General features: G+C 73.3%; 40 protein-coding genes and 3 riboswitches (1 of these 43 only partly in view). Of the genes, 14 read left to right on the top strand and 26 right to left on the bottom strand.

Translation table 11 applies throughout. From position 1 onward, the window contains the following. The 5 genes in view from AC07AL_RS08735 to AC07AL_RS08715 are tightly spaced (at most 10 nt apart) and all read right to left on the bottom strand, a layout consistent with a single transcriptional unit that may run on beyond the window. Window positions 1-841 carry the 5' portion of an ECF transporter S component gene (locus AC07AL_RS08735; protein WP_478317235.1) on the bottom strand. 65 nt of this gene lie to the left of the window's left edge, so 841 of the gene's 906 nt are visible here — the first part of the coding sequence; the start codon lies at window positions 839-841; the stop codon falls past the left edge of the window. Beyond that, window positions 838-2,511 (bottom strand): ABC transporter ATP-binding protein, encoded by a 1,674-nt coding sequence (locus AC07AL_RS08730; protein WP_478317234.1) that lies wholly within the window; start codon window positions 2,509-2,511, stop codon window positions 838-840. Before AC07AL_RS08730 ends, AC07AL_RS08735 begins: the two co-directional genes overlap by 4 nt. Then, window positions 2,508-3,743: a CbiQ family ECF transporter T component gene (locus AC07AL_RS08725; protein ID WP_478317233.1), complete on the bottom strand. Its 1,236-nt coding sequence runs from the start codon at window positions 3,741-3,743 to the stop codon at window positions 2,508-2,510. The genes AC07AL_RS08730 and AC07AL_RS08725 overlap by 4 nt, the downstream gene beginning before the upstream one ends. 10 nt (window positions 3,744-3,753) lie before the next feature. Further along, on the bottom strand, window positions 3,754-4,962 hold the full coding sequence (locus AC07AL_RS08720; RefSeq protein WP_478317232.1) for a hypothetical protein: 1,209 nt from the start codon (window positions 4,960-4,962) through the stop codon (window positions 3,754-3,756). Continuing rightward, on the bottom strand, window positions 4,959-7,940 hold the full coding sequence (locus AC07AL_RS08715; protein ID WP_478317231.1) for a prenyltransferase/squalene oxidase repeat-containing protein: 2,982 nt from the start codon (window positions 7,938-7,940) through the stop codon (window positions 4,959-4,961). The genes AC07AL_RS08720 and AC07AL_RS08715 overlap by 4 nt, the downstream gene beginning before the upstream one ends. Window positions 7,941-8,265: 325 nt before the next feature. After that, window positions 8,266-8,342, top strand: a riboswitch (cobalamin riboswitch). Between the two features lie 133 nt (window positions 8,343-8,475). Here AC07AL_RS08715 and AC07AL_RS08710 point away from each other — a divergent pair. Beyond that, entirely contained in the window at window positions 8,476-9,903 is a 1,428-nt protein-coding gene (locus AC07AL_RS08710) for a prenyltransferase/squalene oxidase repeat-containing protein (RefSeq protein ID WP_400808285.1), read from the top strand. A gap of 315 nt (window positions 9,904-10,218) precedes the next feature. Beyond that, window positions 10,219-10,614 carry a hypothetical protein gene (locus tag AC07AL_RS08705; RefSeq protein WP_400808288.1) on the top strand — a complete coding sequence of 132 codons (396 nt, stop codon included), beginning with the start codon at window positions 10,219-10,221 and terminating at the stop codon, window positions 10,612-10,614. A 179-nt stretch (window positions 10,615-10,793) separates the two neighbouring features. Here AC07AL_RS08705 and AC07AL_RS08700 read toward each other — a convergent pair whose 3' ends face one another. From AC07AL_RS08700 to AC07AL_RS08670, 7 genes are all read right to left on the bottom strand, one after another. After that, a complete protein-coding gene (locus AC07AL_RS08700; protein WP_400808291.1) occupies window positions 10,794-11,273 on the bottom strand; it encodes a flagellar hook-length control protein FliK in 480 nt (159 codons plus the stop codon). A gap of 19 nt (window positions 11,274-11,292) precedes the next feature. Continuing rightward, window positions 11,293-12,366 carry a peptidase gene (locus AC07AL_RS08695; protein ID WP_400808293.1) on the bottom strand — a complete coding sequence of 358 codons (1,074 nt, stop codon included), beginning with the start codon at window positions 12,364-12,366 and terminating at the stop codon, window positions 11,293-11,295. 100 nt (window positions 12,367-12,466) lie between these two features. Next, a riboswitch (cobalamin riboswitch) is annotated at window positions 12,467-12,587 on the bottom strand. 86 nt (window positions 12,588-12,673) lie between these two features. Continuing rightward, window positions 12,674-13,450: an enoyl-CoA hydratase gene (locus AC07AL_RS08690; RefSeq protein WP_400808296.1), complete on the bottom strand. Its 777-nt coding sequence runs from the start codon at window positions 13,448-13,450 to the stop codon at window positions 12,674-12,676. Further along, window positions 13,447-14,364: a 3-hydroxyisobutyrate dehydrogenase gene (mmsB, locus tag AC07AL_RS08685; protein ID WP_400808299.1), complete on the bottom strand. Its 918-nt coding sequence runs from the start codon at window positions 14,362-14,364 to the stop codon at window positions 13,447-13,449. The genes AC07AL_RS08690 and mmsB overlap by 4 nt, the downstream gene beginning before the upstream one ends. Next, on the bottom strand, window positions 14,361-15,434 hold the full coding sequence (locus AC07AL_RS08680; RefSeq protein WP_400808302.1) for an enoyl-CoA hydratase/isomerase family protein: 1,074 nt from the start codon (window positions 15,432-15,434) through the stop codon (window positions 14,361-14,363). Before AC07AL_RS08680 ends, mmsB begins: the two co-directional genes overlap by 4 nt. Beyond that, window positions 15,434-16,573 (bottom strand): acyl-CoA dehydrogenase family protein, encoded by a 1,140-nt coding sequence (locus AC07AL_RS08675; protein ID WP_363583478.1) that lies wholly within the window; start codon window positions 16,571-16,573, stop codon window positions 15,434-15,436. Before AC07AL_RS08675 ends, AC07AL_RS08680 begins: the two co-directional genes overlap by 1 nt. 7 nt (window positions 16,574-16,580) lie before the next feature. Beyond that, entirely contained in the window at window positions 16,581-18,080 is a 1,500-nt protein-coding gene (locus AC07AL_RS08670; protein WP_363583476.1) for a CoA-acylating methylmalonate-semialdehyde dehydrogenase, read from the bottom strand. Window positions 18,081-18,297: 217 nt separating this feature from the next. Then, a riboswitch (cobalamin riboswitch) is annotated at window positions 18,298-18,488 on the bottom strand. Between the two features lie 329 nt (window positions 18,489-18,817). On the opposite strand from AC07AL_RS08670, the gene AC07AL_RS08665 reads away from it, so the two are divergent. Then, window positions 18,818-19,762, top strand: a complete 945-nt coding sequence (locus tag AC07AL_RS08665) for a nitrilase-related carbon-nitrogen hydrolase (protein WP_363583474.1) — start codon at window positions 18,818-18,820, stop codon at window positions 19,760-19,762. Between the two features lie 114 nt (window positions 19,763-19,876). Here AC07AL_RS08665 and AC07AL_RS08660 read toward each other — a convergent pair whose 3' ends face one another. Further along, the gene (locus AC07AL_RS08660) at window positions 19,877-20,197 is read right to left on the bottom strand and encodes a hypothetical protein (RefSeq protein ID WP_363630054.1); all 321 of its coding nucleotides are present in this window, start codon (window positions 20,195-20,197) and stop codon (window positions 19,877-19,879) included. 701 nt (window positions 20,198-20,898) lie between these two features. Between AC07AL_RS08660 and AC07AL_RS08655 the strand changes: the two genes are divergently transcribed. Next, window positions 20,899-21,612: a TNT domain-containing protein gene (locus AC07AL_RS08655; RefSeq protein ID WP_363583470.1), complete on the top strand. Its 714-nt coding sequence runs from the start codon at window positions 20,899-20,901 to the stop codon at window positions 21,610-21,612. Window positions 21,613-22,046: 434 nt separating this feature from the next. Continuing rightward, on the top strand, window positions 22,047-23,243 hold the full coding sequence (locus AC07AL_RS08650; protein ID WP_363583468.1) for a S8 family peptidase: 1,197 nt from the start codon (window positions 22,047-22,049) through the stop codon (window positions 23,241-23,243). Between the two features lie 332 nt (window positions 23,244-23,575). Here AC07AL_RS08650 and AC07AL_RS08645 read toward each other — a convergent pair whose 3' ends face one another. After that, window positions 23,576-24,418, bottom strand: coding sequence for an LLM class F420-dependent oxidoreductase (locus AC07AL_RS08645; RefSeq protein ID WP_363583466.1), 843 nt, complete (start codon window positions 24,416-24,418; stop codon window positions 23,576-23,578). 400 nt (window positions 24,419-24,818) lie between these two features. Here AC07AL_RS08645 and AC07AL_RS08640 point away from each other — a divergent pair, with 400 nt between their 5' ends. After that, window positions 24,819-26,036: a serine hydrolase domain-containing protein gene (locus AC07AL_RS08640; protein ID WP_478317230.1), complete on the top strand. Its 1,218-nt coding sequence runs from the start codon at window positions 24,819-24,821 to the stop codon at window positions 26,034-26,036. Window positions 26,037-26,083: 47 nt separating this feature from the next. Then, the gene (locus AC07AL_RS08635; RefSeq protein ID WP_363583462.1) at window positions 26,084-26,866 is read left to right on the top strand and encodes a MerR family transcriptional regulator; all 783 of its coding nucleotides are present in this window, start codon (window positions 26,084-26,086) and stop codon (window positions 26,864-26,866) included. A 19-nt stretch (window positions 26,867-26,885) separates the two neighbouring features. On the opposite strand, the gene AC07AL_RS08630 is transcribed toward AC07AL_RS08635, so the two are convergent. Both AC07AL_RS08630 and AC07AL_RS08625 read right to left on the bottom strand, forming a co-directional pair. After that, window positions 26,886-28,367, bottom strand: coding sequence for a CoA transferase (locus AC07AL_RS08630; RefSeq protein ID WP_363583460.1), 1,482 nt, complete (start codon window positions 28,365-28,367; stop codon window positions 26,886-26,888). Then, window positions 28,354-30,159 carry an acyclic terpene utilization AtuA family protein gene (locus AC07AL_RS08625; protein ID WP_363583458.1) on the bottom strand — a complete coding sequence of 602 codons (1,806 nt, stop codon included), beginning with the start codon at window positions 30,157-30,159 and terminating at the stop codon, window positions 28,354-28,356. Before AC07AL_RS08625 ends, AC07AL_RS08630 begins: the two co-directional genes overlap by 14 nt. Window positions 30,160-30,301: 142 nt before the next feature. Between AC07AL_RS08625 and AC07AL_RS08620 the strand changes: the two genes are divergently transcribed. After that, window positions 30,302-31,219 carry a LysR family transcriptional regulator gene (locus tag AC07AL_RS08620; protein ID WP_400987412.1) on the top strand — a complete coding sequence of 306 codons (918 nt, stop codon included), beginning with the start codon at window positions 30,302-30,304 and terminating at the stop codon, window positions 31,217-31,219. 110 nt (window positions 31,220-31,329) lie between these two features. Here the strand turns inward: AC07AL_RS08620 and AC07AL_RS08615 are convergent, their stop codons facing one another. Continuing rightward, a complete protein-coding gene (locus AC07AL_RS08615) occupies window positions 31,330-32,952 on the bottom strand; it encodes an FAD-dependent monooxygenase (protein ID WP_478317229.1) in 1,623 nt (540 codons plus the stop codon). A 104-nt stretch (window positions 32,953-33,056) separates the two neighbouring features. Here AC07AL_RS08615 and AC07AL_RS08610 point away from each other — a divergent pair, with 104 nt between their 5' ends. Beyond that, on the top strand, window positions 33,057-33,779 hold the full coding sequence (locus AC07AL_RS08610; RefSeq protein ID WP_363583454.1) for a TetR/AcrR family transcriptional regulator: 723 nt from the start codon (window positions 33,057-33,059) through the stop codon (window positions 33,777-33,779). Window positions 33,780-33,919: 140 nt separating this feature from the next. Here AC07AL_RS08610 and AC07AL_RS08605 read toward each other — a convergent pair whose 3' ends face one another. Further along, window positions 33,920-34,981 (bottom strand): CU044_5270 family protein, encoded by a 1,062-nt coding sequence (locus AC07AL_RS08605; RefSeq protein WP_478317228.1) that lies wholly within the window; start codon window positions 34,979-34,981, stop codon window positions 33,920-33,922. Beyond that, on the bottom strand, window positions 34,978-35,619 hold the full coding sequence (locus AC07AL_RS08600; protein WP_363583450.1) for an RNA polymerase sigma factor: 642 nt from the start codon (window positions 35,617-35,619) through the stop codon (window positions 34,978-34,980). The genes AC07AL_RS08605 and AC07AL_RS08600 overlap by 4 nt, the downstream gene beginning before the upstream one ends. Window positions 35,620-35,952: 333 nt before the next feature. Between AC07AL_RS08600 and AC07AL_RS08595 the strand changes: the two genes are divergently transcribed. Beyond that, entirely contained in the window at window positions 35,953-39,783 is a 3,831-nt protein-coding gene (locus AC07AL_RS08595) for an nSTAND1 domain-containing NTPase (RefSeq protein WP_363630038.1), read from the top strand. A 182-nt stretch (window positions 39,784-39,965) separates the two neighbouring features. Here AC07AL_RS08595 and AC07AL_RS08590 read toward each other — a convergent pair whose 3' ends face one another. The 6 genes from AC07AL_RS08590 to AC07AL_RS08565 form a co-directional block, all read right to left on the bottom strand. Beyond that, window positions 39,966-41,285 (bottom strand): ferritin-like domain-containing protein, encoded by a 1,320-nt coding sequence (locus AC07AL_RS08590; RefSeq protein WP_478317227.1) that lies wholly within the window; start codon window positions 41,283-41,285, stop codon window positions 39,966-39,968. After that, on the bottom strand, window positions 41,282-42,052 hold the full coding sequence (locus AC07AL_RS08585) for an HvfC/BufC family peptide modification chaperone (protein ID WP_478317226.1): 771 nt from the start codon (window positions 42,050-42,052) through the stop codon (window positions 41,282-41,284). Before AC07AL_RS08585 ends, AC07AL_RS08590 begins: the two co-directional genes overlap by 4 nt. Window position 42,053: 1 nt before the next feature. Further along, window positions 42,054-42,950 carry an MNIO family bufferin maturase gene (bufB, locus tag AC07AL_RS08580; RefSeq protein ID WP_478317225.1) on the bottom strand — a complete coding sequence of 299 codons (897 nt, stop codon included), beginning with the start codon at window positions 42,948-42,950 and terminating at the stop codon, window positions 42,054-42,056. Beyond that, complete coding sequence (locus AC07AL_RS08575; protein WP_363583440.1) at window positions 42,947-43,594, bottom strand: hypothetical protein; 648 nt, start codon at window positions 43,592-43,594, stop codon at window positions 42,947-42,949. The genes bufB and AC07AL_RS08575 overlap by 4 nt, the downstream gene beginning before the upstream one ends. Window positions 43,595-43,819: 225 nt before the next feature. Beyond that, window positions 43,820-45,193, bottom strand: coding sequence for a HAMP domain-containing sensor histidine kinase (locus AC07AL_RS08570; RefSeq protein ID WP_478317224.1), 1,374 nt, complete (start codon window positions 45,191-45,193; stop codon window positions 43,820-43,822). Then, on the bottom strand, window positions 45,190-45,876 hold the full coding sequence (locus AC07AL_RS08565; protein ID WP_363583436.1) for a response regulator transcription factor: 687 nt from the start codon (window positions 45,874-45,876) through the stop codon (window positions 45,190-45,192). The genes AC07AL_RS08570 and AC07AL_RS08565 overlap by 4 nt, the downstream gene beginning before the upstream one ends. Window positions 45,877-46,307: 431 nt before the next feature. On the opposite strand from AC07AL_RS08565, the gene AC07AL_RS08560 reads away from it, so the two are divergent. The 3 genes from AC07AL_RS08560 to AC07AL_RS08550 all read left to right on the top strand — a co-directional run bounded on the left by AC07AL_RS08560 (window position 46,308) and on the right by AC07AL_RS08550 (window position 49,150). Then, on the top strand, window positions 46,308-47,060 hold the full coding sequence (locus AC07AL_RS08560) for an LmeA family phospholipid-binding protein (protein ID WP_478317223.1): 753 nt from the start codon (window positions 46,308-46,310) through the stop codon (window positions 47,058-47,060). Next, window positions 47,057-48,271 (top strand): alpha/beta hydrolase, encoded by a 1,215-nt coding sequence (locus AC07AL_RS08555; RefSeq protein WP_478317222.1) that lies wholly within the window; start codon window positions 47,057-47,059, stop codon window positions 48,269-48,271. The genes AC07AL_RS08560 and AC07AL_RS08555 overlap by 4 nt, the downstream gene beginning before the upstream one ends. A 75-nt stretch (window positions 48,272-48,346) precedes the next feature. Next, window positions 48,347-49,150, top strand: a complete 804-nt coding sequence (locus tag AC07AL_RS08550) for an SGNH/GDSL hydrolase family protein (protein WP_363630026.1) — start codon at window positions 48,347-48,349, stop codon at window positions 49,148-49,150. A gap of 72 nt (window positions 49,151-49,222) precedes the next feature. On the opposite strand, the gene AC07AL_RS08545 is transcribed toward AC07AL_RS08550, so the two are convergent. Continuing rightward, window positions 49,223-52,186: a glycoside hydrolase family 3 C-terminal domain-containing protein gene (locus AC07AL_RS08545; RefSeq protein WP_363630024.1), complete on the bottom strand. Its 2,964-nt coding sequence runs from the start codon at window positions 52,184-52,186 to the stop codon at window positions 49,223-49,225. A 488-nt stretch (window positions 52,187-52,674) separates the two neighbouring features. On the opposite strand from AC07AL_RS08545, the gene AC07AL_RS08540 reads away from it, so the two are divergent. Next, window positions 52,675-57,567, top strand: a complete 4,893-nt coding sequence (locus tag AC07AL_RS08540; protein WP_478317221.1) for a glycosyl hydrolase family 18 protein — start codon at window positions 52,675-52,677, stop codon at window positions 57,565-57,567. The last annotated feature ends 104 nt before the right edge of the window (window positions 57,568-57,671 follow it).

Below are 57,671 nucleotides of genomic sequence, written 5' to 3'. Positions count from 1 at the left end.
CGGTGTCGTTCGCGGTGTCGTTCGCGGTGTCGTTCGCGGTGACTCGTCGACCGTCCGGGGCCTCGAAGCGCACCATGGGCTCGAAGTTGGCGCGGCGGGCCGCGCGGCGGAAGACGGTGAGGACGGCCGGGCCGACGACGAGCACGGCGGTGAAGGTGGTGACGGCACGGCCGGTGTCCCAGCCGAGCGAGGTGGCGAGGTCGAAGAGCAGGTAGCGGTGCCACTGCTCGGTGAAGGGCAGCCCCGGCAGGTAGGCGATGGAACTGTTCGGGTCGGTGGAGAACGGCCAGAAGGAGAGGTTGAGGAGGAAGCCGAAGAGGTACCCGGAGAACGCCCCGTACGCGGCCAGCATCGCCACCTCCCAGCGCCGCCGCCGGGTTCTCGGCAGGAGCCCGGCGAGCATGCCGACGAACGCGCAGCCGAACATCTGGTACGGCATCCAGGGGCCGACGCCGCCGGTGAGCAGCGCGGAGGCGAACAGCGAGGTGCAGCCGAGGGTGAACCCGAAGCCCGGGCCGAAGACCCGGCCGGCCAGGACGAGGACGAAGAAGACCGTCTCCACTCCGGCGGTGCCGGCGCCGAGCGGGCGCAGCCCGGCGTTGACGGCGGACAGGACGCCGAGCATGGCGAGGGCCTTGGCGTCGATGCCGCCGGCCGCGATCTCCGCGATGACGACGGCGAGCACCAGGACCAGCAGGGCGCCGAAGATCAGCGGCGGGGCGTAGGAGGAGCCGAACTTTCCGGGGGCGACGACGAACGGCCAGGTGAAGGCGACCAGGCCGATGAAGGCGGCCAGGGCCGCGACGACGCGGGCCCGGCCGGGGATCCGGACGGCGCTCACCGGGCGGCCTGCGCGGGCGCGAGGGCGGCGGCGACCTGTCGGGTGGTCAGGTAGGGCAGCGGGGCGAGGATCTTGGCGGTCTGGGGGGCGAAGGTGGGCGAGGCGACGATGACCTCGGCGGTGGGGCCGTCGGCGACGATCTCGCCCTCGGCCATCACCACCACCCGGTCGGCGGCGGCGGCGACGAACTCGACGTCGTGGGTGGAGACGACGACCGTGCGGCCTTCGGCGGCGAGGGCGTCCACGATGCCGGTGAGCGCCTCCTTCGCGTGGTAGTCGAGCCCTCGGGTGGGTTCGTCCAGCAGCACCACCCGTGGCGCGGCGGCCAGTTGGATCGCCAGGACCAGGGCCAGCTTCTGGCCCTCGGAGAGGTCCCGGGGGTGGGTGCCGTCGGGGATCCCGGGGGCGAGCCGGTCGAGGATCTGCCTCGCGGTCGGGCCGGCTGTGGTCGGGCCGGCGACGGTCGAGCCGGCTGCGCGGCGGGCCTCCAGGTCGCTCTGGGCGAGTTCCTGGGCGACCGTCTCCAGGTACAGCAGGTCGGTCGGGGTCTGCGGGACGAGCCCGACGAGCTGCCGGGCCCTGGTCGCGGAGAGCCGCTTGGGGTCCGCGGCCGGCCCGCCGTCGGCTCCGAGGACCTGCACGCTGCCGCCCTGTCGCGGGCCCGAGCCCTGGAGGGCCCACAGGAGCGAGGACTTGCCCGAGCCGTTGCGCCCCATCAGCGCCGTGACCTCACCGGCCCGCAGGTCCAGCCCGACCTCCCGGACGGCGGCCACCGGCCCGTACCGGACGACCACCCCTCGGGCGTCCAGCACCCGTTCCCCCGCCACCGCTGCCCGGCGCGGCGGAGGAACGGGCACGTCGTTCAGCCGCTCCCGCAGCGGGGCGGCGGCGCGCCGGGCGTCCCGGACGGAGAGCGGCAGCGGCCGCCACCCGGCCAGCCGCCCGAGGTCGACGACCGGCGGCGCGATCGCGGTGCGCCGGAAGACCTCGGCGGGCGGCCCGTGCACGACCGTGCCGTCGCCGGGCAGGTAGGCGACGCGGTCGGCGTACTGGACGACCCGCTCCAGGCGGTGTTCGGCGAGCAGGACGGTGACGCCGAGGTCGTGGACCAGACGGGTGATGGCCGCGAGCACCTCCTCGGCGGCGGTCGGGTCGAGCGCCGAGGTCGGTTCGTCCAGGACCAGGACGCGCGGGTGCGCGGTGAGCACCGAGCCGATGGCGACGCGCTGTTGCTGGCCGCCGGAGAGATCGTGCAGGGCGCGGTGGCGCAGGTCGGCGAGGCCGAGCAGGTCGAGGGTCTCCTCGACACGCTTGCGCATCACCTCCGGCGGGACGGCCAACTGCTCCATGACGTAGGCCAGTTCCTCCTCCACCGTGTCGGTGGTGAAGCCGGCCAGCGGGTCCTGCCCCACCACGCCGACCACGTCGGCCAGTTCGCGAGGGGGGTGGTGCGCGGTGTCCCGGCCGTCCACGGTCACCCGGCCGCGCAGGGTGCCGCCGGTGAAGTGCGGCACGAGGCCGTTGACGGCGCCGAGCAGGGTCGACTTGCCGACGCCGGTGCGGCCGACCACCAGGCAGAGCTCGCCCTCCGGGATGTGCAGGTCGACGTCGCGCAGGACGGGGGCGGTCTCGCCGTCGTACACCACGCCGACCTGGTCGAATCGGATCACGTGCTCACCTCGGGGGTCGTGCGGTCGGCGCCGGTGCGGCGGGTCCCGGCGGCGGGCTCCGGGGTACGTCCGGGCTCCGGGGTACGTCCGGGCGGAGGCGCGATGACCCCGGCGGCGCCGGCCAGCAGCAGGGCGAGCACCGGGACGAGCGGCAGGCTCGGCCAACTGAGCGGGTAGAGCGAGGGGTTGAGATCGGTGGCGGCGTAGCCGACGGTGGCGAACAGCAGGACGGCGGCGGTCACCCCGCAGCCCGCGACGCCCCACTCGGCGGCCCGCCAGCGGTCCGGCCGGTAGGTGGTGCGCCGTACGCGCCGGCCGCCGAGGATCAGCCCCGCCACGCAGAGCAGGGCGCCCGCGAGGAAGGCGGGAAGTCCCAGGGCAGCGGGGGCGGTTCCGTCCAGGAGCCCGTACACCCCGGCGCACAGGCCGCACATGCCGAGCAGCATCAGGGCGCCGGTGATGCGGCGGGAGCGGCGGGTCGCGGTGCCGGAGCGGCCGTAGCCGCGCGAGTCCATCGCGGCGGCCAGGTGCAGCGAACGCTCCAGCGCGTCCTCCAGCACCGGGACGACGATGCCGCGCAGCGCGCGGATGCCCTTCCGCTGCCCGGCGCGCAACCGCCGTGCCCGGGCGACGCGTTGGACGCTCTGCACCAGCTGCGGGGCGACGCTGAGCGACACCGTCACGGCGACGCCCAGCTCGTATAGGGCGCCGGGCAGGACGCGCAGGGCGCGCTTGGGGTTGGCGAGGGTGTTGGCGGCGCCGATGCAGCAGATCAGGCAGGCCAGGCGCAGCCCGTCGAAGGCGGCGGAGAGGGTCGCCTCCAGGGAGACCGGCCCGCCGATCTGGATGCCCGCGTACCAGGCGGGGGTGGGCAGGTGCGGGAGCGAGAAGAGCAGGTGGTCGTGCGGGGTGATGCCGGTGGCGAAGACGCACCGGAACACCACCCGGATCGCCACCACGGTCAGAGCCAGCCACAGGTAGTAGGTGAACCCGCGCGCCCACGGGGCCTCGGTCCGGCGGGCGGTGACCACGTAGCCGAGCACGGCGAGGACGAGCAGGAGCAGCAGCGGGTTGGTGGTGCGGCTGGCCGCCGTCGCCAGGGCGAGCGCCCAGGTCCACCAGGCCAGCGGGTGCAGGTTCCGGGGGCTGCGCCGGCTCCCGGCGTCCCGTCCGGGGGTGGGCTTCGGCTTCGGGGTGGGCTTCGGGGGGCCGGCGTCGGGTTTGTCGGGCATGGTCACCGGATCACTCGGCCCGGCGGCGGCGCCGTCGCGCGACGACCACGGTGGCCGCGCCCAGCGCCCCCACGAGGGCGGTCGCGATGACGGCGGGGGCCATCGACCCGGAGTCGTGCGGGGCGTCGGCCACCGGATTGGCGTCCACCACGCCGCCGGGCACGGCGGAGGTCGACGTCGGCGCGGCCGCGGCCTCGACCGTCTGCGGGGTCGGCTGATCGCTCGGGGTGTCCGTCGGCGGCGCGGTGGACGGCTCGACCGGCACCGGTGTGGCGGGCACGGGCGTCGGCTCGGGCGCTCCGGGCGGAGTGATGCCGTCCTCGGGGGTGGCGGCGGCGCCGGGCCCCGGGGTAGTGGCGGGCGCGGGCGGACGGGCTCCGCCCGCCGGGGGCTTGGCGGGGGCCGGGGCCCGGCCCGATCCGGTGCCACCGGCGGTGCCGGTGCTGCCGGTGCTGCCGGTTCCGCTTGCGTTTCCGGTACCGCCGGTGCCGCCGGTTCCGCCGGTTCCGCCGGTTCCGCCGGTTCCGCCGCTCGAACCGGTGCCGCTGCTGCTGCCGCCGGTCGTACCCGTGGCACCCGTCGACCCGCCGCCGGAGACGCTGGAATCGCCGGAGCCGCCCGTGGTGCCCTGACCGGGGTCGGCGGGCTGCCCGCCGGGGCTGGAGTTGTGGGCGCGAACGCTGTCCGGCGAGAAGCCCGGCCGCCCCTCGGTGCCCTCGACGTTGGTGCCACCGAAGATCCAGAGGTCGACGCTGCCGGGCTTCGGCTGGTAGCTCATCGCGCCGAGCTGGCTGTAAGACCACTCGTTCTGGCCCGGATCGGCGTGCCAGTACGACCAGTAGGCCGTGGCCGGGGGCGTCAGGACGCACTTCTCCTGGTCCGGGGCCGGGAACTGCTTACCGCCCTGGAAGCCGCTGTAGCCGATCCGGCAGATGAACGCCGGACCGTCGTGGCCGGTCCCGGTGGTCTTCCAGCCGCCCTGGTTGAGCAGGGTGAAGCCGGTGGTCGGGGTGGTCCCGCAGGAACGCAGCAGCGGGCCGCCCCACTTGCTGAAGTCCACGGCGAGCACCACGCCGGAGGCGGTGGTGCACTGGTCGATCGGCAGCGGCGCCGCGGACGCCGGGGCGGTGCCCACGGCGACGCCACCGAACGCGAGGGCGAAGGTCAGGGCCGCCGCCCCGGACAGCCGGCCGAGCCGACCGCCGAGTCCCCGGCTCACCGGTGACGCCCCGGGGCGGCCGCGGTGCGGCGCCGGGCGACGAGGACGGCCGCCGCGCCGAGCGCGGTCAGCACGCCCGCACCCGCCGTCAGCGTCAGGGCCTGGGTTCCGGTCCCGGCCAGGCTGCCGGAGCCGGTCTGCGCCGCCACGCCACCGGCGGGGGCGACGGCGCCACCGCCATCGCCTCCGGCCGGAGCGTCGATGCCGCCGGTCGACCAGGTGGCCGAACCGTCGCCGGTCGAGGGAGCGGCGGTGTCCGAGGGCCCAGCCGTGCCGGGAGAGCCCGTCGGGCTCGGCGTACCTGTGGGCGTGTTCGTGGATGTGTTCGTGGGCGTGCCGGTCGGGGTGTTGGTCGGCGTGCCCGTCGGCGTACCCGTGGGCGTGCCCGTCGGCGTCGCCGTCCCGGTGGAAGTCGGCGTCGGCGTCGACGTTCCCCCGAGCTCCCGGAACAGCGTGCCGAACGAGATCCCGGTGGCACCGCCGAGCACCTGCGTGGACGCGCGGACGTCCGATCCCGGCTGCCCGGCGGAGGCCACGTTGAACCCGCCGTCGCCGTTCTGCTGGCCCGACAGGAAGTCGCGCGCCTTGGCGATCTGGGCGCCGTACGTGGACTGGCGCAGTGTCATGCCCTGGATGGCGAGCGCGGCCGAGTTGGTCGAGTCGCCGGCCGCTCCCGGGAAGCCGCCGTCGGGCAGCTGCCGCGCGGCGAGCCAGCCGAGGCCCTGGTCGACGGCCCGCGCGGCTTCGTCGCCCGGCACGAGGGCGAGGGCCATGACGGCCATCGCCGTGCTGTCCACGTCGGAGTCACCGGTGGCGGGGATCAGGCTCGGCCACGATCCGTCCTGGTGCTGGAGGCCCTTCAGGTAGGCGATCGCGGGAGCCGCGTTCGTCGAGTCCCCGGCCCGGAGCTGGGCCATGATGCCGAGCGCCTGGGAGAACACCGAGGTCGCGTAGGTGTAGTTGCCGGGCGCCGCGCAGCCGGTGCTCTGGTCGGCCTTGGTGCACACGAGGGCGGCCAGGGCGGCGATCAGGTCGTGGCCGCCGAAGGCGCGCGGGTTGCGGCCGACCGCCTCGGCGAGCAGCGCCTCCTTTCCGATCGAGCCGCCGCCTGCGTACTCGGTGCCGATGCCGGTCCAGTCGTTGACGGTGCGCTCGCTGGCGTCCTTGCCCGGCTGGTCCAGGAAGTCGACGATCCTGCGCAGCGCGGCGTCGTCGGTGCCGGTGGCCGCGAGGGCGTAGGCGCCGTCGATGGTGAGGCCGAAGTCGGCGAAGGCCGGGAAGCCCTCGTAGTAGCGGCCGTTGATCAGGCGGGACGGGTCGGTGAGGTAGGCGCTGCCCTTGGCGGCGTCGGGGGCTCTCCCGGCGGGCGGGGGCGTCGGGGTGGTGGCGGGCGTCGTCGGGGTGGTGCTGGCGTCCGGGTTGTGTCGGACGCTGGTGAGGTCGGTGCCGGTCAGGGCCAGGATCGCCTGCTCGGTGGCCGCCGGGTCCGGGTCGGTGGTCGACGCGTCGGGGCCGAAGCCGCCGTCCGTGCCCTGCCGGGCGGCGAGCCAGGCCGTGGCGGCGGCCCGGCGGGTGTCCTGTCCGGTGGCCTTGAACGCCTGGGCCGCGCTCGCGGTGCTGATGGTGTCGCCGGGGGCGCCGAGGTACGGGAGGAGGGATCCGTCGGCCTGCTGTCCGGCCGCGAGCTGGTCCGAAGCCTTCCTCGCGGCCGTCTCGTACCCGGGCGCCGTACGCAGGGCGAGGACCGCGAGGCCGGTGGTGAGCGGGTCGGACTCGCAGTGGTCGCCAGCGACGATCATCGATCCGGCCACCCCGCCGTCGGCGCACTGGAGCGCCGTGAAGCGGGCAAGCGCCGGGGCGGGTGGCGTGACGCCGGCGCGCTGGAGCGCGATGACGCCGAGGGACTGAACCCAGGGCGAGGCCGCGCCGAGGAAGTCCCCGGCGGCGGTGCACTTGCCGTTCTCCCCCGCCGCCGTGCAGACGTGGCCGGTGAGCGCGGCGATCAGGTCCCGGCCGCCGAAGGCCCGGGGATCGCCACCGGTGCTCTCGGCGACGAGGGCCAGCAGTGCGGCGGCCCTCGCATCGGGCCGGCCGGCCGGTTCGTCGGGGTGGAGGAAGGCGTCGGTGTGAGCGGAGAGGAAGGCGACCGTCCTGCGCAGCGCCGGGTCCTGCGTGCCGGCGGCGGCGAGGGCGATGGCGGTGAGGGCGGTCCGGGGGTAGTCCGGCCCCTCGACGGCCCAGTTCTCCATGTGGTCGCCGCCGACGAGTTGGCGGGCCAGCCAGGCCGCGGCGGCCGCCGGGTCACCGGCGGCGGACGGCCCGGTCGGGGTCGAGGTCGGAGTCGGGGTCGGAGTCGGGGTCGGGGTCGCCGAGGGCGACGGCGAGGCGGACGGCGAAGCCGGCGAACCACCGCTCTTCGCCCGGACAGAGTCCGGCGTGAAGCCCGGTGCCCCGCTGGTGCCGCCGATGTCGGTGCCGCCGTACACCCAGGCCTCGACCTCGCCGGGCTTGGGCTTCTGCGTCCCGGCGCCGAACCGGCTGTAGGACCAGGCCTGTTGGCCGGGTTCGGCGATCCAGTACGACCAGTACGCGGTGGCCTGCGGGGTGTTGACGCAGGGTTCCTCGGCCGGCGTCGGGTACTGGGTGCCGCTGTTGAAGGTCCCGGTTCCGAGTCGGCAGATGAAGGCGGGTCCGTCGTGCTCGGTTCCGGCGGTGGTGAAGCCGGCGGCGTGCAGCAGGTTCATCCCGGTCGTGGGGTGGGCGTCGCAGCCCCGGACGACACCGCCGCCCCAGTGCGTGAAGTCGACGGCGACGATCGCGCCCGTCGTCGCCGTGCACCGCTCGATCGGGTCGGCGGCCGCGGTGCCGGGGCGCCCGAACAGGACGCTTCCGCAGGCGGCGACCGCGACGGCACCGGCGACCACCAAGGAGGCGAGGTCCCGGTTCCTGTGACGTGTGCGACTGCTGCTGACCCTCACGACGACTCCCTGGTCGGTCGACGTGGGACGCAACGGCGCAGCCGACGGTCCCCTGGGCAGGGACCGTCCGGACCGCGTCGTAGTCCGCGACGACGCAAGTGCTCTGTGAACAGGGCCCCCGGTCCAGGCATTCCGGCTCACCCACCACAGGTGGGTCCACGGTTGCGGGTCAGCGCCGGAGTTGGACCGGCTTCCCCTGAATGCCGAGGGCAAAAAATCGGTTCATCAGACCACGACGGCCGAACGGGAGTCAACGGTCCGTCATGTCGATCACATCACCTCGTCGGCCGGTGCGCCGTGCGGTAGCGTCCGCGGTGGCCGAGCGGGGGAACCCGGTGCGAATCCGGGGCTGACGCGCAGCGGTGTGGGGTGGCGATCGTGCTGCCCCGAGCCCGGATGCCCGCCCGGCCACGCACCATGGCGAAAGCCGGCCCACGCGATCCGGGCGGCGACCGCTCCGGCCGTCGCGCGCCCTCGAACGGACGCCGGAACTCCGGGGCAGGGTCGGCGTCCGCCACCCCAAGGAGCCTGTCCCGTGTCCCTCCTCGCCCCCTCGCGGACCACCCCTGCCCGCGCCGCCTCCGCCGTCACCGTCGCCCTGACGGCCGGCTCGCTCCTGCTCTCCGCCGTCCCCGCCCACGCGACGGCCAGCCCGACCCAGATAGCCACCTCGAAGAGCACCGGCGTCACCTACCTGAAGTCGCTCCAGGCCGCCGACGGCAGCTACGCCACCGGCGGCGGGCTCTCCAACGAGTGGGCGTTCAGCGCACTCGCGGCCGCCGGCACGGCCGCCGCGGACGTCACCCCCGGCGGCGACCCCACCAAGAACGCCCGCCTGGTCTACCGCGGCCAGCTCGCCGCCCCCGGCTGGCCGAGCGCCTCGCCGGTCGTCACGGACTACGAGCGCGGCATCCTCAACGCCTACGCCGCCGGCATCGACCCCGCCCGGGTCGGCCCGGGCCGCAACCTCGTCGCCGACCTCGCCGCCTACTGGCAGACCGCCGAACCCGGCTACTACGGCCCGTCCGCCAACTTCAACGGCACCGTCTTCGGCCTCCTAGCCCTCGCGGGCGCCAAGACCCAGGCCGGCAGCCCTCGCGTCCCGCAGCCGCTGCTCGACACCTCCGTCACGGCGGTGCGCGCCAACCAGCACAACGACGGCGGCTGGAACTTCAGCAAGGCCGCGGGCGACCCGAACGCCCTCGCCCAGGGCAGCGACATCGACATGACCGGCGCCGCCATGGCCTCGCTCTGCGCCGGGGGCGTCCCCGCCACCGACCCGGCGATCGTCGCCGCCAAGAACTTCCTCAAAGGCAAGCTCACCGCCTCCGGCGCCTTCAACGCCGTGTTCGGCGTCAACACCGACTCCAACGGCTGGGCCGTCTCCGGCCTCAACGCCTGCGGCATCAACCCCCAGGGCACCGACTTCACCAGCGGCACCGGCAAGAGCCCCGTCGACTTCCTGATCGCCCAGCAGTTCAAGCCCGGCGGCGGCTTCAAGTACCTGCCCACCGACACCACCCCCTCCCCCTACGCCTCCGTCGACGGCCTGCGCGCCGTCGCCGGCGCCGGCTTCACCGCCACCCCGCCGACCCCGACCACCACCGGCGAGCCCGCCTGGGCCGCCGCCACCGCCTTCGTCCCCGGCACCGCCGCCAAGCTCGCGCTGGTCATCGACGACGGCACCGGCGCGCTCAAGGTCTGCGCCGCCACCCTCACCCCGACCGGCACCACCGCGACCCTCGGCGACGTCCTCGACGCGGCCGCCGGCGCCGCCCCGAGCGGCTGCGTCACCTCGGTCGCCCCGTCCACCGGCGGCGACACCGTCACCGCGATCAACGGCACGGCCAACAGCGGCTCCTCCACCTGGCAGGTCAGCCTGGACGGCACCACCGCCACCGGCGCCACCCGGGCCACCACCGTCCACCTCGGCGACACCGTCTCGCTCCGCTACGGCAACTGATCCGGAGACCCTGGCCGTCCTGGACGCCGGGTACGAGCCAAGCCACGAAAGCGACGAACTGACCTGCCGTCAGCTCTCCGGTGCACGGAGCGGCCTCCACCGGGCCCACCGGCGGGCCGAGCCCGCACCACCCGACGCCGGCGCCCCAGGCCACCCTCTTCGCGACCCGACGGTCCCCCAACTCGCGGTCCGCCTGGGGGACTTCTGGGGAACGGGACCTGGCCGGTTTGCAGCCTGGACTGCGCGGTCGAGGTGCGGTTTGCTCATCACCGACCAGCCCTACAGGAGGGCCGGGAGGAATCGGGGAATCACATCATGACCCGTTCGATCAAGGCGCTCGCCGCACTCGCTCTGGCCGGGGCATCCGTCGTCGGCGTGACGTCGCTGGCGTCCGCCGACCCGAACCCGTCCAACATCGGTTCCTCCCCGCAGTGGGTCCGGCTGAGCACCAGCCACTCCGCGGGCGTCTACACCGCCGCCGACGCGGGGTCCGGCAAGTACAACAACATCACCCTCGCGCCGGGCGACTCGGCCTGGGCGGACTGTTGGGTGGCCGGCGGGAACGTCGGCAATGACGGCGACGTCTGGTACCACACCACGTGGGTGTACCAGTACGGTGTGGTCACCCCCTCGGGGTCCTCCTGGACGTTCGCACCCTACGTGGACGGCGCGGCGATGTTCCACAACGTGCCCGGCCTGCCCCACTGCTGAACCACCCGATGACCCACAGCGGCCCCGCGCACCGACCCCGGCGCGCGGGGCCGCTCGCACAGCTGCTGACCGAACAGCTCGCCCGGCGGCGCCGAACGTCCCGCACCGTCTGAACTCTGAACCGCCGGTGCCCCGGCCCCCCTTCCGGAGGGGCCGGGGCACCGGGGTGTCTCCGGAGGTCAGGGCGCGGTGACGCCCGGCTGGGCGCCGGCGCCGAAGGACCAGCCCTCGACGTCGCCGGGCGCCGGGTTGTAGCTGCCCGCGCCGAGGTTGCTGTACGACCAGGGGCCGCCGTGCTGGGCGTGCCAGTACGACCAGTAGGCGCTGCCGGTGGGGTTGGCGCAGGTCGTCGGCAGGGCGTTGATGGTGCAGACGAAGCCCGGGTAGCGCGGGTGGAAGGTGTACGCGAACCCGGCGCCGGTCAGCGCGGCCAGGCCGCTGGCCGGGTCGCCGGGTGCGCAGCCGGTCTGGATGCCACCGCCGACGGCGGTGAAGTCGACCACGACGGTGACGCCGGTGGTGCCGTCGCAGGCGGCGGCCCGCGCCTGCGGGGCCTGGACGACGGAGGCGCCGAGCAGTCCGGCGGTGAGGGCAGCGGCGGCGGCGATCGACCCGAGGGTGCGGCGGGCCGGGCGCGCGGGCGCCATGGTGTCGGTCATCGGAGCTCTCCTCGCGGGGTCAGCGGGTGGTCGCCGGGCAGGCCGGCACGGGCGCGTCCGGGCGGGCACCGGCGGCGGAGAGGGTGGCCAGCGGGGTGCCCGCGAGGCCGAGGACGGCCTGCGCCGTGGCCCGGGCGCCGGTGGCCGGGTTGAAGCCGGTCGCGTCGTAGGCGACCGCCCCGCGCACGCCCGGGTCCGTGGCGCAGCCCTGCTGGAGCTTGACCAGGCTGCTCCAGCCCTTGAGGCCGGCCCCGAAGCGTCCGCCGGCCAGCAGCGCCTGCGTGGCGAGGCCGGTGGTGTTGGCGTTGGACGCGGCGGCCCCGGCGGCCGAGAAGCCGCCGTCGGCGTTCTGGTGGGCAGTCAGCCAGCCGAGTCCGGCGTCGGCCTTGGCGGTGCGGCCGGTCGCGGCGAGGGCCTGGGCGGCGAGCGCGGTGGCGTCCGGGTCGCTGGCGCAGGTGGCCTGGCCGAAGGCGACCGGGTACCCGCCGTCCGCGCACTGGCTGTTGGCGAGGAAGTCGACGGCCGTCGCCGGGGCCCCACCGGCCGTGCGGTGCAGGGCGATCACGGCCAGGGACTGGCCGAAGGCGTTGCTGTAGTCGCCCCACTGCGAGCGGTCGGAGAACCGGCCCTCGGCGGTCTGGAGCGAGCGCAGGCGGGCCGGCAGGTCGACGCCGCCGAAGGCCGTCGGGTTCCCGCCGCGCACCTCGACGGCGAGCAGCAGCTTGGCGGTCGCGCCCGCGTAGGCCTCGGTGGTGCCGTCGCCGAGGTAGCCGCTGATGACCTCGGGCTTGGCCAGCCAGGCGGTGGCCTTCGTGGCGGCCTGGTCGGAGCTGTGCGAGGCGGCGAAGGCCAGCACGGCGTCGATGGTCAGGCCCTGGTCGGGGTAGGCGGTCCCGTTGAAGACGGACTCGAAGTGGTCGCCGTCGACGAGTTGGCGGGCGAGCCAGCCGCCCGCGGCGGCGTCGGGGCGGACCGTCGGGGACGAAGTCGCGGCGGCAGGTGCCGCGTGGGCGGCAGCGGCCGCCGGGAGGACGGTGGCGAGGGCGAGCGCGGGTATCGCGAAGAGGCGCAGGGGGCGTCGGAACGAGGACACGGTGGGCCTTTCCGGGCCCGCACGCAGGGGCCCGGAGGACGGCGGCAACAAGCCGGGCAGCCCTCGGAGCTCCGGCCCGCAGACCACGACGGGAGGAGGGGACGACACACCTCCGCCGCCGGGTACTCGGGCTCGCCGCCGACATCGGATCGGCGGCCTACCGTTGCGGGTCAGCGCCGGATTCGAACCGGACTTCCCCCAGCGGCGGAGTCACAACATGACGGCCCATCATGGCGAGACGGAGAAGTCCCGGTCAAGGGATCGTCCGCCGCATCGCGCCACATCGCGCCGCGAACCGCTCGGACCGTCAGCGGTGAAGGAACTCCGGTGGGCGCTTCTCGGCGAAGGCCGCCATGCCCTCCTTCTGGTCCGCCGTGGCGAACGTGGCGTGGAACAGTCGCCGTTCGAAGCGGACGCCCTCGGCGAGCGTGGTCTCGTACGAGCGGTTGACGCTCTCCTTGAGCATGACGGCCGCCGGGGTGGACATCGCCGCGATCGTCTCGGCCACCGCCAGGGCCTCGGCCTGCAGTTGGCCCGCCGGGACGATGCGGGAGACCAGGCCGGCCCGCTCGGCCTCCTCGGCGCCCATCATCCGGCCGGTCAGACAGAGTTCCATCGCCTTCGCCTTGCCGACCGCCCGGGTCAGCCGCTGCGAGCCGCCGATGCCGGGGATCACGCCGAGCTTGATCTCCGGCTGCCCGAACTTCGCGGTGTCCGCCGCCAGGAGGACGTCGCACAGCATCGCCAGCTCGCAGCCGCCGCCCAGCGCGTAGCCCGCCACCGCCGCCACCACCGGCTTGCGCAGCGCGGCGAAGCGGTCCCAGGCGGCGAACCAGTCGCCGAGGTAGGCGTCGACGAAGTCGAGCGACTGCATCTCCTTGATGTCGGCGCCGGCCGCGAAGGCCTTCTCGGAGCCGGTGATCACCAGCGCGCCGATCTCCGGGTCACGGTCGAACTCCGTTGCCGCCTGCACGACTTCGTTCATCAGCAGGGTGTTGAGCGCGTTCAGCACCTTGGGCCGGTCGAGCGTGATCAGCCCCACCCGGCCCTTGCGCTCGACCAGGATCGTCTCGTAGCCGGTCACTTGCCGTCCTCCCGCAGGGTGGTGATGATCGCCGAGAAGTCCAGGCCGGCGCCCCCGTCGGCCTGAGCGAAGTCCGCGTACAGCTGTGCCGCCCTGCGTCCGAGGTCCGTGGGCAGGCCCGCGGCGTCGGCGGCCCCGGCGGCGAGTCCGAGGTCCTTGGCCATCAGGGCGGCGGCGAACCCGGCCGCGTAGTCGCGGTTGGCCGGGCTGGTCGGCACCGGCCCGGGGACGGGGCAGTTGGTGGTGAGCGCCCAGCACTGGCCGGAGGCGGTCGAGGCGACGTCGTAGAGGGCCTGGTGGCTGAGCCCGAGGCTCTCTCCGAGCACGAAGGCCTCGCTGACCGCGATCATCGAGATGCCCAGGATCATGTTGTTGCAGATCTTCGCGGCCTGCCCCGCTCCGGGGGATCCGCAGTGCACGACCTTGCGGCCCATCGCCTCCAGCACCGGTCGGGCCGCCTCGAAGTCCGGCTCGGCGGCTCCGACCATGAAGGTGAGGCTCGCGGCCGTGGCACCGACCACCCCGCCGGAGACCGGCGCGTCCACTGCCCGGTGCCCGGCGGTCACGGCCAGGTCGTGCGCCGCCCGGGCGTCCGCGACGTCGATCGTGGAGCAGTCGACGAAGAGCGTTCCCGGGCGGGCGGCGGGCAGCAGGTCCGCGTAGGCGGCCAGCACGTGCCGGCCGGCCGGCAGCATGCTGATGACGACGTCGGCCTCCCGCACCGCCTCGGTCGCGGACCGCGCCGGACGGACGCCGCCCTCCTCCGCCCGCCGCAGCGCCTCGGGTGCCAGGTCGTAGCCGGTCACGGTGTGCCCGGCCTCGGCGAGGTTGGCGGCCATCGGGCCGCCCATGTTGCCGAGGCCGATGAATCCGATGACTCCGTTGAATCCGTTGACTCCGTTGCGGCGGGTCACCAGCGCTCCAGGGGTGTGGTGGGGGCCAGGCCGAGTTCCCGGTCGCCGAGCGGGGCGAAGTAGCGGGCCACCGCGGCGGGCTCGACGGCGCTCAGCGTCGACGGGTTCCACCGCGGGGAACGGTCCTTGTCGATCACCTGGGCGCGGATCCCCTCGGCCAGGTCCGGTGTGGAGAGCGCCGCGCAGGAGGTCCGGTACTCCTGGTCGAGGACGGCCTCCAGCGGGCCGAGGGTACGGGCCCGGCGCAGCGCCGCCAGGGTGGCCTTCACGGCGGCGGGCGAGTTGGCGGCGATCCGGTCCGCGGCCTCCTTGGCCTCCGGTTCGCCGCTGTCCCGCAGGCGGTCGAGGATCTCCTCCACGGTGCCGGCCCCGTAGCAGCGGTCGATCCACGCCCGCCGGCCGTCCAGCACGCCGGCCGGTGCGGGCCCGACGTTCCGTTCGAGGGCGTCGTGCACGGGGAGTTCGGCCAGGTCGTCCAGCAGCGCGGGCAGCCGCTCGGCCGGGACGAAGTGGTCGGCGAGGCCGCAGAGCAGCGCGTCCGCGGCGCCGACGGAGCCCGCGGTCAAGGCGAGGTGGGTACCCGACTCGCCGGGCGCGAGGGCGAGCAGGTAGGTGCCGCCCACGTCCGGGACGAAGCCGATGCCGGCCTCGGGCATGGCGATGCGCGTGGTCTCGGTGACGATCCGGACGCTGCCGTGGGCGGAGACCCCGACCCCGCCGCCCATCACGATGCCGCTCATGAGCGCGACGTAGGGCTTGGGGTAGCGGGCGATGCGGGCGTTGAGGCGGTACTCGTCGCGCCAGAACTCCTCGACGGCGCCCGGGGCCGCGCCGGTGGCGGCGCGGTGGATGGCGACGATGTCGCCGCCGGCGCAGAAGGCCCGCTCACCGGCGCCGGTGATGACCACGGTTGCGACCCGCTCGTCCTCCTCCCACGCGTCCAGCGCTTCGGAGATCCTCCGCACCATGCCGTGGGTGAGGGCGTTCAGGGCTGCGGGGCGGTTGAGGACGATCAGGCCCGCCCGGCCCTCGCGGTGGACCAGGACCTCGTCGAGGTCGGTCCCGGCCATCACGCGGCCCCGATCAGGCCGCGGGCGACGATGACGCGCATGATCTCGTTGGTTCCTTCCAGGATCTGGTGCACCCGCAGGTCGCGGACGATCTTCTCGATGCCGTACTCGGCCAGGTAGCCGTAGCCGCCGTGCAGTTGGAGCGCCTGGTTGGCGACCTCGAAGCCGGTGTCGGTGGCGTGCCGCTTGGCCATCGCGCACAGCTCCGGCGCCCTGGGGTCCCCCCGGTCCAGGGCCGAGGCGGCCCGCCAGAGCAGCGACCTGGCCGCCTCCAGCTCCGTGGCCATGTCGGCGAGCCGGAACTGCAGCGCCTGGGCGTGCAGGAGCCGGGCGCCGAACGCCTCGCGGTCCGCCAGATAGCCGGTGGCCCGCTCCAGAGCGTCCTGCGCTCCGCCGAGGGAGCAGGCGGCGATGCCGAGCCGGCCTCCGTTCAGCCCGTTCATGGCGATCCGGAAGCCCTCGCCCTCGGCTCCGAGGAGGCGGTCGGCCGGGAGCCGGACGCCGTCCAGGAGCACCTGGCGGGTGGGCTGGGCGTTCCACCCCATCTTCTTCTCGTCGGGACCGAACGAGACGCCGGCGTCGTCGCGTTCGACGACGAACGCGGACACCCCGCCGGCCCCCGGTCCGCCGGTGCGGGCCATCACCAGGTAGACCCGGGAGACGCCGGCGCCCGAGATGAACTGCTTGACGCCGTCGAGGACCCAGTGGTCCCCGTCCCGGCGGGCCCGGGTGGTCAGTGCCGCCGCGTCCGAGCCCGCGCCGGGCTCGGTGAGGCAGTAGCTGGCGGGGGTCGCCATGGCGCTGAGGCCCGGCAGCCACCGGGCGCGCTGGGCGTCGTCGCCGTAACGGTCGATCATCCAGGCGACCATGTTGTGGATGGACAGGTAGGCGGCGATGGACGGGCAGCCGGTGGCCAGCGCCTCGAACACGAGCACGCCGTCGGCGCGGGTGAGTCCGGAGCCGCCGGACTCCTCGCGGACGTAGACACCGGCCAGGCCGACGTCCGCCGCCTTGCGCAGCACGTCCACCGGGAAGTGCTTGGCCTGGTCCCACGCGACCGCGTTCGGCGCCAGGTGTTCGCGGGCGAAGGCCCGGGTGGTCGCCGCGATGGCGAGCTGGTCCTCTGTGAGGTCGTGCACGGCGCCCTCAGCCCATCGTCGGGATGGTGAAGCTCGCGCCCTCCTTGACCCCGGAGGGCCAGCGCGAGGTGACGGTGCGGGTGCGGGTGTAGAAGCGGATCGAGTCCGGCCCGTGCTGGTTGAGGTCGCCGAACCCGGAGCGCTTCCAGCCGCCGAAGGTGTGGTACGCGACCGGCACGGGGATCGGCACGTTGACGCCGACCATGCCGGCGTTCACCCGGCGCGCGAAGTCCCGTGCCGTGTCGCCGTCCCGGGTGTAGATGGCCACGCCGTTGCCGAACTCGTGCTCGCTGGGCAGGCGCAGCGCCTCCTCGTAGTCGGCGGCGCGGAGCACGGTCAGGACGGGGCCGAAGATCTCCTCCCGGTAGATCCGCATGTCCGCCGTGACGCGGTCGAACAGCGAGGCGCCGAGGAAGTAGCCGCCCTCGTGCCCCTCCAGCCGGAAGTCCCGCCCGTCGACCACGAGTTCGGCGCCCTCCTCGACCCCGAGGTCCAGGTAGCCGCGGACCCGCTCCAGCGCGTCGGCGCCGACCAGCGGGCCGAAGTCCGCCGCCGGGTCGTCCGAGCGCCCGACCTTCAACGCGGCGATCCGCTCGACCAGTTTGGCCACCAGGGCGTCGGCGGTCTCCTCCCCCACCGGGACGGCCACCGAGATCGCCATGCAGCGCTCGCCGGCCGAGCCGTAGCCGGCGCCGATCAGCGCGTCCGCGGCCTGGTCGAGGTCGGCGTCCGGCATCACGACCAGGTGGTTCTTGGCACCGCCGAAGCACTGCGCCCGCTTCCCGTGCGCGGCGGCGGTGGCGTACACGTACCGGGCGATCGGCGTGGAGCCGACGAACCCGACCGCCTGCACCCGCGGGTCCTCCAGCAGGGTGTCCACGGCCTCCTTGCCGCCGTGGACCACGTTCAGCACGCCCGGCGGCAGCCCGGCCTCCAGGAACAGTTCGGCGAGGCGCAGCGGCACCGAGGGGTCGCGCTCCGAGGGCTTGAGGACGAAGGCGTTGCCGCAGGCGAGGGCGGGTGCGGCCTTCCAGAGCGGGATCATCGCCGGGAAGTTGAACGGCGTGATGCCCGCGACCACGCCGAGCGGCTGGCGCATCGAGTACACGTCGATGCCGGTGCCCGCGTTGTCGCTGAACTCGCCCTTCAGCAGGTGCGGGATGCCGGCGGCGAACTCCACGACCTCCAGGCCGCGCTGGATGTCCCCGTGGGCATCGGCCACGGTCTTGCCGTGCTCGGCGGACAGCAGCCGGGCCAGCTCGTCCTTCTCCTGCTCGACGAGTTGGAGGAAGCGCAGCAGGACGCGGGCCCGCCGCTGCGGGTTCCACGCGGCCCACCCGGGCTGGGCCTGCGCGGCGTCGGCGATCACCGCCTCGACCTCGGCCCGGCTGGCCAGCGGCACCCGGGCCTGCACCCGGCCGGTGTTGGGGTCGTACACGTCGCCGAAGCGACCGGAGGTGCCGGCGGTGGGCTTGCCGGCGACGAAGTGGGTCAGTTCTCGGACCATCGGGTTCCTTCTCTCGACAGGGGTGGGGAGAGGAGGAGGATCGGAGGCCGCCGCGGGTCGGCGGGCACACGGTGGTGCGCCCCGCGGCACGGGCGTGCGGCGGCGGAACGGAACGTCAGGGCGTGGACGCCCCGGCGGCCGTGGGCACGGGACGACCAGGAGCGGCAGTGGAGCGGGAGCAGCCCGGAGTCATGCGTGTCGTCTCCATCCTCGTGGAAAACACGGAACACCCGCGGCCGGTATCCTGACTCCCGGATCACCGCACGCCCCCAGGCCTTCCCGGCTGGCTGCCAGTGGCCTTCGTCTGCGAGGACGAACTCCCCGGTCACAGTGGCGGGACCGTGCCGGACTCACACCGGCTTCCCTGACACCGCGGACCTGTCGTCGACCATATAGTTGGACGTCCTAGTAAGTCCAGAGGCCCGCACGCGCGTTGCGCCATCGGGTTTCCGCCGCGCTGATCTCCTGCCCGACGCCGGTCACCGCGCAGCCGCGTAACCGCGTAACCGCCCACCATTCGCAGGCCACCCCCTTGCCGGAACGTTCCGGCATGGCTAGATTCTTCACCACGCCAGCAAAGCTGACTGAACTTTCAGTTATACCGCAGGGCCGCGTCGGCACCAGAGAACAGAAGGAACACCCATGACCACGTCCACCACCACCGGCCGCACGGCCGCCGGAGGCCCCGCCTCCCGCACCTGCCGGACGTCCCGCCGGCAGACGAGGACGGTCCGCCCGTGACCTCGTACGCCGTCCTCACCTCCTTCGGCTCCCCGCTCGGCTCCCCCGGCCGCACCAGGCCGGCCGAACGCGCGCCGCTGCGCGTCGGGCTCGTGCAGATGCGCTGGCACACCGACCCGGCCGAGCACGACGCCCGGCTGCGCGAGGGCGTGGCACTCGCCGCCGCGCAGGGCGCGACGATGGTGTGCCTGCCCGAGCTGACCCGCAGTCCCTACTTCTGCAACACCGACGACCCGATGGGGGAGGGCGCCGCCCGCCACCTGGAGGACGTCGAGACGGGGCCCACCACCCGCCTCGCCGCCGAACTCGCCGCCGAACTCGGCATCAGCGTCCACGCCTCCCTGTACGAGCGCGCCGAGGACGGCGGCCTCGGCTACAACACGGCCGTCTGCGTGGACCGCGACGGCACCCTCGTCGCCAGAACCCGGAAGAACCACATCCCGGCCTTCCCCGGCTACCGCGAGGACCTGTGCTTCCGCCCCGGCGACAGCGGGTTCCCCGTCCTGGCCCACCAGGGCGCCGCCTTCGGCTTCCCCACCTGCTGGGACGAGTGGTTCCCCGAACTCGCCCGGGCCTACGCGCTCGGCGGCGCCGAAGTCCTCGTCCACCCCACGGCCATCGGCTCCGAGGTGGACCTCCCGGACTTCGACACCCGGCCCATGTGGGAGCACGCCATCAGCGCCAACGGCCTCGCCAACGCGCTGTTCATGATCGTGCCCAACCGGATCGGGACGGAGGGCCGGTCCACCTTCTACGGCTCGTCGTTCATCTCCGACCCGTACGGCCGGATCCTGCTCCGCGCCCCGCGCGACCGGCCCGCCGTCCTCGTCGCCGACCTCGACCTCGACCAGTGCCGGGACTGGCGGGAGTTCGGCCTCCTGCGCACCCGCCGCCCCGAGCTGTACGCCCCGCTGACCGCGACGAGCCGCACCGACGCCTGACCGGACGCCCCGGCGCACCCACGCCGGGGCGTCCCGCCGCCACGAGTCAACGTGCCGGGACTGACGCCAACTACCTTTTCCAGTAGCGTAGTTGACGTGACCGACGCGCCGACCTCAGGTGGTGGCCGTCGGAGCGGGCGAAGCCGCACCGGCGGACGGCGGGGCCTGGCAGGGCAGGACGACCATCACACTCACACCCTGGCCGGGCTTCGACGCGCCCGCCGAAACGGTGTAGCCGTCGGACTCGTGGACGGCATCGAACTCCCAGGTGGGCGGGGTGGACTGAGCGTCCGCACCGGACGCCGACGAGGTGATCTTGAAGCCCTCGCCCGCCAGCTTCTCCCGCAGCGCCCGCAGCACCTCGGGGCGCTGGTCGTCCGTGGCCTTGAGCAGGATCCCCGAGCTGAGCTGGTAGGCCTCGCCCTCGTCGGCCACACCCGATCCCCGCCCCGGGCACCTGTAGTAGCCGATGAGCTTGCTCCACGGATCCCGCTCAAGGCCCGTCAGCTCGCGCACGTGGCCCTGGACCCGATCCGTCCGGGCCAGCGCCTCCTCCCGGGACTCGACACGTGTGGGCTCGCTCGGCGTTTCCCGTCCTCCGCCCGGCGTTTCCCGCCCTCCGCCCGGCGACCCCACGGACGAGCATGAGCCGAGCACCAGGGCACCCGACACCATCAGCACGGCCGCGCAGGCCGCCCGTGCGCCCGCCCCGGCCGGCACGGCCGTCGATCTCTTGAACAAGTGCAGTACTCTCCCCCGCTGACAGGTGTGCGTTTTTGCCATCCGGATGCTACGGCACCACCGGAAAGGCTCCGCATGTGCCGAAGCGTGACAGCCGACACCAAGGCGCGTGCGGTCGTCTGACAAGCGCTACCCCGGTGAAGGCGGAGGGCTGGATGAGGGCGAGGGAGCGGACGGGACGGGTCCGGCTCCCGCGAGCCGAGCATCCGTCAGCGGCATCGGCCGAACGGGTGGGCACCAGCGGCGTCGGACATCTTGTGCGCGCACGAAGGCAAATCGCCGTGCGTAACTGTGCGCGGGTCCGGCGGCCACACGGTCCGCCGTACGAGCCGACGGCCGCAACCCGCCCAGTCCCACCCCTCCACGCCCCGCACCCCGAACGGAGCCGCCCGCCCATGCGCACCCCCACTCTCGCCGCCCTCTCGCTGGCGATCGCCCTACCCCTGACGGGGCTGGCCGCCACCGGCACCGCCGCCGCGCAGTCCCCCGCCTCCCGGGCGGTGCCGATCACGGAGTGCGAGGGCGTCCCCAAGGTCCGCGATACCGGCGCCGAGAACTACCTCTGCACCCGGAAGGAACTCGGCCCGGTCACCCTGCCGACGGACTCCGTGCTGACCAAGCTGCTGGCGGGCTACGACCGGCTGGGCGGAGTGACGCCGGTGCGCTTCCTGGACTGGTACCGGGACTGGAGGGGGTGGAAGTACCCGGACCACAACGGCTTCACCGACAACGACGGCACCCTCGACATGGCCGTACAGAGCATGACGGAGCACCAGAAGCTGGACCGCTTCGGGAACAGCGCCTACGGCTCGTTCCTCGCCCCCGGCGGCACACTGTTCTCCCAGCGCGCCCTTCCGCCGGACTCCCTCAACGGGGGCGAGGACAACTACCACTGCTTCGAGGTGCAGAGGCCGTTCAACGTCCAGCAGGGGCACATCGCGGGCGCGTTCTCCCAGCCGGGCAACGGACTCCAGCAGTGGCTCGACCCGGCCCTGAAGCCGGGCGACATCCCGGGCACGTACGACGTCGCCGCCCTCATCACCGCCGGGTACCTGACCGAACACGCCGCCGACAAGACCTTCTGCCTGTCGAGCCAGAACGACGCCTGACCCCCACCCGGCCGGACCTGGCTGCGCACGCCCGGCAACCGGCAACCGGCAACCGGCAACCGGCCCGCCACGCCCTGCTACGCGCTCGGCGGGGCTGCCGCAGCAGTCGGCACGGGCCTGTGACCTGCGGCTTCAATGCGGAGCGGGCAACGAGAACCGGTTACTCCTCGTCAAGTCGCCAGCGCGGCGGACCGGCGAGGCGACAGGGCCTGGGCGAGGTCGGTATGGGTCGCACCGCGCTCCGGCCACCGGACGACCGGCAGGGCTGGTTCCCCCGCCTCGGCCTCCCGGCACCCACCCCCGTACGGGTTGTCCGCTCCCCGCGCCCGGCAGGGCGGCGCGGATGCGACCGCCGCACCAGGGATGATCCGGGTGCCCTGCGGCCGCCGGGCCCGCAGGCAACCCGACTGACCCGACTGATCGGAGCCCGATCCGTGCCCCTGCCCCTCCGCCGGGCGTCGGCGGCCCTGCTGCTGACCCTCACACCCGTCACGGCCCTTGCGCCCGCCGCGTATGCCGCCCAGCCACCCACCGCCTCCACCGCCGTGGCCGTGGCGCACTCCGCCAGTGCCGTGCCCGGGCAGTACATCGTCACCCTCAAGCACGGCCGCGACCCTGGTGAGGTCCTGCGCGGCCTCGGCATCACCCCCAGGTTCACCTACACCGACACGCTGAACGGCTTCGCCGCCACCCTCGACCCCCTCCTGCTGCGCGCCGTACGAACCAGCCCCGCCGTCGAAGCCGTCGAGGAGAACACCACCCTCCGCGTCCCGGCCCCCCACGACGGTGCGAGCGCCACCCGGGCACCGGCCGCCACCTGGGGCCTGGACCGCATCGACCAGCGGAACCTGCCCCTGGACGGCCAGTTCACCACCCACGGCCACGGCGCCGGAACGACCGCCTACATCCTCGACACCGGCATCGACTACACCCACCCGGAATTCGACGGCCGCGCCGTACCCGGCTTCGACGCCGTCGGCGACGGCCAGAACGGCCGCGACTGCCACGGCCACGGCACCCACGTCGCCGGCACCGTCGCCGGCCGCACCTACGGCGTCGCCCCGCAGGCCCGCCTCGTCTCCGTACGCATCGTCGACTGCACCGGCAACGGCGACAAAGCCCAGATGATCGCCGGCCTCGACTGGGTCGCCCACCACGCCCAGTACCCCGCCGTCCTCAACGCCTCCGCCGGCGAGGAACGCTCCCAGGCCCTCAACGACGCCACCACCGCACTCTCCGACAAGGGCGTCCTGCCCGTCGTCTCCGCCGGCAACGACGCCGCCGACGCCTGCACCGCCTCCCCCGCCTCCGCGGACCGGGTCGTCACCGTCGCCGCCACCAACCGGCAGGACCAGGAGAGCACCTTCTCCAACTGGGGCCCCTGCGTCACCCTCCACGCCCCCGGCCAGGCCATCGAATCCGCCAAACTCGGCGGCGGCAGCACCACCCTCAGCGGCACCTCCATGGCCGCGCCCCACGTCACCGGCGCCGCCGCCCTCTACACCGCCGAACACCCCGACGCCGACCCCGCCGAGACCGCCGCCTTCCTCCAACGCGCCGCCACCCGGAACGTCCTGAGCAACGTCCACCAGGACACCCCCAACCTCCTCCTCTTCACCGACGGCCTGTAACACCGCCCGCCACCACGGCACTTCGGGCCCGGTCCGGCCGTTCCCGCCGGACCAGGCCCGAACCCCGCGTTCTCCCCGGGCCGCGGCGATGACTCGATGGTGCGCGTCCGGAGGGCGGTCCCGTCGTTGACCGGACCCCCGGCCCGGGCCCGGGTGGTTGCCCGGTGCGCGGCCCGCGTCCACGTGAGACCACCGCTCGCCCATACGACACGATCGGGCCAGATCCGCTTGCGCTGGATTGCGCTCGTGCAGGTGGCCATGAACGCAATGCAGTCGGGGCGCTTCACGGATGGGGCTGGAACTTGACTGATGGCGGCCGGCCCTCGGCTCGTTCAGTGGGGGAGGCGGGCGTGTCGGCGGAGGAAGTCGGCGACGTCCTGGACGTCGTCGAGGGGCAGGGGGTAGACGACGAGGCGGGTGAGGCCGAGTGCTGCGTAGCGGTGGTAGGCCTCGGTGTCGACGGGCGTCATGGCGGTGTAGTTGAGTTCGAGGGGGCCCAGCCGGGCGGGGCGTTCGACCTCGTCGGCCGCCTTGCGCAGCCCGGCGAGGTTGGCGGCGAGCTGGTCGGGGCTGTCGCCGGCGCCGAACCAGCCGTGGCCGCGGGCGACGGCCCTGCGGTAGGCGGCGGGGCTGTGTCCGCCGATGAGGATGCGCGGGCCGCCGGTCTGTACGGGGCGGGGGTGGGCGTCGAGGTGGTCGAAGGCGACGTACCTGCCCTGGAAGGAGGGTGCGGGCTGGGTCCACAGGGCCGTCATGGCGTCGAGGTACTCGTCGGTGCGCGCGCCGCGCTCGGCCAACGGCACGCCCACTGCGGCGAGTTCCGGTTCCAGGTAGCCGGCTCCGACGCCGACCCGCAGCCGGCCGCCGCTGAGCACGTCGAGGCTGGCGAGTTGTTTGGCGAGGACCACGGGGTGGCGTTGGGGCAGGATGATGATCCCGGTGCCGAGTTCGATCCGTTGCGTGAGGGCAGCGACATAGGCGAGGTGGACGAGCGGGTCGAGGATCGGCTCGTCCGCATCCATGGGCGAGTCGGGGGTGCGCGGGTCGGGCAGCGCCACGTGGTCGCCCACCCACCACGACCGGTAACCGAGTTCCTCGGCCAGGGCGGCCAGGCGCGCCGTCGCCTGCCGCCCGTGCGTGGCCTTGGCGCTGATTCCGAACACTCCGAGTTCCATGACTGCCCGCCTCGTTCGACACCGGCATGTGTGCGGCCGGGAACGTCGCACCGGTGGCGTGCGCGTTTCACGGCCGTGGACCCGTCATACCCGAAGCGGAGGCCGCCGTCACGGGCGACGCGCGGCGGTCCGCCCCGGTGGCGGCGGGCACCGCGCGGAAACCCGCGGTTCTCGCCACTTCTCTCATCGAGGACTGCCGGGCTGCCACTGGTCCGTGGCGGCCTCCCGGTGGCGGGTGGCGTGGAGGCTGCCGAGCGGCGAGGGTGCCTGCCCGCCGGGGCTTGCCCCCGCTCGCCTGTGAGCCAGATCACCGTTGAGGTTGACCTTGGGTCAGGGCTCAAGCTCCTCGCAACGGCACGACGCCGACCCGGGCGTCACCGATGTGAAGGAGCACACCACCATGCCACTCCCCCTTTCCGGCCCTTCCGGCCCTTCCGGCCCTTCCGGCCCTTCCGGCCAGGACGAGAGCACCCTGCGGACCGTCGCCCCCGACGCCGCCGGGCAGGACCGCCCGGAACTGCGGAAGGCGATCGAGGAGATCGTCGACTCCGGTTTCACCGGGGTGTCGCTGCGCGTGCACGACGAGCGGGGCGCGTGGGTCGGCAGCGCCGGGGCGGCCGAACTGGGCGGGGCCGCGAAGCCGCCGACGGACGGGCGGGTCCGGATCGGCAGCAGCACCAAGACCTTCACCGCGACCCTGGTGCTGCAACTGGTGGCCGAGGGCAAGGTCGGGCTGGACACCCCCGCGGCGCACTACCTGCCCGAGTTCGGGCTGGACGGGCGGATCACGGTGCGGATGCTGTTGCAGCACACCAGCGGGGTGTTCAACCACACCGGCGAGGTCTACGCCGACGGGACGGTCGCGCCGGGCATCCCCATCCCCTACGGCACCACGGGCAGGGAGTGGATGGACAACCGGTTCAAGACCTACCGGCCGCAGGAGCTGGTGCGGCTGGCGCTGTCCAGGCCGGCCCGGTTCGAGCCGGGGGCGGGCTGGAGCTACTCCAACACCAACTACGTGCTGACCCGGCTGCTGATCGAGAAGGTCACCGGCCGCCCGGTCGCCGAGGAGATGCGGCGGCTGGTCCTGGGGCCGCTCGGACTGTCGGGCACCGTGGTGCCGGGCGCCTCGCCGGAGATCCCCGAGCCGCACGCCCACGCCTACTACCGCTACGAGGACGCCGGCGAGCAGAGGACGGTCGACATCACCCGCCAGAACCCCTCCTGGATCTCCAGCGGCGGCGACATGATCTCCACCACCCGGGACCTCCACACGTTCATCTCCGCGCTCCTGGGCGGCAGGCTCCTGCCGCCCCCGCTGCTGGCCGAGATGTGTACCCCGCACCCGACGGGCATCCCGAACATGGACTACGGCCTGGGCGTGTTCGTGGTGACGACGGACGACGGCGCCACCGTCATCTCCCACAACGGCGCCGCCGTGGGCCACGCGGCGCTGATGTACGGCACGCCCGACGGCAGCAGGACCCTGACCGCCGCGCTGAACTGCGTGGACGACGCCGGCCTGTCCGTCGGCGGGGCGTTCCAGCAGGCGATGCACAGGCTCGTCGGCGAGGTGTTCCGCGGCGGGCAGGCCGATCCGGCCCGGCCGACGGACTGATGTGCTGCGCGTAGCCACCGAGTTCGAACCCGAGGCAGGATTGGCGGATGAACGGAGTCACGATCGGGCAGGCGGCGGCGTTCGTCGGCGTCACGGTGAAGACGGTGCGGCACTACCACAAGCTCGGCCTGGCCGAGGAGCCGGAACGCGACAGCTCCGGATACCGGCGGTACGGATCGGCCGACCTGTTGCGGCTGGTGCAGGTCCGGACGCTGGCCGCCGCCGGGGTGCCGCTGGCCGAGACCGGGCCCCTGCTCGACGCCGACGCCGCACTGTTCACCGCCAAGCTCGCCGACGTCGAACGTCAACTCACCGAACGGATCGAGGAGTTGACCGCTCGGCGCGACATGCTGCACCGGCTCGCCGACGGCGACCGGGCGCTGCTGCCCGACCGCGCCGTGGCACTGCTGGAGCGGATGGCCGACCTCGGCTTCACCCCGGACGAGGCGGCGGCCACCAGGGAGGGCTGGGTGCTGGCCAGGGCCCTGGTACCGGAAGGCTTCGACGACTACCTCACCCATGTCGAACACGCCCTGCTGGACAGCCGGTTCGTCGCCTTGCTCAAGCGCGGCGCCGAAGCCGCGGCCTGGGAGCCGGACGACCCGCGCATCGCCGAACTCGCGACCGCCGCGGCCGACCACTTCCTCGCCAACCCCGCCCAGCTGAAGATCGTGACCGGCCTCCAAGCCCGCGCCGAAGCCGCGCGCCGGTACCAGCTGATCGCCCACCACGGCGAAGAACAGGGATCGGGCGGGGCCCGGCTGGTCGCACTGGTCGAGACCGAGCTCCGCTCCGCCGGCGTCCGCATCCCCGGGCCGGACTCCCCCTGACCGGCCCGGGGTCGCGGCGTCACCGCTCCCATTGCGGGCGGCAGGAGCCCCGGGGCACGAGGACGGTGCGGTACCGGCCGGGGGTGCGGGACATGGCCACCTGGTCGGTGACGCCCTGGTAGCGGCCCAGCGGGGTGTCGGCGGTGAAGGTCCGTGGGGGCAGGTAGGCGTGCTGCTCGCCGTGTCCGGCGGTCTCGTGGGCATAGGCGTGGTCGAACACCCCCATGGCGAGGATCCACAGGGCGGCGCGGGTCAGCGAGACGTGGACCCGGTAGCTGCCGCCGTGGGTGGCCCGGCGGGTCAGGGCCTCGACGACGCCGGCGGCCATCAGCCAGGAGACGATGTAGTCGTTGACCACGAGGATCGGCGGCAGTGCGGGGCGTTGGCCGCCGCCTTCCAGCAGCATCATGCCGGTCAGGCTTCCGGCGCTCTGGTCGAAGCCCACGCGCTCCGCCCAGGGGCCTCGTTCACCGTTGAGCGAGGCGGTGGCGTGGACGATGCCGGGGCGCAGGTGCGCGGCCTCCTGCGCGGTGAGGCCGATCCGTTCCAGGTATCCCGGCCTGCGGTTGGCGTAGAAGACGTCGGCCGAGGCGAGCAGTTCTCTGATCCGCCGGGCGCCTTCGCCCTGGTAGGGGTCCACGGTGGCCGACCGTACGCCGACGTTGGCGCTGGCGTAGGTGAGGTCGTGTTCGAACTCGTCCGGGCGCCAGAGGTTGAGGACGTCGGCGCCGTGCAGGGCGAGGGCCCGGCCGAGGCCGGCGCCGGCGATCACGTGGCCCATGCCGAGCGCGCGCATCCCGGACAGGGGCTGGTCGGCGCCGTGGGGGAACGGCTCGGGCTCGCTGTCGGCGATCTTGGTGATCTCGATCAGGGGAAGGTCGGCGAGGACGTCGCGGTAGTGCCGCTCGGCGAGCAGTTCACCGGTGGTGCGCAGCATCGGCAGGACCACTCCGGCCGCCCCGGCGGCTTCCTCCAGCTCGCGCGCGTCGCGGCGGGCGATGGCGGCGGCCACGCGGTCGGGGTCGTCCGGGACGTCGAGCAGCCGCTGGGCGGCGATCTTGATCTTGGGGTAGGGGTTGAGGGGCATGACCCAGCGGTCGTCCGCCGTACGGTAGAAGCGGAATCCCAGGGCCTGGGAGGGGTTCGACGAGGCGGTGGGCGGGTGGCCGTTCAGCAGTTCCCACCTGCGGTCGTAGAAGGGGCAGAGCCGGTGCGGGGTGACCCGCAGGTCCACCGCGATGTCCTGTCCGGGACCGCCGCGCAGCCGCCAGAGCTTGGCGATGGCGGCGGACTTGGCGGCCAGCGCGATGGCGGAGGCGGCCCCGAGGCGCAGGGTGCTGGGCACCACCGGGTCCGCGCCGTGGAAGGCGATGGCACCCCCGGTGTCGGCGGGGCTCATCCCGATCCCGGCCAGGACCTGGGCGAGGTGGGCGTGCGGGTCGAAGGCGTCGTGGGTCAGCGGGTCGGCGACCGCTTCGGCGAGTTGGTCAGTGAGCGTCATCGGGGCCCTCCGCGCCGGTCAGCAGTGCTTCGGGGACCAGGACGTGCTTGGCGCGCAGGTATTCGCCGACCGCCTTGCCGACCTGGTCGACCCGCAGATTGGACGACCCCCCGGTTCCCAGCAGTCCGCGCAGGACGAAGTGCACGGCGCGCAGGTGCTCGAACTCGTGGCGGACCACGTCGAGGTCCTTCGCCTCCGGCAGCAGCAGCCGCAGCTGCGCCGTGGTCAGCGTCCGGCGCAGCCACGGCCACACGGCGGGGTCGTGGGCCCAGATCCCCACGTTGCTGTTGCCGCCCTTGTCGCCGCTGCGGGCGTAGGTGACCGTGCCCAGCGGCACGCGGCGCACCCGGGTTGCCTCCACGGCTTCCTCTACGGCTTCCTCGGGCTCGGGGTGGACGGGCTGACGGGCCGTCGCCGTCCGGGAGGGGGGTGCGATGTCGAGGGTGCGGCCTTCGGCGAGGACCACCCGGTGGGCCACGGCGGTGATGTCCAGCAGGGCGGGCCAGTAGTCGATCCTGGGTTTCGGGCTGGTCTGCGGGACGGCCTGGCCGTCCAGGAAGAAACCCGGGATGCTCTGCAGGTACAGGCTGCCCAGCCGGCCCGCGAGGTCGAGGCGCTCCAGCGGCTCGCGCTCGCGGGCGGCGGCCATGACCCGCAGCGCGACCGTCGCGTCCCACTGCGTCTCGGGGTCGGTGGCCGCGGTCCCGATCCTGGTGATGTCCAGCTCGTCCACGCCCGCGGGCAGGTCCCTGCCGATCTGGGCGCGCAGCAGGTCCACCTTCTCCTCGACCTCGGGCGCGGTCACGTAGACGGTGTTCACGACCGTGTGGCCGATGGGCGCGAAGAGCGCGACCTTGGTCGTCGGCGACGGAGGCGAACCCGCCGCCCCGGACACCCGGACCCGGTCGGGACCGGCCGGATGGAGCCGGACGCCGTCCAGGTGGACGGTGACGTCGGGGTTGAGGTAGCGCGGCCCCTGGATCTCGTACACGAGCTGGGCGGTGACGGTGTCGACCGTGACGGCCCCGCCGTCCCGCCGGTGCTTGGTGATCACGCTGGTGCCGTCCTCGGCGATCTCGGCGATCGGGAAGCCGGGGGTGAGCATGCCCGGGATGCGGGTGAAGCCGGAGAAGTTGCCGCCGACGGCCTGCGGGCCGCATTCGATGATGTGCCCGGCGACGACCGCACCGGCCAGCCGGTCCCAGTCCGTGCCGTCCCAGCCGTGCCACCACGCCGCCGGGCCCAGGGCCAGGGACGCGTCCGTGACCCGGCCGCACACGACGATGTCCGCGCCCTCGGCCAGCGCCCGCGCGATGCCCCAACCGCCGAGGTAGGCGTTGGCAGACACGGGCTCCGCGCCCCACGACGCCAGCGGCCGGCCGGTGTCGAGGTGCTCCAACCGGTGCCCTGCCCGCGCCAGTTCGGGCAGCCGGGGCAGCAGGTCGTCGCCCTCGATGTGGGCCACCGAGACCTCGACGCCCGCCCGGGCGGCCGCCGCGCGCACGGCCTCGGCCAGGGCGGCGGGCCGGAAACCGCCCGCGTTGGTCACCACCTTGACCCGCCGCCGGGCCAGCGTGGCCAGGTGCGGCCGCAGCTGGTCGAGGAAGTACTCGACGTAGCCCCGCGCCGGATCCTCCTGGTACTGCGCCGACAGGCCGGCGAGGGTGATCTCCGCCAGGTAGTCACCGACCAGCACGTCGACCGGGTCACCGGCCACGGCCTCGTCGATGGCGGTGTACCGGTCTCCCAGGTAGCCGGAGAAGTTGGCGATGCGAATGGGTCGGCCGCTCATGGTCAACACCTTCCCTCGATGGGGTGAGCCCTTCCCGTCCGACGTTAGGAGGCGACCGTCCCCGGCGGCCACGACCAATCCCCGCACGCGCACGTGACCGCACCGGTCACGTGGAAGACGGGCGTATGTTGTGGCGGTGGACATGCTGCATCTGCGGTACTTCGTGGCCGTCGCCGAGGAGTTGAACTTCACCCGCGCCGCCGCACGCCTGCACATGGCGACCTCCCCGCTGAGCCAGCGCATCAGGGACCTGGAACGCGAACTCGCCACCCCCCTGTTCGTCCGCACCCACCACAAGGTCGAACTCACCCCCGCCGGCGAGACGCTGCTACCGGCGGCCCGCGACACGATCCGACGGTTCGACGCCCTCCCCGGCCTCGTCCGCACGGCAGCCGGCACCACTGCGCGCACCGTCGTCATCGGCATCGCACCCGATGTGTCCACCGAACTGCGGACCAGCTTCCTGAACACCGTCGCGGCCCGGCACCCCGATCTCCTCCTGCGGCTGCGCCCCGCCAGCACCGAGCCCCTGGTGCGCTCCCTGCTCACCGGCGAGATCGACATGGGCTTCCTCCACGGTCCCGTCACCGGCCCCGGCATCCGCACCCTCGACCTGGAGACGGCCCCGGTGGCCGTGGTGGTCGGACGCGGGACCGGTTTCGACGCCCGCACGACCGTCCGGCTGGAAGAGCTCGCGCACCTGCCGTTCGCCTCGATCGGCTACGACGCCGCACCGGAGATCTACCGCAGACTGGACGACGCCCTGAACCGGGTCGCGGTCCGCAAGCGCATCAGGCTCGAAGGGGACAACTTCGGCGGCCTGGCCCACCTGGTCGCCGCAGGCCAGGCTTTCACCCTCATCGCCCTGGGCGGTGGCACCACAGGCAAGGCCTTCACCGGCGAGCCCGTCGTGACCCTCGCCATCGAAGGCGGCGATCTCACCCTCACCACCGTCGCGGCCTGGCACCAGGACCGGCCCGGCCCCGGCGAGATGCTGGCCGAACTGGCCGCCGCCCTCGCCAAAGGTCTGCCCACCGCCCACGGTCCCTCCCCGGGGTGACGCCGCGGGAGCGGGCGGGGAGTCGGCACCACGGTTGAACGGCCGCCCCCGAGGAGCGGGGGGCAACGCCGTGCGGCAGGACACCCGCCGAGGTCGACGCGCACCGGGGTTCAGCGCACCGGCTCGGGCTCCGGCGAGGGGGACGGCGTGCCCGCCCAGCGGTGCAGGGCGGCTTCGAGGCCGGCGGCGTCGGCGGCGGTGGTGTCGGTGTCGGTGTCGGTGTCGGTGTCGGTGTCGGTGTCGGTGGTGTCGCAGGCCCAGGCGACCACTCCGTCCGGGCGGACGAGGACTCCGGTCGGCGTCGCGTGGTCGTCGGTCACGCTGGTCACGCTGGTCACCCGCCCGGTCCAGCCCGCGGCGAGACGGGTGAACGCGCCGTCCGCCGTACGGTCGAGCAGCAGGAACCCGCCGCCGTGGCCGTGGTCGACCAGCCGGGAGCCGTCCCCCAGCCACAGGTCGGGGGCGTACCGCCCGACCAGCGGGTGGTCGCCGGGCAGGTCGACGCGCTGCGTCACCCCGGAGATCTTCTTGACCGCGTAGGTCGCGCCCGCCCCGGTGCCCAGCAGGTCGGCGACGACCTCCCGGAGCGCGGCCGACTTGGCGTCCCCGCGCATCACCCCGATCTGGGCCCTCGTCCAGTCCAGTACCCAGGCGCCGAGGGGGCGGCGCTCGGCGTCGTAGGTGTCGAGCAGCCCTTCGGGCGCCCACCCGGCGACCACGGCGCCGAGCTTCCAGCCGAGGTTCATCGCGTCGCCGACCCCGAGGTTGAGCCCCTGGCCGCCGAACGGCGAGTGCACGTGCGCGGCGTCGCCGGCCAGGAGCACCCGCCCCGAGCGGTAGGCCGCGGCCTGGCGGGCGTTGTCGCTCCAGCGGGTCGCGGGGCCACGCAGCGCGGTGAGCGTGACGTCGGTGCCCGAGACCCGGCGCAGGCTGCTCTGCACCTCTTCAAGGGTGACCGGCGCGGAGCGGTCGGCGGGGGCGCCGCCGAACTCCACGGTGACCACCCGCCCGGGCTGCGGCCCGCAACGGTAGGCGCCCTTGGACGACCACACCCATCCGTCCGCGAGCACCGTGGGGTCGGCGATGTCGACGACCGCCAGGTGTCCGGTGAGTTCGGGGTCGGTGCCGGGGAAGCCGATGCCCGCGAGGCGGCGCACGGTGCTGCGCCCGCCGTCGCACCCGACCAGCCATCCGGTGCGCACCGTGCCGGCGGTGGTGGTGACGAGCACGCCGTCGCCGGTGTCTTCGAGCGCGGTGACCTCCACCCCGCGACGCACCGCCACGCCCAGACGCGCGACCTGGCCGGCCAGCAGCGCCTCCAGCTCGCGCTGCGGCACCATCCGCGCTCCGTCGACGGCGGTGTGCGCGGCGAGGTCGGTATCGGACCAGTCCACGAGGTCGGCGTCGAGGACCATCCCGGCGAAGTGCCCGGTGAAGCGGGGTGCGCGCGCCGGCCGGCCACCGCCGGGCGGCTGGTCGACCGCGCGGGCGAACGACCCGACCCGTTCGAGCTGCTCCCGCTGCACCTGTTCGGCGGCCGGCAGCAGGCCGCGGCGGTCGAGCGCCTCGGCCGTCGGGACGTTGACCGCCCCCGCCTTCATCGACCGGTCCGGCTCGGCGAGCCGTTCGAGCACCTGCACCGTCGCCCCGGAGAGCGCCAGCTCGGCGGCGAGCACGAGGCCCACCGGCCCGGCGCCGACGACGGTCACGTCCACGTCCACGTCCTGGTTCATGGTCTGGTTCGAATCCTGATGCGGATCCCGGTTCACGTTCACATTCCTAGTCACGAACAATGTTCTATAAACGAACAGCGTTCGTGTCAAGCTATGATGATCCGGTGAACCCGAGAGAGCGACGCGCGGCACGCCACCAGCCGCCGAACCCCGACGCCGAAACCGACCCCAGGCCGCGACGCCGCAAGGCCCCCATCACCGTGGACCAGGTCATCGACACCGCGCTGGGCGTCATCGCCACCGAGGGCTACGAGGCACTGACCATGCGCCGCCTCGCCGGCGCCCTCGACACCGGGCCCGCCTCCCTCTACGCCCACGTCGTCAACAAGGCCGACCTCGACGAGCTGCTCATCGGACGGCTGTGCGCCGCGCTCGCCCTGCCCGAGCCCGACCCCGCGGCCTGGCGGGACCAGATCCGCGGCGTCTGCACCCGGATCCGCGACCAGTACCTGGACTACCCCGGGATCTCCCGCGCCGCGCTCGCCATCGCCCCCACCGACCTCGAAACCATGCGCGTCAGCGAAGGGATGCTGGCGATCCTGCTCGCCGGCGGCGTCGCCCCACAGGCCGCCGCCTGGGCCGTCGACGCACTCCTGCTGTACGTGGCCGCCTACTGCCTCGAAGCCTCGATCGTGCGCCAGCGAGCAGCACACGACGACGACGCGTGGGTCCTCGACCGCGACGAGCTGCTGCGCCGCCTCACCGCCCTGCCCGCCGAGACCTTCCCCCACACCACCCGCCACGCCGCCGAACTCACCGCCGGCACGGGCCACGACCGCTTCGACTTCACCGTCTCCCTGATGATCGACGGCCTCGCCCGCCGCTAGGGCGTGACGTTCCGAAGCCGGCCGGGTTCACTGTCAACTGCTGTTCACGCAGCTCCGCCCGTCTGCTCACACAGCTCCGCCCGTCGCCCCGGCCCGAGAACGGGGGCCGGAGCGACGGGCGGAGCGACGCGCGGGTGTGGTCAGGCCTGTGCGTTGCCCGGCTGGCGGCCGGGGGCGTCGGCGGCGGCGCGCTTGAGGACGGCGGTGTTCGCGGTGACGGTGCCGGGCTTGACTCCGTAGGCTTCGGTGACCTGGACGCTGCGCTCGCCCAGGAAGGCGTAGGAGCTGCGGTCGAAGATGATCTCGTCGCGGGAGCCGGTGGTGGTGTTGGTCCGGGCGATCGCGATGCCGGTGCGCCCGGCGGCGTCGGTGGCGCTGTCGAGGAGGACGACACCGGGGATGCGGGCCGCGGCCTGGTAGAGCGCGGCGGCGAGCTTGCCGGGGACGGCCTGCTCGCGGATCAGGTCGGCGATGGTGACGAACGCCTCCTGGTCCGGCCCGTTGCCGCTTCCCTTGGTCTCGGTGTAGATCTTCTGCAGCAGTTCCTGCGGGTCGGTGGGCAGGGTGCGCACGTAGTCGTAGGAGGGCGCGTTCAGGTAGGCACCAGTGCCCGATTCGAGTGCCTTGCCGCCTTCCGGGGACTTGCCCTCTTCGGTGAGCCAGCCCGTGCGGCCGTCGGCCGAGTGCCAGATCTGGCGCTGGTGGGGCTTCTCGACCCACACGTTCGAGGTGCCGCTGGCGGCGTCGATGGTGCCCGTGAGGTGGGAGACGGTGCTCTCGATGTAGACGTACTGCCCCGGGCGCAGGACGAGGTCGGGCGCGGCCGCGGCGGCCAGCGAGATCCGCTCCACCGCGCCGGCCAGGCCCGCGGTTTCGCCCGCCGAGACCTGGATGACGGGTGCGGCGACGCGCTCACTGCGCGCGGGGGTCGTTCCCGGGCTGCCGAGCGTGGTGGCCGCCACGGTGGCGGCGAGGGCGAAGGCCGCCACCGTGGTGGGCACGGCGATCAGCAGCCGCCGACGCCTCCTGGCCTCGGGGCGGACCGGCACTGCGGCTTCGGGGGTACGGGTGATCTCGTTCATCAGGAACTCCTCGATCTGGCGCTGTCGGCCGAGCGGGGCGGCCGGTGCTCCGGCCGCCGGCAGCAGGTGCCTCAGCTCCGCGTCCTCAAGCGGCTGCTGCCACTCCGGGGTGCTGGTCATCTGTTCCACTCCTTGTTCGACCGGGCCGGAACCATCCGGCCACCCTGTACTTGTCCGGCTGCCGGCAGGGGTTCCCGGCGAGTTTTCGAAGCCTGCCGCAGTTCCTTGTCGGCCAGAGCACGCAGCCGGGTCCGGGCCCTGGAGAGCCTGGAGCGCACGGTGCCGACCGGGATGCCGAGGGCCTCGGCGGCCTCGGGGTAGCTGAGGCCCGCCCACACGCACAGCGAGAACACCTCGCGCTCCCCGCGGCGCAGTTTCTCCAGCGCCGCCTTGGCAGCGAGCAGTTGATCGCGGTCGGCGAGCCGGCCGACCAACTCGTCGGCGAAGTCCGGGGCGGGTTCGGCGAGCGGCATGCGGGCGAGGGCGGCCGCATGCCGGCGGGCGGCCCTGGCCCGGTTGCGCAGCACGTTGACAGTGATGCCCATCAACCACGGGCGAGGAGTGGTCCCCTCGTCGCGGAGCTTGTCCCGCAGCCGCCAGGCCTCCAGGAAGACCACCGCCATGACGTCCTCGGCACCGGCGCGGTCCCCGCTCACCCGGACCGCGTGCGACAGAACCGCCTGCGAGTGCTCCTGGAACAACTGCCGGAAGGCGCCCGGGTCCCCGGCTCTGATCCGTTCGTGCAGCGAATAGTCCACACCTCTGGTTGTCCGGCCACCACGAAGCAGTTCCAGTGAGCTGCGTCACAGGTGTGCCGGCAACCGGCGGATGCCTTTCGCGCGGACGACGGGTCCTCCGCGCAGGTGCCGACTTGAGCGGCGGCACCTGCGCGGCGGCACCTGAGGCGCTCGGCCCGGTGGCGAGCGGCTGCCACCGGGCCGTCCCCCGAACGCCACGAGGTGTTCCGGCGAACCCCCCGATGCCAGAAACTCTGCAGCGGCGGCGCATTGTCCGAAAGAGCCCTCTGGGCAGGACATTCAAGTCGGACAACGATGTGAGGGGGCGGGAGAGGCCTGCCAGGGGTGGTGAACGTGGACACGCGGCCGAACGGGACACGGCGCAAGGCCCGACTGGGCAGACCGGAGCGGTTCGTCGATCCGCAGGCCGGTCCGGTGGAGCGGCTCGCCTGGGAGCTGCGCCAGCTACGGGACCGGTCGGGCGCACCGAGCTACCGCGCGCTGGCGAAGGAGTCGCACTACTCCGCCAGCACGCTGGCGGAGGCAGCGAAGGGCGAGCGCCTGCCGTCGCTGGCCGTGGTGCTCGCCTACGCGCGGGTGTGCGGCGGGGAGAAGGCGGAGTGGGAGGCCCGCTGGCTGGCGGCTTCCCGGGCCGTCCAAGGGCCGTCCGCCACGGCGCAGGACGGCGACAAGGACCGCGCGGACGGGGGCGACCCCGCTCACTGCCCGTACCTGGGACTGGCCGCGTTCGGCACGGGGGACGCCGACATCTTCTTCGGCCGGTCGGAACTGGTGAGCCACCTGGTCCGGCACGTGGGTGACCACCGGCTGACGGCAGTCGTCGGCGCCTCCGGCAGCGGCAAGTCCTCGCTGCTGCGGGCCGGGCTGCTCCCCCGGCTCGACGAGTCCTGGCACACCGCGCCGCTGGTCCCCGGCGACCACCCGCTACGGGCGCTGGCCCTGGCGGTCTGCGCCCTGACGGGCGGTGACGCGGAGGCACTGTCCCGCGCGCTGGCCGACGAGCCCGCGGCCCTGGGGATCGCGCTGGACACCTGGCTGGTCACGCAGCCCGCCGACCGGCGCGTCGTCCTCGTCGTCGACCAGTTCGAGGAGCTCTTCACCACCTGCGCGGACGTCGGGGAGCGGGAAGCGGCCCTGGCCTGCCTGGCCTGGACGGCCGGCGACCGCACGGCCGTCGACGGGACGGCCGACGGCCACACAGCCGGCGACGGAGCGGCCGGGGCCGGCGCGGCCGAGGCCCGGGTACGGGTCGTCATCAGCGTGCGCGCCGACTTCTACGACCGCTGCCTCGCCCACCCCGCCCTGGCCGCCGCCCTCCGCTCCGGCGCCCAACTGCCGGTCGGCGCACCCACCCGGGCCGAGCTGCGGGACATCGTCGTCGAACCCGCGGCCCGAGCGGGCGTCGTGGTGGACCCGGACCTGCTCGAGGCCGTCCTCGCGGAGGCCACCGGCCAGCCCGGCGCGCTGCCGCTGGTGGCCCACGCGATGCGCGAGACCTGGACCAGGCACCGCGGGACCGTCCTGCGGCTGGCCGACTACCGGGCCACCGGCGGCATGCGGGGAGCCATCACCCAGACCGCCGAGGCCATGTACGCCGCTCTCCCGCCGGGCCACCAGGAGGCCATGCGGCTGCTGTTCCTCCGGCTCACCGCCCCGGGCGAGGGCACCGAGGACACCCGCCGCCGCCTGGCCCGGAAGGAACTCGACGGCCTCGCCGACGCCGCGACCGTCGACGACCTCCTGCACCGGCTCGCCGCCGCCCGCCTGATCGTCCTGGCCGACGGCACCGTCGACGTCGCCCACGAAGCGGTCATCCGCGCCTGGCCTCGGCTGCGCCACTGGCTCGACGTCGACCGCGAGGCCCTGCGGACACACCGCCGGCTCACCCAGGCCGCCCTGACCTGGAACGAACTCCAGCGCGACCCGGGCGCGTTGTACCGGGGAGCACAGCTCGCCACCGCCTGGAGCTGGTCCCGTACCCGCGGCGCGGCGCTCAACCGGCTTGAGTCCGCCTTCCTGGACGCCAGCACCGCGGCGGACGGCCAGCGTGGCCGTCGCCGGCGCCGGACGGTCGTGGCGCTGGCCGTCCTGACCGTGCTCTCCCTGGTGCTGGCGGTGACCGCGTTCGTCCAGGGGGAGCAGTCCGACGCGCAGCGCCGCGTCGCGGTCTCCCGCGAACGGGCCGCCCAATCCAGGCAACTCCTCGAAACGCAGCCCGAGGCCGCGGCGCTGGTCGCGCTGGAGGGCTACCGGACGGCCCGCACCACCGAGGCCCGCGGCAGCCTGCTGAGCGCCTACGCCGCCTACTCCTCCAACCAGTTCACCGGTCACACCGGCACCGTGACGGCGGTGGCGTACGCGCCCGACGGCCGCACCCTGGCCACCGGCAGCGCCGACCACACCGTGAAGCTGTGGGACACCACCACCCACCGCATGCTCGCCACCCTGACCGGCCACACCGGCATCGTCAACACGGTCGCCTTCAGCCCCGACGGCCGCACCCTGGCCAGCGCCGGCGCCGACCGCACCGTACGGCTGTGGGACGTCGCCTCCGACCGCACGACGGGCATCCTCACCGGCCACACCGGCGCCGTCTCCTCGGCGGTGTTCTCGCCCGACGGACACACCCTGGCCACCGCCGGGTACGACCAGACCGCCCGGCTGTGGGACGTGGCGTCCCAGCGCGCCCTCACGACGCTCACCGGTCACGCCGGTTCCGTACGAGCGGTGGCGTACGCGCCCGACGGCCGCACCCTGGCCACCAGCGGCGCCGACCACACCGTGAAGCTGTGGGACACCACCACCCACCGCATGCTCGCCACCCTGACCGGCCACACCGGCGCCGTCGGCACCGTCGCCTTCAGCCCCGACGGCCGCACCCTGGCCAGCGCCGGCGCCGACCGCGCCGTGCGGCTGTGGGACGTGGCGTCGCACGACACCACGGCCGTCCTCAACGGGCACACGCAGGAGGTGAGCCAGGCCGCGTTCACCGCCGACGGCCGCACCCTGACCACGATCGGCCAGGACAACACGGTCGCCCTGTGGGACGTGGCCGAGCGCCGACTGACCGCCACCCTCCACGAGACCAACACATCCGCCCCCGCGCTGGCGCTCTCCCCCGACGGCAACGAGCTGGCCACCACCGCCACCGACAACATCGTCCACACGTGGGACCTCAAGAGCCGCCAGATCGCCGCCACCTTCAGCGCGACGAACGACCTGGACACCCTCGCGACCGTCGCCACCTACGCCCCCGACGGCCGGACCCTCGCCATCGGCCACACCGACGGCTCCGTCACCTCGTGGACCACCGCTCCGCTGCGCCCCGCCGTGACCTTCGCGGCGCACAGCCAGGGCATCATGCACCTGGCGTTCTCCCCGGACGGCCTCCTGCTGGCCGCCGCGAGCTCCGACCGCACGGCACGCCTGTGGGACGCCGCGTCAGGCCGCCCGGTCGCCACCCTCGAAGGCCACACCGACCAGGTGTCGAGCGTCGCCTTCTCCCCCGACGGCCGCACCCTGGCCACCAGCAGCCTCGACACGACCGTACGCCTGTGGGACGTGGCGACCCACCAGACGACAGCGGTCCTCCAGGGGCACACCAGCCTGGTCTCCAAGGCCGTCTTCGCCCCCGACGGACGCACCCTGGCCACCGCCGGGTACGACGGGACGGTGCGCCTGTGGGACCTGGCCACGCACCGCACCGTCGCCGTCCTGTCCGAGAACACCAACGCCATCGCTTCCCTGGCCTTCTCCCCCGACGGCCGCACCCTGGCCACCGGCAGCTCCGACGCCACCGTGCGCCTGTGGGACGTGGCGCAGCGCCGGACGGTCGCCACCCTCACCGGCCACATCAACACCGTCTTCTCCGTCACCTTCAGCGCCGACGGCCGCACGCTGGCCAGCACGGACGCCAGCGGCACGGTGTGCCTGTGGGACGTGGCATCACAGCAGGTCACGGCACTGCTCGTCGGTCACACCAGAGCCGTGCACACGGCCGCCTTCAGCCCCGACCAGAGCACGCTCCTCACCGCCGCCAGCGACGGAGCACGGCTGTGGCCCACGGACGCGGACCGGACCGCCGACCGCATCTGCGACCTGAGCCGGAGCAACCACTGGCCCGAATCCCTCTCCGGTTCCGCCACGGGCGACGCCTGCCGGTGAGCTCCGAGTCGTTGACGTAGCCCGCGCCCACAGCGCACCCGCCCACCCACAGCTCTCCTGCTTCGCCGCCCGCACCCGCCCGCACCCGCCCGAACGCCGGATGTGCCACGAAGACACCGCCAACCCCCCGTTGCGCGGATCGTCGGAGCGGGCGGACGGGCCGGGGCGCCGGTCGCGGTCCGTCAGTTGGGCATCGGGCGCGGGCGGCTGGTGGGGGGATCCGAGGGGATGTCGTCCACGCTGGGCAGGTTCTTCAGGAGCCAGTGGACGCTGTTGTCACCGCCGAGTTCGGGGAAGTCGACGACGGCGGTCTCGCAGAGCCAGATCAGGTGCTCCTTCATGGTCCGGTGCCCCTTGGCCTTCTGCTCCGCGGCGAAGTCGTAGTACTCGAAGGTGGGAGCGGCACAGGCTCCGTCCCAGGCGGGGTCGTCGCTGCCCGAGGTCGTCATGAGGAGTTCCGCGATGGGGTAGAGCACACCGCTCATCGAGGCGATGAAGGTGCGTTCCAGGTGGTAACGGGTGCTCGTCCGGTTCGGGTTGAGGTTCGACCGGACGGCGTAGAGCTTGTCGAGCATGGCCAGGGTGTAGCAGTAGGCGGCATTGAAGAGGAGGGCCAGGCCTCCGGCCGGTCCGGAGAAGTCCTTCACCCGGGGATCGCCGGGGACGTTGCGGACCTGCCCGATGACCTCGATGCCCTGTTCGATCCTCTTGAACTTCGCGTAGTGCGAGAGCTCGTCGAGGCCGGGTCGCGGGTTGACGGGGTCGATCGGGACGGTGGCCTTCTTCGGGTCCACGCCCTCGCCCTGCTCGATCACGATCTTCAAGGCGGTCTGGGCCGTGTCAAGGTCGGTGATGACCACGGGTTCGCCGCCGCCGTCATGGTTCCAGTACGCGCTCTCGTACTGCCAGGGGGCGTTTGCCTTCGCGTACTTCCACACGCCGTCCGGGTCGACCTGGGTCAGGTGCTTGAGGCCCTCTTCGATCGCCCGGTAGAACTGGCCGAGCGTGTTGTACTCGTCCGGTTGCGGCTCGGCGCCCTTCTCGGCGGGCAGTTCCAGCGGCAGGAACACCCGGGTCATCAGGTCCTTGCTGCACCGCTCCAGGTGAAGGGTCAACGGCGGAGTCCGATGGAGCATCTTGCTCGGGTACTTGGTGATGAAGTCCGGGTCGTAGAAGACGATCCGGTCCGCTCCGCCGAGCGCGACCGCCAGGTTGCGCACCAGGCACAGGTGCAGCATCTCCTCGATCGCGATGCTGATGATCGTGCGCTGGGCGGAGATTCCCGGGTCCCACTGGCTGTGGCCCTTGGTCCCGATGGAGTAGGCCGCGTACAGGTACATCGGGATCGTGGACAGCTCGACCTGGGCCGCCTGATGCAGGTGGTCGAGCAAGGCGTCGATGTCCTCGATCGGCCGGTCGGCCTTGATCGTGTCGATCGGGGTGACGGCGAAGGGGATGTCGGCCAGGCGACGGGTGGCGGACTTGGTGGCATCGGTCGTCATACCTCGGCTCCGTTCGGTTCCGGGCGCTCGTGGCGCGGTGAGGGCGGTGCGGGTGGCGGACCGGCCCGGTCGGGGCGGTCGACTCGGTCGGGGCGGCCGGCTCGGTCGGGGTGGCCGGGGAACCCAGCCCGGGAGGCAAGGAGCGTGCGCCGGACGTCCTCGGTCAGCTCCGTCACGTGGACGCCGTGGTCCCGGCGGCGCAGCAGCAGGAGTACGGGGCGTGCGGCCGGCGGCTGCGGGTCCTCGCCGCGGGCCACCGCGGCCGCGTAGCGGTGCACGGGGTGCCGACAGGCCAGCACTCGGCACGCGCGGTCCGGCTCGGCGTCGTACACCTCGGCGAAAGCCCTTTCATATCCCGCGAGTTCGACGATCAGCTGGACCCAGGGATCGACGTCGTGGCCCGGTGGGTCGCGGTCGGGTCTGGTGGTCGCGAGGTGCGACGCGAAGCCGTCGGCGAAGTGCTCCAGGGTCCAGCTGCGGGACGGGCAGGTGTTCAGGTACTCGGTGGCGAGCGCGTCGAAGGCCTCCGGCCCCAGGAGTCGGCGCAGCGCGGGGAAGCAGGAGCGCAGGCAGGCCAGTAGGCGCAGCCGGTAACCGCGGCGGTAGATGTCCAGCCGCTCGCCGGCGGTGAGCCGGCTGGACGGCGTGAGCACCTGGGCGGTGGCCTCGCCGCCCTCCTGGTCCGGGCCGGTGGCGTGGAGGACGGCGGCCTGCAGCCAGTGCTGGAGTTCGGCCAGGTGCGCCGGCGCCCCTTCGACCGTCGACATGTCAGACTCCCGTCGCGACGGGGATGTTCGCCGGATCGAGGGCCCGCTGGCGCGCCTTTCCGAGTTCCGCCACCAGCTCGGGGAAGGGCGGCAGGCGGTCGTCCCACTCCAGCAGGGTGGACACGGGCCCGGTCAGCGCGATCGCCGCGTCGTACAGCTCCCACACGGCCGGTGCGACCGGTCCGTCATGGGTGTCGATCAGATGTGTGCCCGCGTCGGTGTGACCGGCCAGATGGATCTGTACGACCCGGTCGTGCGGGAGCGCTCCGAGGTATGCGCGCGGATCGGTGTCGTGGTTGACGGCCGACACGTAGACGTTGTTGACGTCCAGCAGGAGCCCACAGTCGGCCTCGACCGCCAGCCGCGCGACGAACTCCTCCTCCGGCATGGTCGATGCGGCGAAGCCCACGTACGTGCTGGGGTTCTCCAGCACCAGCGGGCGCTCCAGGAAGTCCTGCACGGTCCTGACCCGTCGCACCAGATGCGTCAGCGCGGCCTCGGTGAAGGGGACCGGCAGCAGGTCGTGGGTGTTGAGCCCGGCGACCCCGGTGAAGCACACGTGGTCCGACACCCAGGCGGCGCCCACCGTGTCGGCCAGCCGCCGGAGCCGCCCCAGGTAGTCGAAGTCCAGGGGCTCCACGCTGCCGATCGACAGCGACACCCCGTGCATGACCAGGGAGTGCCGCTCGGCGACCCGGTCCAGTACGTGACGCGGGTGGCCGTGGGAGTCGAGGTAGTTCTCGGAGATGATCTCCAGCCACTCGGCGCCCAGCTCATCGCCGAGGTGGTCCAGTACGTACCGGTGGTGCGGGCCGCGCAGGCCGACACCGAACCCCAGGTTCGGCAGGTCGAAGCGGGACACCCGGTCGATCCGCTCGCCCTGGTGGGGCTCCGTCACGCGGTCGCCTCGTCCGACGGCAGCGGCAGCACCTGCGGCTTGCTCCGGTCGAGCCTCTTCTTCCTCCGCTCGGCCTCGTTCACTTCGTACGGCGGGACCAGGTCGTCCGGGTAGCCCTCGCCCGGGGACGGGCCGAACGGGAGGCCGGCGGCGTACATCCGGGCCTCGAACAGCTGGCGGGCGAGCTTCCAGACGCTCTTGCCCTTCAGCGGGCCGCCCGCGAACACCCGGCTGACATTGATCGGGCTCGCACAGCTGCCGTTCTGCCGACAGGCCTGCTCGCCCGGCTTGGCGAGTTCCGCGTCGGGGCCGGTGTAGCCGCACCCGCCCTGCCCGCGGCACTCGTTGGCGCCGTGGCACACGTGCAGGACGGTGGCACAGGCTCCCATGCCCGCCATCGGCGCCTTCTCGTCGATGTCGTGGTTGCGGCAGGCGTTCAAGCCCATGCACACATGGAGCTCAAGGGCCTTCTGCAGCTCGGCCGCGGACACGCGCGGCCCGCCGGCCTCGTGCGCGGCGTGCCGCAGCGCGATCCCGTCGTCGCCGCCGAGGATCACGCGCTCGATCTCCGCCAGTTCCCCGGGGCTCAGATCCGGGAAGCCGTCACCGCCGGCCGCCCTGCCACTGTTCTCCCTGCCACTCACGAGTACCTCCTCGATCGCCTTGGGTCGGGCACGCACGGCAGTGCGATCTCACTGCGCTGTCACGCGATGTGACGCGCGCCACAGTCGCCAAGGTCATCACAGCCGGAGGCGGGCTGGATAGCGCCAAATGAGTAGTGTGCGAATTATTCCTGCGGAGCGAGCTCCGGGCGCTGCGCGGGGCAGGCGGTTCGGACGCGGCCCTGGTCCGGGGTGCTGCGCGGGCGGCTACGCGTCGAGCGGGATGGTGCCGAGGGTGACGGTGAAGCAGGCGCCGCCCTCGGGGCCGTGGCCGTGGACGGTGATGGTGGCGCCGAGCCGGTCGGTGAGGCGACGGGTGATGGCCAGGCCGAGGCCGGTGCCGCCGGGGCGGGTGCCCGCATAGCGGGAGTGCAGGGCGCCGGGTTCGAAGGCGACCCGGACGTCCTCGTCGGTCAGGCCGGGGCCGCCGTCGCGGACCTGTAGCTCGGTGTCGCCGCTGTCCGTTCGGCGCAGGGCCAGCACCACGGGGGCGCCGGGCGGCGAGATCCGCACGGCGTTGCCGATCAGGCCGTCGAGCAGCTGGCGGACCCGGAATCCGTCGGTGACCGTGATCACGGGTTCCCCGGCCGTTTCCACCCGCAGGTGGAGTTCGCTCTGTCGGAGCCTCTGGTCCCAGGCTTGCGCGGTCTCACGGACGAGGGCGGTGAGGTCGGTGGGTTCGCGGGTGATGGGGAAGTCGTCGGCGTCCAGGCGTGCGAGTTCGAGCAGGTCGGAGACGAAGCGGTCCAGGCGTCTGGTCTCGGTCAGGAGGATCTGGCCGACCTGGGCCTGCTGCCCGGGTTCGACGACCCCGTCGGTGAGGGCCTCGGCGTAGCCCTGGAGTGCGGTGAGGGGGGTACGGATCTCGTGGGAGATCGAGGTCAGGAAGTCGCGCTGGCGTTGTTCGCTGCGTTCGAGGGCGGCGCCCAGTGCGTTCAGGGCCTGGGCGACGTCACGGGCCTCGGTGGGGCCGTCGGCCTCGCAGCGCAGGCCGCGTTCACCTGCGGCGAGTCGGTGGGCGACACCGGCCGCCGCGACCAGGGGGCGGGCGATGCGGCGGGCCAGCAGGGCTCCGGCGAGGGCGGCTCCGACCAGGCCCGCGACCAGGGGGAGCGTCAGGCTGCCGCGCATCCGGCCGGCAGCCGCATCGACCTCGGTGAACGGCTGGGTCAGCACGACAGCGCCGCCGTTGCTTGCCGGGTGTCCCTGGACGAGTACGCGCTGGTCGCCGAGCGAGGCCGTGGCGGAGAGCGTCCGTCCGGCGAGCAGCGCGTCCCGGTCGGCCGGGGCGACGGCCTGCGCCGCGGGGCCGTCCACGTGTCCGTCGGGATCGACGACGGCGACCAGGACGCCGGTGGCCCCGGTCAGCCGTTGGGTCTGGTCGAGGAGCAGCACGGACAGGTTGGGAGCGAGGCTGAGCACGGTGGCCTGCCGGGACAGGCGCTCCCGGTACTGGGACTCGGCGTTGGAGAAGGCGGTCTGCCAGGCCGCGACCCCCGCCAGTAGCACGGCCGTGGCTGCCACCACGGTGGCGAGCAGGACCAGGCTGCCGGTGAGGGAGCCCGCGCGCAGGCGCCTCACCGCTCCGGCTCCTGGGCGCTGTAGCCGATCCCCCGCACGGTGCGGATCGGGCTGGCGTCGCCGAGCTTGGCGCGCAGCTGCGAGACGTAGACGTCGACGACCCGGCTGTCGCCGTAGTCGGCCTGCCCCCAGACCTGGGCGCGGAGCTGCTCGCGGCTGAAGACCTGACCGGGCCGGGCCAGCAGGTGGGCGAGCAGGTTGAACTCGGTGGTGGTCAGCTCCAGCGGTTCGCCGTCGCAGAGCACCGTGCGGCGACCGGGGTCCAGGCGCAGCCGGCTGCCGCCCAGGACGGCCGAGACCGGTGGGCCGGCGGTGCGGCGCAGCACCGCCTTGACCCGGGCGACCAGCTCGCGGGGCGAGAACGGTTTGGTGAGGTAGTCGTCGGCACCGATCTCCAGGCCGAGGATCCGGTCGGCCTCCTCGTCCCGGGCGGTGACCAGGATGACGGGCGTCCAGTCGTCGGCGGCGCGCAGCCGGCGGCAGAAGTCCGTGCCGTCCAGCCCGGGCAGCCCGATGTCGAGAACGATCGCCACCGGCCGCAGCCGTGCCACGGCGGCCAACCCGGCGGTGCCGTCGGCCTCGGTGTGGACGCCGAAGCCCTCGCGGGTGAGGTACAGGCGCTGGAGGTCGGCGATGTGGCGCTCGTCCTCCACCACCAGCACAAGGCCCTTGCTCTGTGTCATCTGTCCGGTGTCACCGCAGTCTCCCCGCGCCGCGGCACCCATCCCGCGGCTGCTTGGCCAGTCGCGCGTGCCACGGCTTCGAACTGCACCGATGCTAACCCGCGGGCTGTCACCGTCCGGCGGACCGACGGCGATCCTTACAAGGCCCGAACACAGGCCGAACCTTCGCCTTGCACAACGGCGACAGGATGCTTCCGACCTCGCCGACCGGCGGGGTCGGGACAAGGGAGAGCAGTCGTGCTCACGGGCTCCAGATCCCTCGTGCTGCTCGGTGTCTGTGTTGCGGCCCTCCTGATCGTCGCGGTCGTCGTGCTGCTCACGCGCACCGGTCGCGCCCCGTCCCCAGGACAACGGCCGACCACAGGACGCCGCCGGGACCGCACCGGGCCGCCCGCCCCCTCCGACGCCCCGACAACGACAGCAGGACAATGATGACCATCCGTCCAGAACCGGCCCGAACCGCCACCGCGCGGCTGGGCCGCCTCCGCCGCCCGACCACCCGGCGAGGCCGGATCACTCGCGCCGTCGTCCTGCCCGTGGCCGTCGTGCTGGCCCTCGCCGGGGGCGGCGAGGCCGTCACCCGGCACGTCCTGAAGAGCCGGATCGCCGACCGCATGGGGAAGGCGCTCGACACCCGGGTGACGGTCGACACCGGCGCCGGCCCGGCGCTGCTCGCGATCCTCGACCGGCACCTGGATCACGTCACGCTCGGCGCGGACGACGCCCACCTCGGCTCACTCACGGGCGCCTCGGTCCGCATCACGCTCGACGACCTCCACCTGGCCGAGCCCGCGACGGCGTCCGACGTCCGGGCCACCGTCACGATCCCCGCCGACTCCCTGGCGGGAGCGATCCACGACTCGGGCCAGGGCGTTCCCGTCAGCAGCACCCGGACCGACCCCGCCACCGGCACCCTCCTGCTCGCCCTGGGCCCGGGTGGCATGGGCCAGTTGACGCTGAAGCCCGCCCTGGCCGACGGCCGGGTCACCATCACCGCCACCAGCCTGCAGTTCCTCGGCCGAACGATCACCGGTCCCCAGCTCGACCAGATCAACACCAAGCTCACCGCGCGGAACCGACAAGCCGGCTACCCCCTGTCCCTCAAGCCCGTCTCACTCACCGTCACACCGACCGGACTCGCCCTCACCCTGGCCTCCGGCCCCACCACGCTGAAGCAGCCATGAACCAGGAGCCGACCCCGGCGATGACCGACCCCACGACACCACCGTCCAGCCACCCCACGACACCGCCGTCCAGCCGCCGCACCCGCCTGCGCCGACGCATCGTCGTCGCCGTCACGGGCCTGCTCGTCCTCGCTCTCACCGCGGCGTCCGGCGCGCTGTGGCTACTGACCGGCAAGTTGCTGCACCCCACCGACGACACCCCGCTGAACACCCGCGTCATCGCCGTGGGGAACGCGACGGTGACCCTTCCCGCCACCGACGAGAGCCGCTACACCGGCACCTACGGCCTGGTCTGGCAGGACAGCGGATCCGCACAGCGGCGCTCGGGAGAACTCGGCCGCGTCCTCGCCTCGGACGGCAAGACCGTCACCCGCGAACTCCAGGCCACCACCCCACCCGCCGTCGGCGCCAAGGCGAAGATCATCGTCACCGTGTGGAACTCGGACCCGCGCCGAGCGGTGGGGCTGGACCACCAGGACGTCAGCTACCCCGGCGACCTGGGCCCGATGCCCGCCTGGTACCTCCCGGGCTCGCGCAGCACCTGGGTCATCCAGGTCCACGGGCTCGGCGCCGGCCGCAGCGCGGGCCTGCGGACGATGCCCGGACTGCACGACCTCGGCTACCCTATCCTCGACATCACCTACCGCAACGACCCCGGCGCACCCCGCGACTCCAACGGCAACCGACAACTCGGCAACACGGAATGGCGCGACCTCGACGCCGCCGTCCGCTACGCCCGCGCCCACGGAGCCTCCGGCGTGGTGCTCTACGGGTTCTCCATGGGCGGCGCCATCGTCGAGAACTACCTTCAGCGCGCCCAGGACACCAGCGCGGTCCGCTCAGTCGTCCTCGACTCACCCGCACTCGACTACCGGGCGGCCATCGACACGATCGCCACCGGCCTCGGACTCCCGTTCCCCATCGCCGACCTCACGGCCCCCTTCATCCGCTTCCGAGCCGGAGTGGACCTCGACCAGGTCGACACCCTGGCGGCGAACCGGCGCAACGGCGGCCCCGAACAGCCCGTGCTGCTCTTCCACGGCACCGCCGACACACTCGTCCCGTACGCCGGCAGCGCCCGGTTCGCCCGCGACTGGCCGGACAAGGTCCGACTCGTCACCGTCCCCGGGGCCGGCCACACCGGCTCCTGGAACGCCGACCCCGCCCGGTACGACAAAGAGCTCGCCGACTTCCTCGGTCAGCACTCCTGACCACGTCCCGGGCACCGCGCCGCAACGCCGAACAGCCCCACTGACACACCAGCCGTCCCACCAAGGAGGCAACCGATGAGCCGAACCCGCCCCGCAGCCCTCGCGGCCGCGCTCCTCACCCTGACGACCACCGCACTCGCCGCCACCACCGGCACCGCCCACGCCGCCCACGCCGCCACCGTCAACTACGTGGCCCTCGGCGACTCCTACTCCGCGGGCGGCGGATCATCCAGCACGTACCTCAACAGCTGCAACCAGAGCACCAACGCGTACCCGTACCTCTACGCCCAGTCCACCTCACCGGCCACCTTCGACTTCCAGGCCTGCGGCGGCGCCACCACCACCGACGTCGTGAACAACCAACTCGCCCCGCTCACTTCCGGCACCACCTTGGTCAGCATGACCATCGGCGGCAACGACGTCGGCCTGCGCGACGTACTGGCCTCCTGCCTGCTCGGCAGCGACGCCGCCTGCCTCAGCGCCGTCTCCTCCGCAGAGAACACCGCCCGCACCCAGCTCCCCGGCGAACTCGACACCGTCTACGGCGCCATCCGCTCCCGCGCCGCCAACGCCCACGTGGTGATCCTCGGCTACCCCCGCTTCTACGACCCCGGCGCCCCCCTCTGCCCGGGGATCAGCCCGGCCAGGCGTGCTGCCCTCAACGACGGCGCCGACGTCCTGAACAGCGTCATCCAGAGCGAGGCCGCCAAGTACCCGAACTTCGCCTACGCGGATGTGACCAGCCGGTTCGCCGGCCACCAGCTCTGCGACCCCGCTCCCTGGCTGCACGCCCTGAACTGGCCGATCGGACAGTCCTTCCACCCGACCGCCGCCGGCCAGGCCGGCGCCTACCTCCCGGCTCTGGAAGCAAACGGCTGACGCAGCCCCGCCGCCCGCCGCCATCGGACGGCGGCGGACGGCGGACGGCCGGCGCCCGGCCGGCGGTGGGCATCAGGAGGGCAGGGTCCAGCGCTGGTTGGGGCCGCCGTGGCAGTCCCAGATCTGCAGCCTGGTCCAGTCGGCGCCGCTGCCGTCGCGGGCGTCGAGGCAGCGGCCGGAGGCCGGGTTGAGGAGCGTGCCGTCCGGGCGTGGCTGCCAGCGCTGGGCGCCGGTGCCGTTGCAGTCGTAGAGCTGGGCGGGCGTCCCGGCGGCGGTCCAGCCGTTGGTGACGTCCAGGCACTTGCCGAGGGCCCGCAGGGACTCGTCCTGCCCGACGGTCCAGTCCTGGGCGCCGGTGGAGTTGCAGCGGTAGAGCTGGACGGCGGTGCCGTTGGCCGTGTCGGCGCGGTTGAGGTCCACGCACTGCCCGGCGATGCCGGTCACCCGGCCGCTCGGGCGGGGGGTGGCCCAGCTCTGCTCGGCGCCCCCCGAGCAGGTCCGCAGCAGCAGCCGGCCGTCGGCGGCCGCGAGGCAGCGGCCGGACGCCGGGTGGAGGATCGAGGAGCCCGGGCCCGGGCGCCACACCTGGTCGGCGCCCGCGGTGCAGTCCCGCAGCCGGACGGCGGCGCCGTCGTCCGGGCCCGCCGGGGTCAGGCAGCCGTCGAGGGCGCGGACGGTGCCGTCCGAGCCGACCATGGCGTCCTGGGCCGCCGTGCCCGCGCAGCCGGCCAGCCGTACCGCCTCGTTGCCGTCCGCGGCGGCGGCGCCCGCGTCCAGACAGGACCCGTCGGCACCGGTGATCCGCCCGGACCAGGTGGAGACGACCGGAGAGCCCGGGACGTCCACCGCGCCCTGCAACTTCGGCGCGCGCGAGGAGGAGCCGACCATGAGGCCGTACCGCCCGCCGGGGACCTGCCAGCCGTGCACGCCGGGATCCCAGACCGCGAAGGAGGAGCGGTCCAGCGGCAGTTCCACGTGCGTCGACCGGCCGGGCGCCAGCGTGACCTTGTCGAAGGCCTTGAGCTGCTGCGGCGGCTCGCCGGCCGCGGACGGGAAGGAGACGTACAGCTGCGGCACCTCGGTGCCGGTCCGGGCGCCCTGGTTGGCGAGGTCGAAGCCGACCCGCACCCGGCCGGCGGCGTCCGGGCCGGTCACGGTGAGGTTGCTGTAGCCGAAGGTGGTGTACGAGAGGCCGTGGCCGAAGGGGAACAGCGGGGCGGTGGCGGTCGCGTCGTACCAGCGGTACCCGACCGCGAGCTGCTCGGTGTAGTGGTAGGCGCCGTCCGTGCCGGGGTACTGGGAGGCGTCCCGGATCGGCGTGGCCGCCACCGAGGTCGGGAAGGTGACGGGCAGCCGCCCCGCCGGATCGGCGTCGCCGAACAGCACGTCGGCGAGCGCGGTGCCGCTCTGCTCGCCCGGGTACCAGGCCTCGACCACCGCCGGCACCGCGTCCAGCCACGGCATGGTGACCGGCCCGCCGGTGTTGAGCACCACCACCGTCCGCGGGTTGGCGCGGGCGACGGCGCGGATCAGGGCGTCGTCCGCCGGGGCGAGGTCCAGCGAGCCGCGGTCCGCGCCCTCGGTCTCCTCGTCGCCGACCACCACCACCGCGACGTCCGCCCCGGCGGCCACCGAGGCGGCCGCGGCCGCGTCGTCGCCCGGGTGGTAGCGCACCGAGACGCCCGCACCGGCCCGGGCGGCAATGCCCTGGCGAGGCGTCACGACCTGGTCGGGGTAGGGGGCGACGTGCGAGGAGCCGTAGCCGCCGGTGTAGGCGTGGTCGGCCCACGGGCCGATCACCGCGACGGACGACAGGTGGGCGGCGTCCAGCGGCAGCACCGGCCCCTGGTTGCGCAGCAGCACCGTCCCGGCGGCGGCCGCCGCCCGGGCGTCGCGCGCGCCGGCGGCGGGGTCGGAGGCGGGCGGATCGGAGACGGGCGGATCGGAGACGGCCTGGCCCGAGCCGGAGCCGGGGCCGGAGCCGGGCGGCCGGCCGCCGTCCAGCGCCCCGGTCCGGACCATCAGCCGCAGCACCCGCCGCACCTGGTCGTCCAGGACGGCCGGGGCGAGCCGCCCGTCGGCCACGGCCGCGTTCAGGTCGGCGAAGTACGTCGTACCGCCGAACTCCTGGTCCAGCCCGCCCGCCGCGGCGTTCACCGAGGAGTGGGTGGCCGGGTAGTCGGAACCGATCACCCCGTCGAACCCCCAACGGCCCTTCAGCACGTCCCGCAGCAGCGGGAAGTTCTCGCACGCCCAGATGCTGTTGACCGGGTTGTAGCCGCACATCGCCGACCAGGCCCGGCCGTCCCGGACGGCCGCCCGGAAGGCGGGCAGCTCGATCTCGGCCAGCGTCCGCTCGTCCACCTCCGAGCTGTACGACTGCCGGTTGTTCTCCTGGTTGTTCGCCGCGAAGTGCTTCACCTGCGCCGCGACCCCCTGCGCCTGGATGCCGCGGACCTCCGCCGCCGCGACCCGCCCGGCGAGGAACGGGTCCTCCCCCAGCGTCTCGAAGTTCCGCCCGCCCTGCGGCACCCGCACGAGGTTCACCATCGGCGCGTACAGCACCTGGTAGCCGCGCGCCCGGGCCTCACGGCCCAGCACCGCGCCGTAGGTGGTGGCGAGCCCCGGGTCGAAGGCGGCGGCCAGCGACACCGGCGCCGGCAGCGCCGTCGCCGGTTGCCCGTCCCGCACGCCGGCCGGGCCGTCGGACAGCAGCAGCGGCGGGATGCCCAGCCGCGGCACGCCCCGGACGTAGCCGACCGCGTACACCCCGTTCGGTGCGGCGATCCCCTGTAGCAGCGTCGTCTTCTCGTCGGTGGTCAGCTGGCCGAGGAGCGCTTCGATCCTCTGCTCCGGCGACGGCCCGCCGTGCGACCACCCACCGTGCGACCCCCCATCCTGAGACCGCCCGCCGTGCGGCTGCGGACCGGCCGGTCCGGCGACCGCTGGGCACATGCCGGAGCCGGAGGCGGCCGCCAGGAGGCAGCCGCTGAGCCCGAAACGGAGTATTCGCGTCCACGAGGTGATACGCCGCATGGCAGCACCTTTCGACGAAGGCGGGCCGAGCCGGGAGGGCCGGGAAATGTGACGGCCAGTCAAATTTACGGCGCATTAACACTTACCGGCAGGTAGCGCGCAAGGGCGCGTCGGAGGCACCAAGGGCGCGAACGGTCACCGAGGGGCGCAGGCGGGGGCGCGGACGGCGTCGGCCCGGCCGTCGTTGACGCGTCGTCTATCCGCTGTCAACACGCCGACCCTAGACGAACGGTGCTGCGCAACGGTCTGTACGCCGAGTTCCTCGGGGCGATCACCGCGCCCTGCCCTGGAGATCATCGCCGGAGGGCGCTGAGCGCCGAACGGGCTGGCGCTGTCCATCACGTGTCTACCGGTGCCTCGTACGTTCTGCCGCATCAATGTCACCGAATTCCTTTGGAGAGGACATGTTGCGGTTGCGAACGACCGTCCGGCCCGGCCGGGCACCGGGGGGCCCACCGCCAAGACGGCTTGTCGGAGGGCTCCGGCGGATGCTGGTGGTCCTGCTGGCGGTTCTCCTCCTGCCCATCGGGGCGACCGGGCCGGCGCACGCCGCCGACCCGCCGGACCCGGCTCGTCCCTACCTCCAGCTCATCGAGCTGCTGCGGGGGAACTTCACCCGCCCGTACCGCGCGGACTTCAACGTCACGCTCGATGACCCGAACCCCGTGATGGTCGACCTCTTCGATCTGGGACACCCGGATCAGGACCCCGTGCCGGGGATGGAAACCGGACTGATCATCGCGCCGCGCGACATGTACATCTGCGGCTTCTACACCGTCCGGGCGGGCGTGAAGACGCTCTACCGCTTGGCCGACAGGGGCGTCGGCACATCGCGGACTGCCCGCGACAACTGGTTCACGCAGCAGCAGCGGCAGCGGCCGCAACCAGGGCAAACCATCACGGTCCGGTATCGCGAGCTCAGCGCCATCGGCGTCGAGTACGGCGACCTCAGGAACGAGTCCGCCACGCCAGGCAACCTCTTCACATTCGAGAACGGCTGGGCGAATGTCGATGCCGACGCGCTGAGGAACGCCGTCAGAGTCCTGGAGAACGTCCTCGACGGCGGCCCGGACCCGGCGGCGCAGGCGCAACGGACACCATGGTTGCGCAGCGCACTGATGGTCCTCGTCGAAGCCGTGGCCGAGGGCACTCGGTTCCAGAACGTCAGGAACGGCATCGCAGCGGCGATGCGCAGCCGGATCCCGGCACGCATCCGTGAGTACGAGACCCAGATCCTGACCTGGGCCAGGCGAAGCAGGGACCTGTGGGACGCCAACCAGGACCCGAGCAACTCCTGGTTCGCCGCCACCGCAGCCGCCGTCGGGCTGGCCGTCCTCCAGGTCCAGGCGCAGAATCGGATCTGCCGGATACCGCGGTCGAGCGACGGCCCGTTCGCGTGCTCCCAGCCACTGGTGGAAGCGAGTTTCAGCACCAGCCGTGACGTCTACCTCCTCCGGGGGCCGTTCGTCGCCCGCATCGCGGACTTCCCGGGCAACGCCAGCCTGGCCGGAGGCAAGGAGGACACCATCTCCCACCTGTGGCCGGTCCTGGGGAACACACCGTTCGCGAACGGCTTCGACGCGGCCTTCACGCTGCCGGAGAACCCGGATGAAGTGATGATGTTCCGGGGGGACCAGTACATGCGGATGAGGGTGGACCCCGACACGGGGACCGCAACGATGACCAAGCCGCCGACCACGATCGCGGACGGGTGGCACAGCCTGGCCGGCAGTGACAGCACCGCACCCTTCACCCAGGGGGTCGACGCGGCCCTCTCGGTGACGGAGAACCAGGTCTTCCTCTTCAAGGGCGACACGTACGTGTCGCTGGAAGCCAACATCGGCCGTTCCACCGACCGCGTGCTCAACGGGCCCAAGCCCATCGGCGACAACTTCACCGCCCTGACCCGAGCCGGCTGGACCGACGGGTTCAACGCGGCCATCCGGTGGCCAGGCTCGCAGTTCTCCAACAGGGCCTATGCCTCCTTCTTCCGCGGGAACCAGTTGACCAGCGGATTCGTTGCGGCCGGCGGCACGGACGGCACCGTCGTCGTGGGCCCCACGGCTCTGCGCTGGAGCGTCCTGCAGGGCACGATCTTCGCCGCCGGCGACACCACCGGCATGCCGAAGATCCCGCGGATGGACGACAACGGCCGCCCGACGGACACCCCACCGCCCCCGCCCTCGGCGGCCGGCGTCTCGCTGGTCAACGACGGCACCGGCCGGGTGGCCGACGTCGACCGGGCGAACCCCGCCAACGGCACCAAGGTCAAGGCCCTCGGCGGGAACGGGAACCCGGCGCAGAAGTGGAACCTGGACCGCCAGGACGACGGCCGGTTCGCGATCCGGACGGCCCTCGACCCCGGACAGGTGCTGGACGCCAACAGCAACCGGTCGCAGACCGTGGACGGCACCAGCTACTACAGCGCGCTCTGGCGGGACGGCGGGGGCGCGAACCAGCGCTGGCAGCTCGACGCGCTGGACGGGCGGACGTACCAGATCGTCTCCTCGGACGGCGGCTGCCTGACCGACCAGGGCGAGGACAAGGCCCTGGCCTTCTGGAAGTGCGCCGGGGCCGCCGAACAGCGGTGGCACCTGGAGGGCGGCACCAGCACCGGCGACCCCGGGGGGCCGGACTCCGCGGGAGCCCCGTTCGACGACTCGCCCGACGACCGGGGGACGAAGCCCGCCTCCTCGGGCGACTGCCGGCCCGAGGGGATGGCCGCCACCCCGGGGGTGAACGCCCGGTACTGCGACGTCTACGACAACAGCGGCCGGGAGTGGGTCGGTAACAACCGCACCCGGCGCACGGTGGGGTACTTCACGGGGTGGCGCTCCGGGGCCAAGGGAGACCCCGCGTACCTGGCGTCCAACATCCCCTGGTCGAAGGTCACGCACGTGAACTATGCGTTCGCGAAGGTGGAGAACAACCGGATCAGCGTCGGTGACGTGAACGACCCGGCCAACCCGGCCACCGGCATGACCTGGGACGGCGACCGGAACGCCATGGATCCGTCCCTCCCGTACAAGGGTCACTTCAACCTGCTGAACACGTACAAGAAGAAGCACCCGGCCGTGAAGACGCTGATCTCCGTCGGCGGCTGGGCGGACACCCGGAACTTCTACGCGATGGCCACCAACGCCGACGGCTCGGTGAACCAGGCGGGCATCGACGCGTTCGCCGACTCCGTGACGGACTTCCTGGACCGGTACGGGTTCAACGGCGTCGACATCGACTACGAGTACCCCGGCGCCCTGCCCAACACGGGCAACCCCAACGACTGGGACGTCTCCAACCCGCGCCGCAAGGGCCTCCAGCAGGGCTACACCGCCCTGATGAAGACCCTGCGGACCAAGCTGGACCAGTCCGGCACGGCCAAGGGCCGCTACTACCTGCTGACCTCGGCCGGGTCCGCCTCCGGCTACCTGGTGCGCGGACTGGACGCCGGCCAGGCGCTCCAGTACCAGGACTACGTCAACGTCATGAGCTACGACCTGCACGGCTCCTGGAACAAGTTCGTCGGCCCGCAGGCCCCGCTCTACGACACCGGGCAGGACAACGAGCTGGCCGCCGCCGGGATCTACAACGACCAGGCGCCCGACACCAAGGACTACCAGAAGAACGGCTACTTCAACACCGACTGGGCCTACCACTACTACCGCGGCGCCCTCCCGCCCGGCCGGATCAACCTCGGCATCCCCTACTATTCCCGCGGTTGGCAGAACGTGCAGGGCGGCACGGACGGCCTGTGGGGCACCTCCGCCATGGCGGACCAGTCCCAGTGCCCGAAGGGCGTCGGCGGCCGGGGCCCGGCCAAGGGCCAGGACTGCGGCCTCGGCGCGACCGGCATCGACAACGTGTGGCACGACACCGAGGACGGCCGCGAGGTCGGCGCCGGGTCGAACCCGCTGTGGCACACCAAGAACCTCCAGGACGGCCGCACCCCCGGCTACCTGCGCTCCTACGGCGTCGACCCGGCCACCGACGCCGGGAAGCTGACCGGCGGCTACGCCGAGAAGTACTCCGACCCGCTCCAGTCGTCGTGGCTGTGGAACGACGCCAAGAAGGTGTTCCTCTCCACGGAGAACGACAGGTCGATCGACGCCAAGGCGAAGTACATCGCGGACAAGGGCGTCGGCGGGGCGATGATCTGGGAGCTCGCGGGTGACTACACCAAGCGTTCCAACGGCGAGTGGGGGATGGGCTACGACCTGACCACCCGCCTCGACAACGCGCTCAAGGGCGCGGGGGCGTCCGGCAACACCACCGGCGGCGGCAAGACGCTGCCCGCCGAGGTGATCGACGTCAAGGCCGAGCTGGTGGACTTCCCGACCGACGTCGGGGACATGTGGCCGATGCAGCCGAAGCTGCGGATCACCAACAACTCCAAGGTCGCCCTCGCCCAGGGCACGGAGATCTCCTTCGACCTCCCCACCTCCGCCCCACCGGTGGTGAAGGACGGGGCCTGGAAGGAGATGAGCGGCATCGTCCCCGGCCACACGGGGCCCAACGCGGGCGGGCTGAAGGGCGACTTCCACCGGGTGACCGTCAAACTCGGCTACTGCGAGGACATCCCCGCCGGCAGGTCGAAGGACATCGAGGTCAAGTACTACCTGCCCGTCACCGGCCCGGCGAACGTCACCTTCAGGATCGGCGGCAAGGACTACGGATCCACCGGCGACAAGCGCCGCGCGGTGACGACCGTCGATCCCCCGGCACCGGCCTCCGGGGCCCAGTGCCAGGCCGCGCCGTGGCAGGCGCACGCCTACAACCCCAACCCCTCGTTCGCGTTCTGGCAGACCGGCGACAAGTGGATCATCGAGGACCGCAACAGCGGCAACGTCCTCGACCACCCCGGCAGCTGGACCGACGCCCACCTGTCGATGAAGCAGACCGGCAACGCCAACCAGCTGTGGGCGGTGAGCGAGGACGACCAGGGCTGGTACCACATCAAGTCCGCTACCAGCGGCCACGACCAGTGCCTCGGCGCCACCACGGCCAGGGGCACCCTCACGGTCCGGGACTGCGACGGGAAGGTCGACCAGTGGTGGCGGCTGGTGCCGCTCAGCACGGACCAGGCCACCGCGGGCAAGCCGATGCTGGACCGGTGGGTCACCGGTGGCGCCAAGCACGGCAGCTCCTACGCGCTGGGCAGCTTCGCCGGCGGGAACGACGACTGGTGGAAGGCGCCGGCCTACCTCGCCGCCCCCGCGAACAGCGCCACCGCCTCCAGTACGAAGATCATCGCCGGGGACACCGACGGCGCCTGGGCCTCGACGGTGTCGTGGAACGGCTTCTACTGGCGCGCCAAGTGGTGGAACAAGGCGACCGACGAGCCCGGCAAGAGCGACGCCTGGCAGAAGCTCGGCCCCACACCGTGACCGACCCGCACCCTGAGGGGAGTTGACCGCCGCGGGGGGGGGGGGGGGGGGGGGGCGGGGGGGGGGGGGGATGTGTGGTGGAGGCATGGGGGGGGGAGGGTTTG

It is taken from the genome of Kitasatospora sp. NPDC043949 (assembly GCF_056435365.1).
The sequence above is the reverse complement of the archived record's forward strand: the minus strand, read 5'-3'. Positions and strand labels throughout refer to the sequence as shown.

Excerpts from the sequence above, each read along its gene's own strand:
- AC07AL_RS08725 (WP_478317233.1), bottom strand. The coding sequence starts at position 3,743 with ATGCCCGACAAACCCGACGCCGGCCCCCCGAAGCCCACCCCGAAGCCG.
- AC07AL_RS08705 (WP_400808288.1), top strand. The coding sequence starts at position 10,219 with ATGACCCGTTCGATCAAGGCGCTCGCCGCACTCGCTCTGGCCGGGGCA.
- AC07AL_RS08700 (WP_400808291.1), bottom strand. The coding sequence starts at position 11,273 with ATGACCGACACCATGGCGCCCGCGCGCCCGGCCCGCCGCACCCTCGGG.
- AC07AL_RS08680 (WP_400808302.1), bottom strand. The coding sequence starts at position 15,434 with ATGGCCGGGACCGACCTCGACGAGGTCCTGGTCCACCGCGAGGGCCGG.
- AC07AL_RS08670 (WP_363583476.1), bottom strand. The coding sequence starts at position 18,080 with ATGGTCCGAGAACTGACCCACTTCGTCGCCGGCAAGCCCACCGCCGGC.
- AC07AL_RS08655 (WP_363583470.1), top strand. The coding sequence starts at position 20,899 with ATGCGCACCCCCACTCTCGCCGCCCTCTCGCTGGCGATCGCCCTACCC.
- AC07AL_RS08645 (WP_363583466.1), bottom strand. The coding sequence starts at position 24,418 with ATGGAACTCGGAGTGTTCGGAATCAGCGCCAAGGCCACGCACGGGCGG.
- AC07AL_RS08640 (WP_478317230.1), top strand. The coding sequence starts at position 24,819 with ATGCCACTCCCCCTTTCCGGCCCTTCCGGCCCTTCCGGCCCTTCCGGC.
- AC07AL_RS08635 (WP_363583462.1), top strand. The coding sequence starts at position 26,084 with ATGAACGGAGTCACGATCGGGCAGGCGGCGGCGTTCGTCGGCGTCACG.
- AC07AL_RS08630 (WP_363583460.1), bottom strand. The coding sequence starts at position 28,367 with ATGACGCTCACTGACCAACTCGCCGAAGCGGTCGCCGACCCGCTGACC.
- AC07AL_RS08625 (WP_363583458.1), bottom strand. The coding sequence starts at position 30,159 with ATGAGCGGCCGACCCATTCGCATCGCCAACTTCTCCGGCTACCTGGGA.
- AC07AL_RS08620 (WP_400987412.1), top strand. The coding sequence starts at position 30,302 with ATGCTGCATCTGCGGTACTTCGTGGCCGTCGCCGAGGAGTTGAACTTC.
- AC07AL_RS08615 (WP_478317229.1), bottom strand. The coding sequence starts at position 32,952 with ATGAACCAGGACGTGGACGTGGACGTGACCGTCGTCGGCGCCGGGCCG.
- AC07AL_RS08605 (WP_478317228.1), bottom strand. The coding sequence starts at position 34,981 with ATGACCAGCACCCCGGAGTGGCAGCAGCCGCTTGAGGACGCGGAGCTG.
- AC07AL_RS08590 (WP_478317227.1), bottom strand. The coding sequence starts at position 41,285 with ATGACGACCGATGCCACCAAGTCCGCCACCCGTCGCCTGGCCGACATC.
- AC07AL_RS08585 (WP_478317226.1), bottom strand. The coding sequence starts at position 42,052 with ATGTCGACGGTCGAAGGGGCGCCGGCGCACCTGGCCGAACTCCAGCAC.
- AC07AL_RS08565 (WP_363583436.1), bottom strand. The coding sequence starts at position 45,876 with ATGACACAGAGCAAGGGCCTTGTGCTGGTGGTGGAGGACGAGCGCCAC.
- AC07AL_RS08560 (WP_478317223.1), top strand. The coding sequence starts at position 46,308 with ATGACCATCCGTCCAGAACCGGCCCGAACCGCCACCGCGCGGCTGGGC.
- AC07AL_RS08555 (WP_478317222.1), top strand. The coding sequence starts at position 47,057 with ATGAACCAGGAGCCGACCCCGGCGATGACCGACCCCACGACACCACCG.
- AC07AL_RS08550 (WP_363630026.1), top strand. The coding sequence starts at position 48,347 with ATGAGCCGAACCCGCCCCGCAGCCCTCGCGGCCGCGCTCCTCACCCTG.
- AC07AL_RS08545 (WP_363630024.1), bottom strand. The coding sequence starts at position 52,186 with ATGCGGCGTATCACCTCGTGGACGCGAATACTCCGTTTCGGGCTCAGC.
- AC07AL_RS08540 (WP_478317221.1), top strand. The coding sequence starts at position 52,675 with ATGCTGGTGGTCCTGCTGGCGGTTCTCCTCCTGCCCATCGGGGCGACC.